Source organism: Enterobacter cloacae (assembly GCF_011078175.1).
Classification (GTDB): domain Bacteria; phylum Pseudomonadota; class Gammaproteobacteria; order Enterobacterales; family Enterobacteriaceae; genus Enterobacter; species Enterobacter cloacae_Q.
The window spans coordinates 115,344-170,602 of the sequence record NZ_JAALCJ010000007.1; the positions used below are offsets into that span (position 1 = coordinate 115,344).

At 53.9% G+C, this 55,259-nt stretch carries 58 protein-coding genes, 1 tRNA gene and 1 pseudogene (2 of these 60 cut by a window edge); 34 read left to right on the forward strand and 26 right to left on the reverse strand.

Going from position 1 to position 55,259, the window contains the following annotated elements; translation table 11 throughout:
- On the reverse strand, positions 1 to 103 hold the 5' end (the start) of the coding sequence (locus G6Q29_RS16085; RefSeq protein WP_165466398.1) for a polysaccharide deacetylase family protein. 851 nt of this gene lie to the left of the window's left edge; 103 of the gene's 954 nt are visible here — the first part of the coding sequence; it begins with the start codon at positions 101 to 103; its stop codon lies off the left edge, out of view.
- 150 nt (positions 104 to 253) lie between these two features.
- Here G6Q29_RS16085 and rfaQ point away from each other — a divergent pair, with 150 nt between their 5' ends.
- From rfaQ to coaD, 7 genes are all read left to right on the forward strand, one after another.
- Positions 254 to 1,324 carry a putative lipopolysaccharide heptosyltransferase III gene (gene rfaQ / locus G6Q29_RS16090; RefSeq protein WP_165466399.1) on the forward strand — a complete coding sequence of 357 codons (1,071 nt, stop codon included), beginning with the start codon at positions 254 to 256 and terminating at the stop codon, positions 1,322 to 1,324.
- Positions 1,321 to 2,448 (forward strand): glycosyltransferase family 4 protein, encoded by a 1,128-nt coding sequence (locus G6Q29_RS16095; protein WP_165466400.1) that lies wholly within the window; start codon positions 1,321 to 1,323, stop codon positions 2,446 to 2,448. Before rfaQ ends, G6Q29_RS16095 begins: the two co-directional genes overlap by 4 nt.
- 2 nt (positions 2,449 to 2,450) lie before the next feature.
- Positions 2,451 to 3,551, forward strand: a complete 1,101-nt coding sequence (locus G6Q29_RS16100) for a glycosyltransferase (RefSeq protein WP_165466401.1) — start codon at positions 2,451 to 2,453, stop codon at positions 3,549 to 3,551.
- An 11-nt stretch (positions 3,552 to 3,562) separates the two neighbouring features.
- Positions 3,563 to 4,552 carry a glycosyltransferase gene (locus tag G6Q29_RS16105; protein WP_165466402.1) on the forward strand — a complete coding sequence of 330 codons (990 nt, stop codon included), beginning with the start codon at positions 3,563 to 3,565 and terminating at the stop codon, positions 4,550 to 4,552.
- A 66-nt stretch (positions 4,553 to 4,618) separates the two neighbouring features.
- Positions 4,619 to 5,893, forward strand: coding sequence for a lipid IV(A) 3-deoxy-D-manno-octulosonic acid transferase (gene waaA, locus G6Q29_RS16110; RefSeq protein WP_165466403.1), 1,275 nt, complete (start codon positions 4,619 to 4,621; stop codon positions 5,891 to 5,893).
- A complete protein-coding gene (locus G6Q29_RS16115) occupies positions 5,893 to 6,663 on the forward strand; it encodes a glycosyltransferase family 2 protein (protein ID WP_165466404.1) in 771 nt (256 codons plus the stop codon). Before waaA ends, G6Q29_RS16115 begins: the two co-directional genes overlap by 1 nt.
- A gap of 3 nt (positions 6,664 to 6,666) precedes the next feature.
- The gene (gene coaD, locus G6Q29_RS16120; RefSeq protein ID WP_165466405.1) at positions 6,667 to 7,146 is read left to right on the forward strand and encodes a pantetheine-phosphate adenylyltransferase; all 480 of its coding nucleotides are present in this window, start codon (positions 6,667 to 6,669) and stop codon (positions 7,144 to 7,146) included.
- 2 nt (positions 7,147 to 7,148) lie between these two features.
- On the opposite strand, the gene mutM is transcribed toward coaD, so the two are convergent.
- The 4 genes from mutM to radC form a co-directional block, all read right to left on the reverse strand.
- Entirely contained in the window at positions 7,149 to 7,958 is an 810-nt protein-coding gene (gene mutM / locus G6Q29_RS16125; RefSeq protein ID WP_165466406.1) for a bifunctional DNA-formamidopyrimidine glycosylase/DNA-(apurinic or apyrimidinic site) lyase, read from the reverse strand.
- Between the two features lie 72 nt (positions 7,959 to 8,030).
- Positions 8,031 to 8,198 carry a 50S ribosomal protein L33 gene (rpmG, locus tag G6Q29_RS16130; protein WP_003024094.1) on the reverse strand — a complete coding sequence of 56 codons (168 nt, stop codon included), beginning with the start codon at positions 8,196 to 8,198 and terminating at the stop codon, positions 8,031 to 8,033.
- Positions 8,199 to 8,220: 22 nt separating this feature from the next.
- Positions 8,221 to 8,457 (reverse strand): 50S ribosomal protein L28, encoded by a 237-nt coding sequence (gene rpmB, locus G6Q29_RS16135; RefSeq protein ID WP_002436699.1) that lies wholly within the window; start codon positions 8,455 to 8,457, stop codon positions 8,221 to 8,223.
- 217 nt (positions 8,458 to 8,674) lie between these two features.
- On the reverse strand, positions 8,675 to 9,340 hold the full coding sequence (gene radC, locus G6Q29_RS16140; RefSeq protein WP_165466407.1) for a RadC family protein: 666 nt from the start codon (positions 9,338 to 9,340) through the stop codon (positions 8,675 to 8,677).
- Between the two features lie 173 nt (positions 9,341 to 9,513).
- On the opposite strand from radC, the gene coaBC reads away from it, so the two are divergent.
- From coaBC to slmA, 3 genes are all read left to right on the forward strand, one after another.
- Positions 9,514 to 10,725 (forward strand): bifunctional phosphopantothenoylcysteine decarboxylase/phosphopantothenate--cysteine ligase CoaBC, encoded by a 1,212-nt coding sequence (gene coaBC / locus G6Q29_RS16145; RefSeq protein ID WP_169811559.1) that lies wholly within the window; start codon positions 9,514 to 9,516, stop codon positions 10,723 to 10,725.
- Positions 10,703 to 11,161 carry a dUTP diphosphatase gene (gene dut / locus G6Q29_RS16150; protein WP_165466408.1) on the forward strand — a complete coding sequence of 153 codons (459 nt, stop codon included), beginning with the start codon at positions 10,703 to 10,705 and terminating at the stop codon, positions 11,159 to 11,161. The genes coaBC and dut overlap by 23 nt, the downstream gene beginning before the upstream one ends.
- A gap of 121 nt (positions 11,162 to 11,282) precedes the next feature.
- The gene (gene slmA, locus G6Q29_RS16155; RefSeq protein ID WP_165466409.1) at positions 11,283 to 11,879 is read left to right on the forward strand and encodes a nucleoid occlusion factor SlmA; all 597 of its coding nucleotides are present in this window, start codon (positions 11,283 to 11,285) and stop codon (positions 11,877 to 11,879) included.
- Positions 11,880 to 11,962: 83 nt separating this feature from the next.
- On the opposite strand, the gene pyrE is transcribed toward slmA, so the two are convergent.
- Complete coding sequence (pyrE, locus tag G6Q29_RS16160; protein WP_165466410.1) at positions 11,963 to 12,604, reverse strand: orotate phosphoribosyltransferase; 642 nt, start codon at positions 12,602 to 12,604, stop codon at positions 11,963 to 11,965.
- Positions 12,605 to 12,670: 66 nt separating this feature from the next.
- A complete protein-coding gene (gene rph / locus G6Q29_RS16165) occupies positions 12,671 to 13,387 on the reverse strand; it encodes a ribonuclease PH (RefSeq protein WP_165466411.1) in 717 nt (238 codons plus the stop codon).
- A gap of 125 nt (positions 13,388 to 13,512) precedes the next feature.
- On the opposite strand from rph, the gene G6Q29_RS16170 reads away from it, so the two are divergent.
- On the forward strand, positions 13,513 to 14,376 hold the full coding sequence (locus G6Q29_RS16170) for a YicC/YloC family endoribonuclease (protein ID WP_165466412.1): 864 nt from the start codon (positions 13,513 to 13,515) through the stop codon (positions 14,374 to 14,376).
- Positions 14,377 to 14,581: 205 nt separating this feature from the next.
- Complete coding sequence (locus G6Q29_RS16175; protein WP_165466413.1) at positions 14,582 to 15,199, forward strand: trimeric intracellular cation channel family protein; 618 nt, start codon at positions 14,582 to 14,584, stop codon at positions 15,197 to 15,199.
- A gap of 2 nt (positions 15,200 to 15,201) precedes the next feature.
- Here the strand turns inward: G6Q29_RS16175 and ligB are convergent, their stop codons facing one another.
- A complete protein-coding gene (gene ligB, locus G6Q29_RS16180) occupies positions 15,202 to 16,872 on the reverse strand; it encodes an NAD-dependent DNA ligase LigB (RefSeq protein ID WP_165466414.1) in 1,671 nt (556 codons plus the stop codon).
- A 251-nt stretch (positions 16,873 to 17,123) separates the two neighbouring features.
- On the opposite strand from ligB, the gene gmk reads away from it, so the two are divergent.
- The 5 genes from gmk to recG are packed head-to-tail and all read left to right on the forward strand — an operon-like array spanning position 17,124 to position 22,990.
- Complete coding sequence (gmk, locus tag G6Q29_RS16185; RefSeq protein WP_165466415.1) at positions 17,124 to 17,747, forward strand: guanylate kinase; 624 nt, start codon at positions 17,124 to 17,126, stop codon at positions 17,745 to 17,747.
- A 54-nt stretch (positions 17,748 to 17,801) separates the two neighbouring features.
- Positions 17,802 to 18,077, forward strand: a complete 276-nt coding sequence (rpoZ, locus tag G6Q29_RS16190; protein ID WP_000135058.1) for a DNA-directed RNA polymerase subunit omega — start codon at positions 17,802 to 17,804, stop codon at positions 18,075 to 18,077.
- A gap of 19 nt (positions 18,078 to 18,096) precedes the next feature.
- Positions 18,097 to 20,211: a bifunctional GTP diphosphokinase/guanosine-3',5'-bis pyrophosphate 3'-pyrophosphohydrolase gene (gene spoT / locus G6Q29_RS16195; protein WP_003860921.1), complete on the forward strand. Its 2,115-nt coding sequence runs from the start codon at positions 18,097 to 18,099 to the stop codon at positions 20,209 to 20,211.
- Between the two features lie 4 nt (positions 20,212 to 20,215).
- On the forward strand, positions 20,216 to 20,905 hold the full coding sequence (gene trmH / locus G6Q29_RS16200; protein ID WP_165466416.1) for a tRNA (guanosine(18)-2'-O)-methyltransferase TrmH: 690 nt from the start codon (positions 20,216 to 20,218) through the stop codon (positions 20,903 to 20,905).
- Positions 20,906 to 20,908: 3 nt separating this feature from the next.
- On the forward strand, positions 20,909 to 22,990 hold the full coding sequence (gene recG / locus G6Q29_RS16205) for an ATP-dependent DNA helicase RecG (RefSeq protein ID WP_165466417.1): 2,082 nt from the start codon (positions 20,909 to 20,911) through the stop codon (positions 22,988 to 22,990).
- Between the two features lie 3 nt (positions 22,991 to 22,993).
- Here recG and gltS read toward each other — a convergent pair whose 3' ends face one another.
- A complete protein-coding gene (gene gltS / locus G6Q29_RS16210; protein WP_165466418.1) occupies positions 22,994 to 24,196 on the reverse strand; it encodes a sodium/glutamate symporter in 1,203 nt (400 codons plus the stop codon).
- A 223-nt stretch (positions 24,197 to 24,419) separates the two neighbouring features.
- Between gltS and xanP the strand changes: the two genes are divergently transcribed.
- Complete coding sequence (xanP, locus tag G6Q29_RS16215; protein ID WP_165466419.1) at positions 24,420 to 25,811, forward strand: xanthine/proton symporter XanP; 1,392 nt, start codon at positions 24,420 to 24,422, stop codon at positions 25,809 to 25,811.
- Between the two features lie 118 nt (positions 25,812 to 25,929).
- On the forward strand, positions 25,930 to 27,618 hold the full coding sequence (locus tag G6Q29_RS16220) for an AsmA family protein (protein ID WP_165466420.1): 1,689 nt from the start codon (positions 25,930 to 25,932) through the stop codon (positions 27,616 to 27,618).
- 119 nt (positions 27,619 to 27,737) lie between these two features.
- Here G6Q29_RS16220 and yicI read toward each other — a convergent pair whose 3' ends face one another.
- Together yicI and G6Q29_RS16230 are read right to left on the reverse strand one after the other, a co-directional pair.
- Entirely contained in the window at positions 27,738 to 30,056 is a 2,319-nt protein-coding gene (gene yicI / locus G6Q29_RS16225; RefSeq protein WP_165466421.1) for an alpha-xylosidase, read from the reverse strand.
- Between the two features lie 12 nt (positions 30,057 to 30,068).
- Positions 30,069 to 31,460: a glycoside-pentoside-hexuronide family transporter gene (locus tag G6Q29_RS16230; protein ID WP_165466422.1), complete on the reverse strand. Its 1,392-nt coding sequence runs from the start codon at positions 31,458 to 31,460 to the stop codon at positions 30,069 to 30,071.
- Between the two features lie 290 nt (positions 31,461 to 31,750).
- Here G6Q29_RS16230 and G6Q29_RS16235 point away from each other — a divergent pair.
- Positions 31,751 to 31,845, forward strand: a tRNA-Sec gene (locus G6Q29_RS16235).
- A gap of 10 nt (positions 31,846 to 31,855) precedes the next feature.
- Here G6Q29_RS16235 and G6Q29_RS16240 read toward each other — a convergent pair.
- From G6Q29_RS16240 to G6Q29_RS16255, 4 genes are read right to left on the reverse strand one after another with little or no spacing between them, the layout of a single operon-like run.
- Complete coding sequence (locus G6Q29_RS16240; protein ID WP_165466423.1) at positions 31,856 to 32,806, reverse strand: hypothetical protein; 951 nt, start codon at positions 32,804 to 32,806, stop codon at positions 31,856 to 31,858.
- Positions 32,793 to 34,565: a hypothetical protein gene (locus G6Q29_RS16245; RefSeq protein WP_165466424.1), complete on the reverse strand. Its 1,773-nt coding sequence runs from the start codon at positions 34,563 to 34,565 to the stop codon at positions 32,793 to 32,795. The genes G6Q29_RS16240 and G6Q29_RS16245 overlap by 14 nt, the downstream gene beginning before the upstream one ends.
- Position 34,566: 1 nt before the next feature.
- A complete protein-coding gene (locus G6Q29_RS16250; protein ID WP_165466425.1) occupies positions 34,567 to 35,799 on the reverse strand; it encodes a metallophosphoesterase family protein in 1,233 nt (410 codons plus the stop codon).
- A 58-nt stretch (positions 35,800 to 35,857) separates the two neighbouring features.
- Positions 35,858 to 36,049: a toxin-antitoxin system HicB family antitoxin gene (locus tag G6Q29_RS16255; RefSeq protein ID WP_058652585.1), complete on the reverse strand. Its 192-nt coding sequence runs from the start codon at positions 36,047 to 36,049 to the stop codon at positions 35,858 to 35,860.
- Positions 36,050 to 36,174: 125 nt separating this feature from the next.
- On the opposite strand from G6Q29_RS16255, the gene G6Q29_RS16260 reads away from it, so the two are divergent.
- The 3 genes from G6Q29_RS16260 to G6Q29_RS16270 all read left to right on the forward strand — a co-directional run bounded on the left by G6Q29_RS16260 (position 36,175) and on the right by G6Q29_RS16270 (position 37,693).
- A complete protein-coding gene (locus tag G6Q29_RS16260; RefSeq protein ID WP_165466426.1) occupies positions 36,175 to 36,516 on the forward strand; it encodes a SymE family type I addiction module toxin in 342 nt (113 codons plus the stop codon).
- 530 nt (positions 36,517 to 37,046) lie between these two features.
- Positions 37,047 to 37,397 carry a type II toxin-antitoxin system RelE/ParE family toxin gene (locus tag G6Q29_RS16265; protein WP_063434484.1) on the forward strand — a complete coding sequence of 117 codons (351 nt, stop codon included), beginning with the start codon at positions 37,047 to 37,049 and terminating at the stop codon, positions 37,395 to 37,397.
- Complete coding sequence (locus G6Q29_RS16270; RefSeq protein WP_032635284.1) at positions 37,394 to 37,693, forward strand: helix-turn-helix domain-containing protein; 300 nt, start codon at positions 37,394 to 37,396, stop codon at positions 37,691 to 37,693. The genes G6Q29_RS16265 and G6Q29_RS16270 overlap by 4 nt, the downstream gene beginning before the upstream one ends.
- A 29-nt stretch (positions 37,694 to 37,722) precedes the next feature.
- Here the strand turns inward: G6Q29_RS16270 and G6Q29_RS16275 are convergent, their stop codons facing one another.
- The 3 genes and pseudogenes from G6Q29_RS16275 to G6Q29_RS16285 all read right to left on the reverse strand — a co-directional run bounded on the left by G6Q29_RS16275 (position 37,723) and on the right by G6Q29_RS16285 (position 39,153).
- Positions 37,723 to 38,160, reverse strand: a complete 438-nt coding sequence (locus tag G6Q29_RS16275; RefSeq protein WP_165466427.1) for an acetyltransferase — start codon at positions 38,158 to 38,160, stop codon at positions 37,723 to 37,725.
- 180 nt (positions 38,161 to 38,340) lie between these two features.
- A pseudogene (locus G6Q29_RS16280) lies at positions 38,341 to 38,550 on the reverse strand (class I SAM-dependent methyltransferase); the annotation flags it as partial.
- Between the two features lie 78 nt (positions 38,551 to 38,628).
- On the reverse strand, positions 38,629 to 39,153 hold the full coding sequence (locus G6Q29_RS16285) for a lipocalin family protein (RefSeq protein WP_045281336.1): 525 nt from the start codon (positions 39,151 to 39,153) through the stop codon (positions 38,629 to 38,631).
- A gap of 117 nt (positions 39,154 to 39,270) precedes the next feature.
- Here G6Q29_RS16285 and G6Q29_RS16290 point away from each other — a divergent pair, with 117 nt between their 5' ends.
- From G6Q29_RS16290 to G6Q29_RS16305, 4 genes are all read left to right on the forward strand, one after another.
- Positions 39,271 to 39,996: a MerR family transcriptional regulator gene (locus tag G6Q29_RS16290; RefSeq protein WP_165466428.1), complete on the forward strand. Its 726-nt coding sequence runs from the start codon at positions 39,271 to 39,273 to the stop codon at positions 39,994 to 39,996.
- 99 nt (positions 39,997 to 40,095) lie between these two features.
- Positions 40,096 to 40,506 carry a hydroxyisourate hydrolase gene (uraH, locus tag G6Q29_RS16295; RefSeq protein ID WP_165466429.1) on the forward strand — a complete coding sequence of 137 codons (411 nt, stop codon included), beginning with the start codon at positions 40,096 to 40,098 and terminating at the stop codon, positions 40,504 to 40,506.
- Between the two features lie 102 nt (positions 40,507 to 40,608).
- Positions 40,609 to 41,568, forward strand: a complete 960-nt coding sequence (locus tag G6Q29_RS16300) for a YbgA family protein (protein ID WP_112780018.1) — start codon at positions 40,609 to 40,611, stop codon at positions 41,566 to 41,568.
- 146 nt (positions 41,569 to 41,714) lie between these two features.
- On the forward strand, positions 41,715 to 42,803 hold the full coding sequence (locus G6Q29_RS16305; protein ID WP_165466430.1) for an AAA family ATPase: 1,089 nt from the start codon (positions 41,715 to 41,717) through the stop codon (positions 42,801 to 42,803).
- Positions 42,804 to 42,845: 42 nt separating this feature from the next.
- On the opposite strand, the gene G6Q29_RS16310 is transcribed toward G6Q29_RS16305, so the two are convergent.
- The 6 genes from G6Q29_RS16310 to G6Q29_RS16335 form a co-directional block, all read right to left on the reverse strand.
- Positions 42,846 to 43,799: a GlxA family transcriptional regulator gene (locus G6Q29_RS16310; RefSeq protein ID WP_165466431.1), complete on the reverse strand. Its 954-nt coding sequence runs from the start codon at positions 43,797 to 43,799 to the stop codon at positions 42,846 to 42,848.
- Between the two features lie 26 nt (positions 43,800 to 43,825).
- Entirely contained in the window at positions 43,826 to 44,605 is a 780-nt protein-coding gene (locus G6Q29_RS16315) for an MBL fold metallo-hydrolase (protein ID WP_165466432.1), read from the reverse strand.
- Between the two features lie 122 nt (positions 44,606 to 44,727).
- Positions 44,728 to 45,528, reverse strand: a complete 801-nt coding sequence (nlpA, locus tag G6Q29_RS16320; RefSeq protein ID WP_165466433.1) for a lipoprotein NlpA — start codon at positions 45,526 to 45,528, stop codon at positions 44,728 to 44,730.
- A 138-nt stretch (positions 45,529 to 45,666) separates the two neighbouring features.
- The gene (locus tag G6Q29_RS16325) at positions 45,667 to 46,089 is read right to left on the reverse strand and encodes a type II toxin-antitoxin system VapC family toxin (protein WP_165466434.1); all 423 of its coding nucleotides are present in this window, start codon (positions 46,087 to 46,089) and stop codon (positions 45,667 to 45,669) included.
- On the reverse strand, positions 46,086 to 46,352 hold the full coding sequence (locus G6Q29_RS16330; RefSeq protein ID WP_165466435.1) for an antitoxin: 267 nt from the start codon (positions 46,350 to 46,352) through the stop codon (positions 46,086 to 46,088). Before G6Q29_RS16330 ends, G6Q29_RS16325 begins: the two co-directional genes overlap by 4 nt.
- A gap of 129 nt (positions 46,353 to 46,481) precedes the next feature.
- Positions 46,482 to 46,901 (reverse strand): GNAT family N-acetyltransferase, encoded by a 420-nt coding sequence (locus tag G6Q29_RS16335; protein ID WP_165466436.1) that lies wholly within the window; start codon positions 46,899 to 46,901, stop codon positions 46,482 to 46,484.
- Positions 46,902 to 47,041: 140 nt separating this feature from the next.
- Here G6Q29_RS16335 and G6Q29_RS16340 point away from each other — a divergent pair, with 140 nt between their 5' ends.
- A complete protein-coding gene (locus tag G6Q29_RS16340) occupies positions 47,042 to 47,338 on the forward strand; it encodes a YicS family protein (RefSeq protein ID WP_165466437.1) in 297 nt (98 codons plus the stop codon).
- A gap of 47 nt (positions 47,339 to 47,385) precedes the next feature.
- On the opposite strand, the gene G6Q29_RS16345 is transcribed toward G6Q29_RS16340, so the two are convergent.
- A complete protein-coding gene (locus tag G6Q29_RS16345) occupies positions 47,386 to 48,336 on the reverse strand; it encodes a LacI family DNA-binding transcriptional regulator (RefSeq protein ID WP_165466438.1) in 951 nt (316 codons plus the stop codon).
- Between the two features lie 293 nt (positions 48,337 to 48,629).
- Here G6Q29_RS16345 and G6Q29_RS16350 point away from each other — a divergent pair, with 293 nt between their 5' ends.
- From G6Q29_RS16350 to G6Q29_RS16375, 6 genes are all read left to right on the forward strand, one after another.
- Positions 48,630 to 48,944, forward strand: coding sequence for a PTS sugar transporter subunit IIB (locus tag G6Q29_RS16350; protein ID WP_165466439.1), 315 nt, complete (start codon positions 48,630 to 48,632; stop codon positions 48,942 to 48,944).
- Positions 48,945 to 48,956: 12 nt separating this feature from the next.
- A complete protein-coding gene (locus G6Q29_RS16355; RefSeq protein ID WP_165466440.1) occupies positions 48,957 to 50,285 on the forward strand; it encodes a PTS sugar transporter subunit IIC in 1,329 nt (442 codons plus the stop codon).
- 17 nt (positions 50,286 to 50,302) lie between these two features.
- Positions 50,303 to 51,679 carry a glycoside hydrolase family 1 protein gene (locus G6Q29_RS16360; RefSeq protein WP_165466441.1) on the forward strand — a complete coding sequence of 459 codons (1,377 nt, stop codon included), beginning with the start codon at positions 50,303 to 50,305 and terminating at the stop codon, positions 51,677 to 51,679.
- 5 nt (positions 51,680 to 51,684) lie between these two features.
- Complete coding sequence (locus G6Q29_RS16365) at positions 51,685 to 51,987, forward strand: PTS lactose/cellobiose transporter subunit IIA (protein ID WP_207309804.1); 303 nt, start codon at positions 51,685 to 51,687, stop codon at positions 51,985 to 51,987.
- A gap of 136 nt (positions 51,988 to 52,123) precedes the next feature.
- Positions 52,124 to 53,503 (forward strand): carbohydrate porin, encoded by a 1,380-nt coding sequence (locus tag G6Q29_RS16370; RefSeq protein WP_165466442.1) that lies wholly within the window; start codon positions 52,124 to 52,126, stop codon positions 53,501 to 53,503.
- 145 nt (positions 53,504 to 53,648) lie between these two features.
- Positions 53,649 to 54,554 carry a DMT family transporter gene (locus tag G6Q29_RS16375; protein WP_165466443.1) on the forward strand — a complete coding sequence of 302 codons (906 nt, stop codon included), beginning with the start codon at positions 53,649 to 53,651 and terminating at the stop codon, positions 54,552 to 54,554.
- A gap of 112 nt (positions 54,555 to 54,666) precedes the next feature.
- Here the strand turns inward: G6Q29_RS16375 and nepI are convergent, their stop codons facing one another.
- A protein-coding gene (gene nepI / locus G6Q29_RS16380; protein ID WP_165466444.1) for a purine ribonucleoside efflux pump NepI crosses the window boundary here: on the reverse strand, positions 54,667 to 55,259 show its 3' portion. The gene runs 598 nt beyond the window's last position; only the last 593 of its 1,191 coding nucleotides appear in the window; the start codon falls outside the window, past its right edge — the gene reads right to left on this strand; its stop codon occupies positions 54,667 to 54,669.

A 55,259-nucleotide genomic window follows, 5' to 3' on the forward strand; every position in this document is an offset into this window, starting at 1 on the left:
ACCGCGCCAGATAGCGCGCGTTTTCCGTTTTGATCACCCGGTGGTTCTGCCAGAGATTATCCCCTTCGGTATCGATCGTGATGATAAACGCTGGTTTTTTCATAATGAGTCCGCAAGACAAAATAGTTAGCGCTATGTTACGCACGCCCGAAAGCCTGAGTAAACCCTTCCAGGGAAATTCCTGACATTATGGAGAAAGAGTGCAAGTCGTTATCAGGTCTATTAGAATTGCCAATAGTACAACGCCGATAAGATGATGATGAATAACTTACCCGACACGCCTGATTTGCGCATTTTACTGATCAAACTTCGCCATCATGGTGACATGTTACTCACCACCCCCGTCATCAATTCATTACGCCAGAAATGGCCTGAAGCCCAAATCGATGTGCTTCTCTATGAAGAGACGCGAGACATGCTCGCCGCGCATCCGGCAATCGGGACGATCTATGGTATCGATCGTAAATGGAAGCAGTTGGGGACGCTGAAGCACCTGCAAAAAGAGTGGCAGTTGCTTCGTGCTTTACGCGCTCAGCATTATCATCTGGTGATCAATCTTGCCGATCAGTGGCGCAGCGCGATTGTTACCCGCTTCACCGGCGCACCGGTTCGGCTCGGGTTCGCTTTTAACAAGCGCAATAATCTCTTCTGGCGTTTTTGCCATAATGAACGTGTCTCTGTCACCCGTCATCAGTCGCTGCACACCGTTGAACAGAATCTCTCCATACTTTCAGCGCTGCCGGTAATGGCCAACCCTACCGTGACCATGGCTTACAGCGCGGATGACTGGCATCACGCTCACCAAAAGCTGACGCAAAAGGGCGTGGGAGAACGCTACATCGTGATTCAACCCACTTCACGCTGGTTCTTTAAGTGCTGGGACGAAGGCAAAATGGCGCAAACTATCGCCGCGTTGCAGCAGGACGGCCATACCATCGTCCTTACGGCGGGACCGGATAAAAAAGAGCTGGCGATGATTGACCGCATTCTTGCCGCCTCCCCGCAGACGGGTGTTGTATCGCTGGCAGGACAGTTAACCCTGCGCCAGCTGGCCTCGCTAATCGATCACGCGATCCTGTTCATCGGCGTTGACTCCGTCCCCATGCACATGGCCGCCGCCCTTCAGACGCCCTGCGTGGCGCTGTTTGGCCCGTCAAAATTGACGTTCTGGTCGCCATGGCAGGTTAACGGCGAGGTCGTCTGGGCAGGTAACTACGGCCCGCTTCCCAACCCTGACGCCATTGATACAAAAACGACGGAACGTTATCTCGACGCCATCCCCGTTGATGCTGTCGTCTCCGCCGCAAGGAGATACCTGCAATGAAGCTTCATCGTCTGGCCATTGTGCGCCAAAAATATCGTCCGGATGGAGGAGCAGAACGTTTTGTCTCCAGGGCCCTTACCGCGCTGAGCAATCAAAATCTTGAGCTCAACGTCATCACCCGCGAGTGGCAGGGCGAAAAGCAGGACGACTGGCATATTCATATTTGCGATCCACGAAAGTGGGGGCGTATCAGCCGTGAGCGCGGCTTTGCACACGCCGCGCGCGCGCTGTGGCAGCAACAGCAGTTTGATATTGTCCAGAGCCACGAACGTATTCCGGGCTGCGATATTTACCGCGCCGGGGACGGTGTACATCGACGCTGGCTGCTACAGCGTACGCGTATTCTTCCCGCCTGGCGCGCGAAGCTGCTTATGCACGATCGCTATCACCGCTACGTGATGAACGCAGAACGTGAAATGTACCAGGCACCCGAGTTGAAAGCCGTTATCTGTAATGCGGAGATGATCAAGCGCGAAATCGTCGAAGACTTTGATATTGACGCAAAAAAGATACATGTGATTTATAATTCAATAGATTCCAGCCGCTTCGTTCCGGCAGAAGAGAGACAGCGCGCTGTACTACGTCAGCAATTTGGCTTACCCGCTGATGCCGTCATTTTCTGCTTCGTGGGTTCAGGATTTGAACGCAAGGGGCTGGCAAGCGCTATTCGGGCTATAGCAGGAACCTCGGCGTGGCTGGTTGTGGTCGGTCAGGATAAAGCGGAAAGCCGTTATCGCGACCTCGCCCGTTCATTAGGCTGTGAGGGGCAAATCCGTTTCCTGGGGATGCAAAAAGAGACGCTGCCATTTTATCAGCTTTCTGATGGTTTACTGCTGCCGACGCTGTATGATCCTTTCCCTAACGTCATACTTGAAGCAATGGCCTGTGGATTGCCCGTCATTACGTCAGAGAGTTGCGGTGGTTCAGAATTTATTGAGCAAGGTCAGAACGGGTTTTACTGTGATGCACTTGATATCCACACATTGAAGGAGGCCGTGATGTCCATCCCTTCACTGGAAAAAAATAACACTATGGGGCTTGCGGCGCGTGAACGCGTCAGAGAAGCAACCCCTGAAAAACTATCAAGTCAGCTTATTTCGCTTTATCAAAAATTACTGGATTAATAATGCGCATCCTAATGATTATTGATGGTTTACCCGGTGGGGGAGCCGAAAAAACGGTTCTCACCCTCTCCAGCGGACTGACAGAACTGGGGCATCAGGTCACCCTTTTCTCCTTACGGAAGGTGTGCGACTACGCCATTCCGGAAGGCATCGATTTTCAGATTGTGCAGGATACCTGTAAAAAACCCTGGCGGAAGGTGACCGAGATCCCGCGTCGCGCCCGTTTGCTGGATCGCGCCATCAAGCAGGCAGAACGCAGCGGTAAATTTGACGTCGTCTTCTCGCATCTGCATAAAACCGACCGTATCGTGGCGCACAGCCGCGTGCTGGATCGGGATAAGGTCTGGTTCTGCGTACACGGGATGTTCTCCTTCTCCTATTTACGTCATCGCACAGGGCTTTCTCGCTGGTTTAAGCATTATAAAATTCGTCATACCTATGAAAACCGCAACGTGGTGGCGGTATCCGGCGCCGTGCTGCACGATCTCGCTGAAGTACTTGCTATCCCCCTGCGGCGCAAGGCGGTTATCCATAACCCCTTTGATATTCCAGAAATTCAGCGCCTGGCGGAAGCGCCTTTTGAGATGCAGGGGCAGGATTACATCATCCACGTTGGCCGTTTTCATGAACACAAACGTCACGACCGGCTGCTGCGGGCATTCGCGCTGAGCAAGATCGATGCATCACTGGTGTTGATGGGCAAAGGTTCTGACGCGAAAATAGACCAGCTCAAACAGCTTGCCGCTAAGCTGGGAATTGAAAACAAGATCGTCTTCCGCCCGTTCGAAACCAATCCCTACCCATGGATCAAAGGGGCACGGCTTTTAGTGTTAAGTTCTGACTGCGAAGGTTTTGGTAATGTACTGGTAGAGTCCATTATCTGTCAGACCCCACCGGTGAGTACAAACTGCCCTGGCGGCCCGGCTGAGATCCTTACTGGCCCCCTGGCGCGTGGTCTGACCGCGTTAACCGACGAATCCCTGGCGAAAACACTGGCAGAACTGTATGCCTCTCCGCCGGTTGTTGATCGTGAAACGATCGCATCGTTCGGTATCAACGCCATTTGCCAGCAATACATTGCTTTGGTCGACAACCAAAAATAATCAGGTTTCATATGCAAAATTCAGCGCCTTTATTAAGCGTGGTGGTTGCCGTTTATAACGGTGAAGCTTTTCTCGATCAGTTCTTTACCTGCCTTATAAATCAACATATCGACAGTATGGAAGTCATCATCGTGAATGACGGCTCCACCGATCGTTCTATGCAGATTGTCGAAAAATGGCGCGCAAAGCTGCCACAGATGCAGGTTATTGAACAACCTAATCAGGGCGTGTCCATCGCGCGTAATACCGGCCTGGCCGTTGCGACCGGTCAATATCTCTCTTTCCCGGATATTGATGATGTCTTCAAACCCGGCATGTATCAGCGTCTGCTGGATATGGCCGTCACGCAGAACCTGGATGTCGCCACCTGCAATGGCAACTACGTCTGGGAAAATAACAAAAAACCGTCTCGCCCTATCTTCCCTGAAGATAAGCTCGCCTCAACGGGCGTCATGAATGGCGCAGCATGGTTAAAAAAGGCGCTGGATTCACGTAAGTTCCTGCATGTGACCTGGCTGAATATCTATCGTCACGAATTTATTCGTCAGCACGGCTTCCGTTTCGAGCCAGGCCTGCGCCATCAGGATATCCCGTGGACTACCGAGGTGCTGCTTGCCGCGGAACGCGTTCAGTACACCAGCGAACGCTTTTACGACTACTACATACACTCCGCCTCGGTATCGCACACCCCGGATAATGACGACACGCTAATTCGCTCCGCGCGTCATTACATGAAGATCCTGAAGATGCTTGATGCCATTAACCAGCGTTACCCGGATAAAGTGAAAAATATCCCTGCATGCCACTGGCAAATCGCCAAAGAGGGCCTGGGAATTATTCATACCTTCGACAACATGAAGGATGAGGCGAAGAAATCAATGATAATCAAAGAGTTCTTCGACACCGGGATCTGGACGCTCATCTGGAAAAGTGCCAAAAGCCCGCGTTTGCGCTGGCGCCTGGGCCGACGCTACTTCCGTTTAAAACGGTATCTGGCATAAGAGATAGCTTTAGCACGCTTAAATGCTTAGAATTTCCCGGCCGAAACTAAAAAAACGGATAATCGCTTGGAATTGTTGTATACCGCCCTGCTCTACATCATTCAGCCACTGGTGTGGCTGCGACTGTTGCTTCGTAGCCGTAAAGCGCCTGCGTACCGTAAACGCTGGGCCGAACGCTATGGCTACTGCCGCAATAAAGTGGCGCCGGACGGTATTCTGCTGCATTCCGTGTCAGTCGGGGAAACGCTGGCCGCCATTCCACTGGTACGTGCCTTGCGCCACCGTTATCCGTCACTGCCCATCACCGTCACCACGATGACGCCAACCGGCTCAGAGCGCGTGATGTCTGCCTTCGGTAAAGACGTGCATCACGTCTACCTGCCGTACGATCTCCCTTGCGCCATGAACCGTTTCCTGAATACCGTGCGCCCTAAACTGGTGATCGTCATGGAAACCGAACTGTGGCCGAATATGATTTCCGCCCTCCATGCCCGTAAAATTCCTTTGGTTATTGCCAATGCGCGTCTGTCAGAACGCTCGGCGAAAGGGTACGGCAAGCTGGGTAAATTTATGCATCGCCTGCTCAGCAAAATCACGCTGATCGCCGCGCAGAACGAAGAAGATGCCGCGCGCTTTATCGCCCTTGGCCTGAAGCGCAACCAGCTTGCGGTCACGGGTAGCCTGAAGTTCGATATTTCCGTCACCCCTGAACTCGCCGCCCGGGCGGTAACGCTGCGTCGTCAGTGGGCGCCGCGTCGCCAGGTATGGATTGCTACCAGCACACATGACGGCGAAGAAGCCATTATTCTTCAGGCCCATCGCCAGCTGCTGGAAAAATTCCCTGATTTACTGCTGATTCTGGTTCCTCGCCATCCGGAGCGTTTTAAGGATGCCCGCGAGATGGTGCAAAAAGGCGGTTTCAGCTTCACCCTGCGCAGCAGCGGCGAAATCCCCTCTGGCAGCACGCAGGTGGTGATTGGCGATACGATGGGCGAACTGATGCTGCTGTACGGTATTGCAGACCTCGCCTTTGTTGGCGGCAGCCTGGTGGAGCGCGGTGGTCATAACCCGCTGGAGCCGGCAGCCCACGCCATTCCCGTGTTGATGGGGCCACACACCTTTAACTTCAAAGACATCTGCGCGAAATTGCAGCAGGCCGATGGTTTAATTACCGTGACCGACGCGGATTCGGTGGTCAAAGAGGTTTCTACCCTTCTGACTGACGAAGATTACCGTCTGTGGTACGGTCGTCACGCCGTTGAAGTCCTGCATCAGAACCAGGGCGCACTGACCCGTCTGCTGCAACTTCTGCAACCTTACCTGCCGCAGCGGAGCCACTAATGTCAACGCGTCTGTCGGTCGTGATGATCGCCAAAAACGCCGCCGACCTGCTTCCGGATTGCCTGGCCTCTGTTGCCTGGGCTGACGAAATCGTTATTCTCGACTCCGGAAGTACGGACAACACGGTGGACGTTGCCCGTGCAGCCGGTGCAAAAGTCTTTACCAACACCGACTGGCAGGGCTACGGTATTCAGCGCCAGCGTGCGCAGGGTTACGCCACGGGTGATTACGTGCTGATGCTCGACACCGACGAGCGCGTCACCCCGGAACTTCGACAGGCCATTCAAACGGTACTTGCCGCGCCGCAGTCCGGCGCGGTTTACAGCATCGCGCGTCGTAACTATTTCCTGGGCCGCTTTATGCGCCACAGCGGCTGGTATCCCGACCGCGTGATGCGCCTCTATGCGCGCGAGCGTTATCAGTACAACGACAACCTGGTCCATGAGTCGCTGGCCTGCGATAACGCTCAGGTCATCCCCCTGGCGGGCGATCTGCTTCACCTGACCTGCCGCGATTTCGCCAGCTTCCAGCGTAAACAGCTCAACTATGCCACCGCATGGGCGCAGGAACGCCACCAGCGCGGCAAGAAGGCCACGCTGACCGGCATCTTCACCCACACGCTGGGCGCGTTTCTGAAAACGCTGCTGCTGCGCGGCGGCGTGCTGGACGGCAAACAGGGCTGGTTACTGGCCGTAGTGAATGCACAGTATACTTTCAACAAATACACCGAGCTGTGGGCGCTGAACCGCGGCTACTCAGAGAAAACGTGAGCCATGAGCACAAAAGCGATTTATCCGGGTACCTTCGATCCAATCACTAACGGTCATCTTGATATCATCACCCGTGCGGCGTGTATGTTTGACAAGGTGATTCTGGCCATCGCCGCCAGCCCGAGCAAAAAGCCGATGTTCGACCTGAACGAACGCGTGCAGCTGGCCACCGATGCGATTTTGCATCTGTCGAATGTTGAAGTCGTCGGGTTCAGCGATTTGATGGCAAACTTTGCCCGTGCTCAGCAGGCCAATATCCTGATCCGCGGTCTTCGCGCGGTAGCAGACTTCGAATACGAGATGCAGCTGGCGCACATGAATCGCCATCTGATGCCGGAGCTGGAGAGCGTATTCCTGATGCCCTCCAAGGAGTGGTCTTTCATCTCGTCTTCGCTGGTGAAAGAGGTGGCGCGTCATCACGGGGACGTTACCCACTTCCTGCCGGTTAACGTCCACCAGGCGTTGATGGAAAAGCTAAAGTAACCTTACTTCTGGCACTGACGGCAGTAGAACGTGGCTCGCTGGGCGTGCTTCGTGGCAATAATCGGCGTCCCGCAGGTCCTGCATGGCTCACCCTTACGGCCATAAACCTGCAACTCCTGCGCAAAATAGCCCGGCTTCCCGTCGCTTTGCAGGAAATCCTTCAGCGTCGTCCCGCCCTGCTCAATTGAGCGCAGCAGTACCGCTTTAATCACTCTGACCAGCAGCTCGCACTCCTGCGCCGACAGCGAGGAGGCCAGCCGATCGGGATGGATCCCGGCGGCAAACAGCGATTCGCTGGCATAGATATTTCCCACGCCCACCACCAGCTTATTATCCATCAGCCAGGGCTTAATCGGGGTTTTCTTCTTTGCACACTTCTCTTTGAGATAATCCGCGTTAAACGCCTCAGAGAGCGGCTCAGGTCCGAGATGCGCCAGCACGTTGTGCCCTTCCAGCTCTTTAGTCCACAGCCATGCGCCAAAGCGACGCGGGTCAGTGTAACGCAGCACTTTGCCGTTACTCATCACCAGATCAACGTGGTCGTGCTTTTCCGCAGGCAATTCTTCGGTGAGGATGCGCAGACTGCCCGACATGCCCAGATGGATGATGATCCAGCCGTCAGGCAGCTCCAGCAGCAGGTATTTCGCGCGGCGCTGCACGCTCAGGACGGGTTTATCGCTTAACGCGTGGATCTCATCGGAAACCGGCCAGCGCAGACGCCCGTTGCGAACGACAGCATGAAGAATAGTCGCGCCGACCAGATGCGGCTCAATACCGCGGCGGCTGGTCTCTACCTCAGGTAATTCAGGCATGGTTCCTCCGTTGAGATGCAGAATGCAAAAAACCCCGCAGATGCGGGGTTTTTCAATACAAGGAGACTAAAATTATTTGATTTTAGCTTCTTTGTACAGTACGTGCTGGCGTACAACTGGATCGAATTTTTTCAGTTCCAGTTTTTCCGGCTTAGTACGTTTGTTCTTCGTGGTGGTGTAGAAGTGACCTGTACCAGCAGAAGAAACCAGCTTGATTTTCTCGCGAATACCTTTAGCCATGATTTATTTCCTCTTTAAGTACTTAGTACTTTTCGCCACGGGCACGCAGTTCGGACAGAACTGTATCGATGCCTTTCTTATCGATTACACGCATACCTTTAGCAGATACGCGCAGGGTGACAAAACGCTTCTCGCTCTCAACCCAGAAACGGTGAGAGTGCAGGTTCGGCAGGAAACGGCGTTTAGTCGCGTTCAGTGCGTGGGAACGGTTGTTACCGGTCACCGGACGCTTGCCAGTAACTTGGCAGACTCGGGACATGTCTATTCTCCAAAAATCAAATTAGCTCGAGCTTCGTATGGGGTATCGGCGCCTCGTCAGGCTTTACAGCCCGGTCATCGCATAGTTCTATTGAACTCTCGATTGCCAGGCCCAAATGCCAAACCCGAGATTCTCAAAGGTGGCGTAGTATACGCTGACTCGGCGGTGTGCTCAAGTCCCGAACAGACAAAGATCCCGATGGATCGCGAGAAAAGGCCTAAATCCAGCCACGTTCGGCAAAAGAAATGTACTCTCCGCGGCCAATTATCAGATGGTCCAGCACACGAATGTCCATGAATTGACAGCATTTGATAATACGTTCGGTAATTGCTTTGTCAGCTCTGCTTGGTTCTGCACAGCCAGAAGGATGATTATGCGCGAGGATCACGCCAGCTGCATTCACTTTTATCGCTTCCCGCACAATTTCACGCGGATGCACCTCAACGTGGCTCAATGTTCCCGAAAAAAGACGGGTATGTTTCAGTACCCGGTTTTTGTTGTCGAGAAAGATCACCATAAAGATCTCCCGCTCTAGATCGGAGAGCTGGCTTTGAAGAAATTCGCGCGTCATTTCAGGGGTGAGGATCGGGTCTTCTTCCTCCATGCGCACGTTATAAAATCGCCGGGCCAGCTCCGCAATGCCCCGCAACTGGGCATATTTTGCCACGCCAATACCCTCAACGTGCGTAAACTCCTCCAGCTCGGCGGTCAGCAAACCATACAATGAACCGAAATGGTTTATCAGCTCCTTCGCCAGCGTAAATACCGTTTTCCCCGGCGTGCCTGTGCGTAAAAAGAGCGCCAGCAGCTCGTCGTCTTTTAACAACGTAACGCCATGGCGCAGCAATTTTTCACGCGGTAACAGCAGTTCAGTCTCTTCCATGCCCGGCCTCCTTCTGTTTGCCATTATGCTGCCACAGGCAATTTCGGGGCTCGACGCTGGCGTTTCGTTCTTGCGTAACGCCTCGCAAAGTGAATAAAGGACATCATCACCCCGTTTTAGGGATTGTGATAAAATGCCCGCTCTCTGGTGAAACCCAACAGGAAAGAATCATGATGAGCCTGGCCGGTAAAAAAATCGTTCTTGGCGTCAGCGGCGGTATTGCTGCCTATAAAACGCCAGACCTGGTGCGCCGTTTGCGCGAGCGCGGGGCCGACGTAAGGGTCGCGATCACCGAAGGCGGCAAAGCCTTTATCACCCCACTGAGCCTGCAAGCCGTCTCGGGATACCCGGTATCCGACAGCCTTCTCGACCCGGCGGCCGAAGCCGCAATGGGCCACATTGAGCTGGGGAAATGGGCCGATCTGGTCATCCTTGCCCCCGCCACGGCAGATTTAATTGCCCGCGTGGCGGCCGGTATGGCGAACGATCTGGTTACGACCATTTGCCTCGCCACGCCTGCCCCCGTCGCGGTTGTGCCCGCCATGAACCAGCAGATGTACCGCAACGCCGCCACCCAGCATAATCTGGACACGCTGGCCTCGCGCGGCCTGCTGATTTGGGGACCGGACAGCGGCAGCCAGGCCTGCGGCGACGTGGGGCCGGGTCGTATGCTTGACCCATTAACGATTGTTGATATGGCCGCCGCCCATTTCTCGCCTGTCAACGATCTGCAACATCTCAACATCATGATTACCGCCGGCCCCACGCGCGAGCCGCTGGATCCGGTGCGTTACATTACTAACCACAGTTCCGGCAAAATGGGCTTTGCGATTGCTGCCGCGGCAGCCAAACGCGGCGCGAACGTCACGCTGGTGAGTGGCCCGGTGTCACTTACCACACCTGCGTTTGTGCAGCGTATTGATGTGACTACCGCGCTGGAGATGGAAGCCGCCGTACAGGCGCATGCTCAACAGCAGCATATTTTTATCGGCTGTGCGGCCGTCGCTGATTACCGTGCTGAAACCATTGCTGACGCTAAAATTAAAAAGCAAGGTGATGAATTAACAATAAAAATGGTGAAGAACCCGGATATCGTTGCCGGTGTCGCCGCATTGAAAACTCATCGTCCTTACGTTGTTGGGTTTGCCGCAGAAACGAATAATGTGGAAGAATATGCCCGGCAAAAACGTACCCGCAAAAACCTCGATTTGATTTGCGCGAACGACGTATCGCTGTCCACGCAAGGATTTAACAGCGACAGCAACGCATTGCATCTTTTCTGGCAGGATGGAGATAAAGTCTTACCGCTTGAGCGCAAAGAACTCCTGGGCCAACAATTACTGGACGAGATCGTTACCCGTTATGATGAAAAAAATCGACGTTAAGATTCTGGACCCGCGCGTTGGCGAGCAATTTCCGCTACCAACGTATGCCACCTCCGGCTCTGCCGGTCTTGACCTGCGCGCCTGTCTCGACGACGCCGTAGAACTGGCGCCGGGTGCAACGACCCTGATCCCGACCGGACTGGCGATTCACATTGCTGACCCGTCACTGGCCGCGGTGATCCTGCCGCGCTCTGGCCTGGGCCATAAGCATGGCGTCGTACTGGGTAACCTGGTCGGCCTGATCGACTCTGACTATCAGGGTCAGCTAATGGTATCCGTCTGGAACCGTGGCCAGGACAGCTTCACCATTGAACCGGGCGAGCGTATCGCGCAGATGGTGTTTGTACCCGTGGTGCAGGCAGAATTTAACCTGGTGGCAGATTTCAACGCTACCGACCGTGGCGAAGGCGGCTTCGGCCATTCCGGGCGCAAATAACCGCCCGACAAACACGCATCTCACAGCGCCATAATGCAATAACAAACCGCAAACGTCAGTTTGCGGGTCGCTGTGTGGATGCCAGCCTGACGAGTGCTTATTTTCAGGGGTATTTTGTAACATGGCAGAAAAACAAACCGCGAAAAGGAATCGTCGCGAAGAAATACTTCAATCTCTGGCTCTGATGCTTGAATCCAGCGACGGCAGTCAACGCATCACCACCGCAAAACTGGCTGCCTCTGTGGGCGTGTCAGAGGCGGCGCTGTATCGTCATTTCCCGAGCAAAACCCGGATGTTCGACAGCCTGATCGAGTTTATTGAAGACAGCCTGATTACGCGCATCAATCTGATTCTAAAGGATGAAAAAGACACCAGCGCGCGTCTGCGTTTGATTGTGCTGCTGATTCTGGGTTTTGGCGAACGTAACCCGGGTCTGACCCGTATTCTGACCGGCCACGCGCTGATGTTTGAACAGGATCGTCTGCAAGGCCGTATAAACCAACTTTTTGAGCGTATCGAAGCCCAGCTGCGTCAGGTTCTGCGCGAGAAGAAAATGCGGGAAGGCGAGGGATATGAGACGGATGAGACCCTGCTGGCAAGTCAGATCCTGGCATTTTGCGAAGGGATGCTCTCCCGGTTTGTCCGCAGCGAATTTAAATATCGACCAACGGACGATTTTGACGCCCGCTGGCCGCTCGTCGCCGCTCAGTTGCAGTGACGCCGGTGCCGGATGACGGCTTCGTCTTATCCGGCCTACAGGTTGTGTAGGCCAGGTAAGCGTGGCGCCATCGGGCGATTCAACTACACGCCAAACTCTTCGCGATACGCCTGCACCGCAGCCAGATGATCCGCCATCTCAGGCTTCTCTTCCAGATACGCAATCAGGTCTTTCAGCGTGATAATCGATGTGACTTTGCAGCCATAATCACGTTCCACTTCCTGAATAGCAGAGATGTCGCCGCGCCCCCGCTCCTGACGATCAAGCGAAATCAGCACACCCGCAAGCGTCGCGCCGTTAGCCTGGATAATTTCCATCGATTCACGGATCGCGGTACCTGCGGTGATCACGTCATCCACCAGCATCACGCGGCCCTGCAACGCACTGCCGACCAGATTGCCGCCTTCACCGTGGGTTTTGGCCTCTTTACGGTTAAAGCAGTACGGCACGTCGCGGTCATGGTGCTCCGCCAGCGCCACCGCCGTGGTAGTTGCAATCGGAATGCCTTTGTACGCAGGGCCAAACAGCAGGTCGAAATCAATCCCGGAATCCACCAGCGCTTCGGCATAGAAGCGGCCTAACAGTGCCAGGTCACGCCCGGTATTAAACAGTCCGGCGTTGAAGAAATACGGGCTTTTACGCCCGGATTTCAGCGTGAATTCGCCAAACTTAAGTACCTGCTTGTTAAGCGCAAACTCAATAAACTGGCGCTGATACGATTTCATGGATTTGCTCCTTTGTTTTTTCTGTCTTACAGGCAAAAAAAAGGCGACTCATTGGTCGCCTTAAAATCAATTTTCTAACGCCGCTTTCTGCGTCGCTACAATAGATTCGATACCCCCTCGGGCTAACGCCAGCAAGGTGAGCAGTTCGTCGTGGGTGAATGGCTCGCCTTCTGCCGTACCCTGCACTTCAATGATGCGACCATCTTCAGTCATCACCACGTTCATGTCGGTTTCTGCGGCAGAATCTTCAACGTATTCCAGATCGCAAAGGGCTTCGCCATTAACAATACCAACGGAAACAGCGGCAACCATTCCTTTCATTGGGTTAGCTTTCAGCTTACCGGCGGCAACCAGCTTATTCAGCGCATCAGCCAGCGCCACACAGGCGCCGGTAATAGAGGCTGTACGCGTGCCACCATCGGCCTGGATCACGTCGCAGTCCAGCGTGATAGTGAACTCACCCAGCGTTTTAAGGTCAACCGCCGCGCGCAGCGCACGTGCGATCAGGCGCTGGATCTCCATTGTACGGCCGCCCTGCTTACCTTTTGCCGCTTCACGGGCATTACGGCTATGAGTCGCACGCGGCAACATACCGTATTCGGCGGTGATCCAACCCTGGCCCTGACCTTTCAGGAAGCGAGGCACGCCCTCTTCGATGGAAGCGGTGCAAAGCACTTTGGTGTCACCAAACTCAACCAGCACGGAGCCTTCAGCGTGTTTTGTATAGTTACGGGTCAGGGTGACGGGACGCACCTGATTGGCGCTACGACCTGATGGACGCATGATGGATTCTCCGGCTTGAAACGAATGTGGCTGCGCATTATACGGATAAAGGACGCTTATTCCTATCCTGAGAAGCCCCCGAAAGCTATAATCCCCCCATCTCTCCTTTAAAAACGGGAATGTCTATGATCCGCAGTATGACCGCCTACGCCCGGCGTGAAATCAAGGGTAGCTGGGGTAGTGCTACCTGGGAAATGCGCTCGGTAAACCAGCGCTATCTGGAAACGTATTTCCGTATGCCAGAACAGTTCCGCAGTCTGGAGCCTGTGGTGCGTGAGCGTATCCGTACGCGTCTGACCCGCGGCAAAGTGGAATGTAATTTACGTTTTGAACCCGATGCCAGTGCACAGGGCGAACTGATCCTTAACGAAAAGCTGGCAAAACAGCTCGTTAATGCGGCGAACTGGGTCAAAATGCAGAGTGATGAAGGCGAAATCAACCCGGTCGATATTCTGCGCTGGCCTGGCGTGATGGCTGCCGGAGAGCAGGATCTGGACGCGATTACCGCCGAAATCCTGGCTGCACTCGACGGCACGCTGGATGACTTTATCGTTGCCCGTGAAACCGAAGGACAGGCGCTGAAAGCGATGATCGAGCAGCGTCTTGAAGGTGTGAGCGTCGAAGTCGCTAAAGTTCGCGCTCATATGCCAGAAGTGCTGCAATGGCAGCGTGAACGCCTTGTCGCCAAACTGGAAGAAGCGGAAGTCCAGCTGGAAAACAACCGTCTGGAGCAAGAGCTGGTGCTGATGGCGCAGCGTGTGGACGTGGCTGAAGAGCTGGATCGTCTGGAAGCGCATGTTAAAGAGACCTACAACATTCTGAAGAAGAAAGAAGCGGTAGGCCGCCGTCTCGACTTTATGATGCAGGAGTTCAACCGCGAATCAAACACGCTGGCTTCTAAGTCGATTAATGCTGAAGTGACCAACTCAGCGATCGAGCTCAAAGTACTGATTGAGCAGATGCGCGAGCAGATTCAGAACATTGAGTAATCGCTTTTAGGTGGTTTCGGTTGAAGCCACCTATTAGTATTTCTAATCTTAATTTTCACGCATTCTCTACTATCTCTCCATATTATCAAGCACAAGCAGCGTGAACTGATTAAATTTAATAGGTGAAGCTTCATCGCCTTAGAAAATCTCAATCGTGAGCTTGCTCACAAAACGCTAACCTTCCCGCGTTCAGACCGGAGGGTATATGCTGCTTCACATTCTTTATCTCATTGGTATTACCGCAGAAGCCATGACCGGCGCACTTGCAGCCGGGCGACGCCGCATGGACACCTTCGGCGTGATCATTATTGCCACCGCGACCGCGCTGGGTGGCGGATCGGTGCGCGATATCCTGCTTGGTCATTATCCTCTCGGCTGGGTTAAACACCCTGAGTATGTGATTATCGTGGCAACAGCAGCCGTGTTAACCACCATTGTGGCACCCGTAATGCCCCATCTGCGCCGCCTGTTTCTGGTGCTGGATGCGCTGGGGCTGATTGTCTTTTCTATCATCGGCGCACAAATCGCGCTCGATATGGGTGAAGGGCCGGTTATCGCCACCATTGCCGCCGTGGTCACGGGAGTGTTCGGCGGCGTACTGCGCGATATGTTTTGCAAGCGCATTCCCCTGGTCTTCCAAAAAGAGCTGTATGCTGGCATCTCTTTCGCCGCAACGGTACTCTACATCGCTCTGCAACACTATGTTTCGAACCATGATGTGGTGGTGATCTCCACGCTGCTGTTTGGCTTTACGGCCCGCATGCTGGCGCTGCGTCTGAAGCTCGGTCTGCCCGTATTTCACTATAAGCACAGCGCTCACTAATCTCAGAACCCCTTGATGTGCTGCTGAGCAAGCCACCTGACCAGCCCATCAATCTCAGGCGCGTGTATCCAGCTAACGATCTGCCGCGCCTTCTCTTCCCCCGTTCCCGGCAAGGCCAGCCATGCCTTTACGTTACGTTCGCGTATTTGTTGCCATGACATATCCCCCAAAGCCTTCAGCGAGGCTTGTGACAATGGTACACCCAACGCCATAATCCAGCGGATAAAAGGTTGCTCACGCACCTGATTAAAGCGATGCCAGAGTGCCAGGCCACGCGCAGGAGAAAACCCCGGCGTAGACTGGAGCTGCGCTTGCGTTAGTAGCAGCCATGAGAAGAGATGTTCAAAATGATGCGCTTGCCAGAGTGTCCGCCAGCCTGACTCGCCTAATCCTTCAATGTTGAATACCTGTTTAGAACTAAGCCACGTCAACCGGGCAAAGAACTGCTCCATACACTCTGGTGAAGCATAAAAACAGCTCAGGGTGTGATAACGCGAAGAAGGTGGTTCTGGTTTTTGTCTGTCCGTTCCTCGCCAGATAACTTTATCAAACCGTGGGATGCCCTGCCCGGCAAGGCTTACCTGGATCTGATCGCTTTTGGCAATATCTAGCCTCTGCCAGCGTCCAACCGACCCCAGGCTCACCCGCTGTACCTGCTTATCATCCAGTTGCACCGGCTCCAGCGCCGCCACGACGGAAATTTTCCCCGTACGCCCAACTGAAAAATGAATATCCCTGACCTCAGTAATCTGCGCAACTGGTGGATATTTCCACGCCATCACCCAGTGGCCTTCACCAGGCAGCCAGCGCTCCCCTGAAGGAGACTCCGCGGACCGAACCACAATGCCATCTGTGGCAAAAGGTAATGCTGTGTTTTGCCAGGCCAAACGCTGTTTTTCAACTTCATCAACCGTTTGTACGGGCAGTGTATAGCGCGCCGTCAGGGAAAATCCTGCGCCGGACAGTGCAGAAAGCATACTTTCCATCTCTTTCGGCCCATCCGGCCAGGCCCAGATAAATATACCTGTCTGGTTCAGAAGCGCACTGTCGTTCTGCCGCATCATCGCGCCGGCCACTTTAGCGCGGGCATTCATACCGCCCATCTGCCGCTGAACGTGATTCTCTCGCATCCAGAAAAGCTCCCCATGCAGGACGCTGTTTGCCAGCGCACCGGATACCGTTTTAGGCACTGACGGAATTAAACGCACGCGAGCGGTCCACTCCTCACCTTTTAACCCGTTACCGCGACTGATAGCCTGAGCGAGCTTTCCGTTGCGATACACCAGCGTCACCGCTACACCGTCGACTTTTGGCTGCATCCAGAGATTTTTCCGGCCACGCATCCACTGACCCAGCACTTCTTTGTTGGCTGCCTTACGCACCCCCGTATGGGCAACAGGGTGTTTTACGCTTCCCGTTAGCGCAGGTAAGGCGTTCTCTGCGAGATCGTGACCAAAACAGCGCTGCCACTGGGATAAGCGTCCGTTGAGTTGGTCGTATACCTCGTCGTTGACCTCGCTAACGCCCTGCTTCCAGTAGGCTTCATCCCAGCGTTTGATCTGCGCGCTTAAAGACGCAATCTCTTTCCCGGCTTTTGCTTGTGACCACACCGGACACACCGCCGCCCCATAACCACACCACAGCAGCATTAACCCGCTTATCCATCGCCACATCGCTACCCCTCCTTTGCAATGCCTGAGGTATAACCTGGCGTGAGAAACATGGCTAATAGCAACTTCCCATCATGCGAGACGCTATCCAGCATTCATTTTTATTGCTGCAAACCGCAGATAAAACCTGAAAACGGTACGCAAAATTCAATCATCCACGGGAAAAAGTGTGACAAAGACTACGTCACACAGCGGCGACGTGTATAATAAGCCCGTATGTAGGACTTCTTCGCTAACACATACAAAAGACTCTCATGGCTCAAGGCACGCTTTATATTGTTTCTGCCCCTAGTGGCGCGGGTAAATCCAGCCTCATTCAGGCACTGTTAAAAACCCAACCGTTGTACGACACGCAGGTATCTGTTTCTCACACCACGCGTCAGCCGCGCCCGGGTGAAGTACACGGCGAACACTATTTCTTTGTGGATCACGACGAATTCCGAGCGATGATTGGCAGAGATGCGTTTCTTGAACACGCGGAAGTATTTGGTAACTACTACGGTACCTCGCGTGAAACTATTGAGCAGGTTCTGGCGACCGGCGTGAACGTGTTCCTGGATATCGACTGGCAGGGCGCGCAGCAAATTCGTAAGAAAATGCCGGAGTCACGCAGTATCTTTATTTTACCGCCATCGAAAGATGAACTGGATCGCCGCCTGCGTGGTCGCGGCCAGGACAGCGAAGACGTGATCGCGAAGCGTATGGCACAGGCTGTTGCAGAAATGAGCCATTACGCGGAATATGATTACCTTATTGTGAATGATGATTTTGATGCCGCGCTGAGCGATCTCAAAACTATCCTTCGTGCAGAACGTCTGCGTATGAGCCGCCAGAAGCAGCGACATGACGCATTAATCACCAAACTGTTGGCAGACTGAACCCACTTTCAGTATCATGCCCAGTCATTTCTTCACCTGTGGAGCATTTTAAGTATGGCACGCGTAACTGTTCAGGACGCTGTAGAGAAAATTGGTAACCGTTTTGACCTGGTGCTGGTCGCCGCGCGTCGCGCTCGTCAGATGCAGGTAGGCGGTAAAGATCCGCTGGTACCGGAAGAAAACGATAAAACCACCGTTATTGCACTTCGCGAAATCGAAGAAGGTCTGATCAACAATCAGATCCTCGACGTGCGTGAGCGCCAGGAGCAGCAAGAGCAGGAAGCCGCTGAATTACAAGCTGTTACCGCTATTGCTGAAGGTCGTCGTTAATTAAACCTGCGGGTCGCCCTTGTATCTGTTTGAAAGCCTGAATCAACTGATTCAAACCTACCTGCCTGAAGACCAGATTAAGCGTCTTCAGCAGGCGTATCTCGTTGCACGTGACGCTCACGAGGGCCAGACACGTTCAAGCGGTGAACCCTACATCACGCACCCGGTAGCGGTGGCCTGTATTCTGGCCGAGATGAAACTCGACTACGAAACGCTGATGGCCGCCCTGCTGCATGACGTGATCGAAGATACCCCTGCCACCTACCAGGACATGGAACAGCTGTTTGGCAAAAGCGTTGCCGAGCTGGTGGAAGGGGTCTCTAAGCTTGATAAGCTGAAATTCCGCGACAAGAAAGAGGCGCAGGCCGAAAACTTTCGCAAGATGATCATGGCGATGGTGCAGGATATCCGCGTCATTCTCATCAAACTTGCTGACCGCACCCACAACATGCGCACGCTGGGCTCACTTCGCCCGGATAAGCGTCGCCGCATCGCCCGTGAAACCCTCGAAATCTACAGTCCGCTGGCGCACCGTTTAGGTATTCATCACATTAAAACCGAGCTGGAAGAGCTGGGTTTTGAGGCGTTGTACCCAAACCGCTACCGTGTGATTAAAGAGGTGGTAAAAGCCGCTCGTGGTAACCGTAAAGAGATGATTCAAAAAATCCTCTCTGAAATCGAAGGGCGTTTGCAGGAAGCCGGTATTCCGTGCCGCGTGAGCGGTCGTGAAAAGCATTTGTACTCTATTTACTGCAAAATGGTGCTCAAAGAGCAGCGTTTTCACTCGATCATGGATATTTATGCGTTCCGCGTCATCGTCCATGACTCCGACACCTGCTACCGCGTACTGGGGCAGATGCACAGCCTGTACAAGCCACGTCCGGGGCGCGTCAAAGATTACATTGCCATTCCAAAAGCGAACGGATACCAGTCTTTGCACACCTCCATGATTGGTCCGCACGGCGTCCCTGTTGAGGTGCAAATTCGTACCGAAGATATGGATCAAATGGCGGAGATGGGTGTCGCAGCGCACTGGGCATATAAAGAGCACGGTGGCGAAAGCAGCACTACCGCGCAAATTCGTGCTCAGCGCTGGATGCAGAGCCTGCTGGAACTGCAACAGAGTGCAGGTAGCTCGTTTGAATTTATCGAGAGCGTTAAATCCGATCTCTTCCCGGATGAGATTTACGTTTTCACGCCGGAAGGGCGCATTGTCGAACTGCCTGCGGGCGCGACGCCGGTCGACTTCGCTTACGCCGTGCATACCGATATCGGCCATGCCTGCGTGGGTGCCCGCGTCGACAGGCAGCCTTATCCGCTGTCTCAGCCGCTCTTCAGCGGGCAGACGGTGGAGATCATTACCGCGCCGGGTGCACGCCCTAACGCCGCCTGGCTGAACTTTGTTGTAAGCTCAAAAGCGCGTGCAAAAATCCGCCAGTTGCTGAAAAACCTCAAACGCGATGATTCCGTCAGCCTGGGGCGCCGTCTGCTGAATCACGCGCTGGGTGGCAGTCGCAAACTGGCCGAGATCCCGCCAGAGAATATTCAGCACGAGCTGGAGCGTATGAAGCTCGCCTCGCTGGATGATCTACTGGCAGAGATTGGCCTCGGCAACGCGATGAGCGTGGTCGTGGCGAAGAATCTGCAACAAGGCGAAACGACAGCCGTTCCTGCCACCACGCAAAATCATGGTCACCTGCCGATTAAAGGTGCTGACGGGGTGCTCATCACCTTCGCCAAATGCTGCCGTCCTATCCCAGGCGACCCGATTATTGCGCACGTCAGCCCAGGTAAAGGGCTGGTGATCCATCACGAATCCTGCCGTAACATCCGTGGCTATCAGAAAGAGCCTGAGAAGTTCATGGCGGTCGAGTGGGATAAAGAGACGGCGCAGGAATTTATCACTGAAATCAAGGTGGATATGTTCAACCACCAGGGTGCACTGGCGAACCTGACGGCAGCGATTAACACGGCCTCGTCCAACATTCAAAGCCTGAATACGGAAGAAAAAGATGGCCGCGTTTACAGCGCCTTTATTCGTCTGACCGCCCGTGACCGCGTGCATCTGGCTAATATTATGCGCAAGATCCGCGTGATGCCGGATGTCATTAAAGTCACCCGTAATCGAAATTAGCATCATGAATTCAAAACGTTACGAGCGAATCTGCGAAATGCTCGCCAGGCGTCAGCCTGATCTGACAGTCTGCATGGAGCAGGTCCATAAACCTCATAACGTCTCTGCTATTGTCCGCACCGCAGATGCCGTCGGCGTGCATGAAGTCCACGCCGTCTGGCCCGGAGCACGTATGCGTACCATGGCCTCCACCGCCGCAGGTAGCAACAGTTGGGTATCCGTAAAAACTCACCAGACCATTGGTGAAGCGGTCTCGCACCTGAAAGGGCGCGGTATGCAGATTCTGGCAACCCACCTCTCAGATAAAGCCGTGGATTTCCGTGAGATAGACTATACCCGTCCAACCTGCATTTTGATGGGACAAGAAAAAACGGGGATCACTCAGGAAGCACTGGATCTGGCGGATCAGGACATCATCATCCCGATGATCGGCATGGTCCAGTCACTGAACGTGTCGGTCGCTTCTGCGCTGATCCTGTATGAAGCACAGCGCCAGCGTCAGAACGCCGGAATGTACGCGCGCAGCAACAGCATGCTGCCGGAGGAGGAACAGCAGCGCCTGCTGTTTGAAGGTGGCTATCCGGTGCTTGCTCGCGTTGCGAAGCAGAAGAAATTGCCTTACCCCCACGTCAACGCGCAGGGCGAAATTGAAGCCGATGCCGAGTGGTGGTCCACCATGCAGTACGCAGGGTAAACCATGAAAGGCCGCCTGCTGGACGCCATACCGCTCAACGGCCTGACGGGCGTGGGCGCGGCTCAAAGCAATAAACTGGCGAAGATTGGCCTGCACACCGTGCAGGATCTCCTGCTCCACCTCCCCCTGCGCTACGAAGACCGCACCCAGCTTTATAAGATTGGCGATCTGCTGCCCGCTATTTACGCCACCGTTGAAGGAGAAGTGCTGAACTGCAACATCACCTTTGGCGGACGCAGGATGATGACCTGCCAGATCAGCGACGGGACAGGCATTCTCACCATGCGCTTTTTCAACTTCAATGCGGCAATGAAAAACAGCCTTGCTACCGGACGACGCGTACTCGCGTACGGCGAAGCCAAACGGGGCAAATACGGTGCGGAGATGATCCATCCTGAATACCGCGTCCAGGGCGATCTTAGCTCACCTGAACTACAGGAGACGCTCACGCCGGTTTATCCAACCACTGAAGGCATTAAGCAGGCTACGCTGCGCAAGCTCACCGACCAGGCGCTGGAGCTGCTCGACACCTGTGCCATTAACGAGCTGCTGCCACCGGAGCTGGCGCAGGGCATGATGAGCCTGCCGGAGGCGTTGCGCACCCTGCACCGTCCACCGCCAACGCTTCAGCTTGTTGATTTAGAAAACGGTAAACATCCCGCCCAACGGCGTCTTATCCTTGAGGAATTACTGGCTCATAACCTGAGCATGCTGGCACTGCGCGCCGGTGCGCAGCGTTTCCACGCGCAGCCATTAAGCCAGCGTGATGAGCTCAAAGATAAGCTGCTGGCCTCACTGCCATTTAAACCCACCGGCGCCCAGGCGCGGGTAACAGCTGAGATCGAACGTGATATGGCGCTGGATGTGCCAATGATGCGCCTGGTGCAGGGCGACGTGGGTTCCGGAAAAACGCTGGTCGCCGCGCTGGCTGCTTTGCGTGCCATCGCCCACGGCAAGCAGGTGGCGCTGATGGCGCCGACGGAACTGCTGGCCGAGCAGCACGCCAACAATTTCCGTAACTGGTTCGCCCCGCTGGGAATAGAAGTAGGCTGGCTGGCCGGGAAGCAGAAGGGCAAAGCACGCCTTGCGCAGCAGGAAGCCATTGCCAGCGGGCAGGTGCAGATGATTGTCGGCACGCACGCCATTTTCCAGGAACAGGTGCAGTTTAACGGCCTGGCGCTGGTCATTATCGACGAACAGCACCGCTTTGGTGTTCATCAACGTCTGGCGCTATGGGAGAAAGGTCTGCAACAGGGCTTTCACCCGCATCAGCTGATCATGACCGCCACGCCTATCCCGCGCACCCTGGCGATGACGGCTTATGCCGATCTGGATACCTCCACCATCGACGAGCTGCCGCCAGGCCGTACGCCGGTGACTACGGTCGCCATTCCGGACACGCGCCGCAGCGACATTATTGACCGCGTACGCAACGCCTGCACCCAGGAAGGGCGTCAGGCATACTGGGTCTGTACCCTGATTGAAGAGTCAGAGTTGCTGGAAGCGCAGGCTGCCGAAGCTACGTGGGAAGAGTTAAAACTCGCCCTGCCGGAGCTGAACGTCGGTCTGGTTCACGGACGCATGAAGCCTGCCGAGAAGCAGGCGGTGATGCAGTTGTTCAAACAGGGCGAGCTGCATTTACTCGTTGCGACCACGGTCATCGAAGTGGGCGTGGACGTGCCGAACTCCAGCCTGATGATTATCGAAAACCCGGAGCGTCTCGGCCTGGCGCAGCTCCACCAGCTGCGAGGCCGCGTGGGCCGTGGCGCGATCGCCTCTCACTGCGTGCTGCTCTACAAAGCTCCGCTGTCGAAAACCGCGCAGATGCGTTTGCAGGTATTACGCGACAGCAATGACGGCTTCGTGATTGCGCAAAAAGATCTGGAGATCCGCGGTCCGGGCGAACTGCTGGGCACGCGTCAGACGGGTAACGCCGAATTTAAGGTGGCAGATTTGCTGCGCGATCAGGCCATGATCCCCGAAGTACAACGCCTTGCGCGTCATATTCATGAACGCTACCCCGAACAGGCGGCAGCGTTAATTGAACGCTGGATGCCGGAAACCGAGCGCTATTCCAACGCCTGACGGTCAGCCAAATATCGGCAGCATCAGGTAGAGCTTTATGACCAGCGCGTTGACGATATCAATGAAGAATGCGCCCACCATCGGCACCACCAAAAACGCCATGTGCGACGGGCCGAACCGTTCGGTGATCGCCTGCATATTAGCGATAGCCGTTGGGGTTGCCCCCAGACCAAACCCACAGTGCCCGGCCGCCAGCACCGCTGCATCGTAGTTTTTCCCCATCATGCGCCAGGTCACGAACATGGCGTACAGCGCCATAAACAGCGTCTGCACCGCCAGAATCGCCACCATCGGCAGCGCCAGCGAGGCCAGTTCCCACAGCTTGAGGCTCATCAGCGCCATCGCCAGAAACAGCGACAGACAGACGTTACCGAGCACCGATACCGCCCGCTCAAACACGCGGTAGAAGCCCATCAGCGCCAGACCGTTGCTCAGAATGACCCCGATAAACAGCACGCAGACAAAGGTCGGCAGTTCAAACGCTGTACCCGCCAGCCATTGCGCAACCACTTTGCCCACGGTCAGGCAGATAGCAATCATCGCTATGGTTTCAATCAGTACCAGCGAAGTGATGCTGCGTCCAACATCCGGTTTTTCGAATGCCGTCGGCACCATTTCATCGTCTGGTCTGCCATTCGGCGTGGTGGAGTGTTTAACCAAATAACGGGCCACCGGGCCGCCAATCAGACCGCCGAGCACCAGGCCAAAGGTCGCGCAGGCCATCGCCACTTCCGTTGCGTTTTCAAAGCCATAGCGTTCGATAAACAGCTTGCTCCACGCCGCGCCCGTTCCGTGGCCGCCTGACAGGGTAATCGACCCCGCCAGCAGACCCATCAGCGGATCCAGCCCCAGCAGCGACGCCATACCGATACCGATGGCGTTTTGCATCAGCAGCAGGCCCACCACGACAATCAGAAACACGCCCAGCACCTTGCCGCCCGAACGCAGGCTGGCGAGGTTGGCGTTCAGGCCGATTGTGGCGAAGAAGGCCAGCATCAATGGGTCTTTAAGGGACATATCAAAATCGATTTCCCAGCCCATGCTTTTTTTCAGTACCAGCAGGGCCAGTGCCACCAGCAATCCACCGGCAACAGGTTCAGGAATGGTGTACTTTTTCAGAAAGGAAACACTGTGTACCAGCTTGCGACCAAGCAGAAGAACCAGCGTTGCGGCAACAAGGGTCGATAACGTATCGAGATGAATCATAGAGGCTCCTGTTATGCGCGTGTTCCATACACACGCGGCGTTATCCTGGGCCGGGTGATGCTCGTCATGAGCCCCGGCGCGAAAAGTGTAATTTTTTTTCCCTGGTCGTTGTAGAAAACCTGCTCACACCGGCAGATTTTCTCTCTTTTTTTTGCTGGCAATCGTTTGCTTTTACCAGGTGGTCAGATAAAATGCCCGCTTTTCCACCATGGAATTGCCGCCGATGTCCGTTAACACCATAGAGCCGCCTGATGCGCAACCGATTGCGCAGAAGCAAAATAGCGAACTGATTTACCGCCTTGAAGACCGCCCGCCGCTACCGCAGACGCTTTTCGCGGCCTGCCAGCATCTTCTGGCGATGTTTGTCGCGGTGATCACCCCGGCGCTGCTGATCTGCCAGGCGCTCGGCTTACCGGCACAGGATACGCAACACATTATCAGTATGTCTCTGTTCGCTTCCGGCGTGGCCTCCATCATTCAGATTAAAGCGTGGGGTCCGGTGGGTTCGGGTTTGCTGTCGATTCAGGGCACCAGCTTTAACTTTGTGGCGCCGCTGATCATGGGCGGTACGGCACTGAAAACCGGCGGCGCAGATGTCCCGACGATGATGGCTGCGCTTTTCGGCACCCTGATGCTGGCAAGCTGCACAGAGATGATCATCTCCCGCGTTCTGCATCTGGCGCGCCGCGTGATCACCCCGCTGGTCTCCGGCGTGGTGGTGATGATTATCGGCCTGTCGCTGATCCAGGTGGGTCTGACCTCTATCGGTGGCGGCTACGCGGCAATGAGCGACCATACCTTCGGCGCGCCGAAAAACCTGCTGCTGGCAGGCGTCGTGCTGGCGATCATTATTCTGCTTAACCGCCAGCGTAACCCGTACCTGCGCGTGGCCTCACTGGTGATCGCCATGGCGGCCGGTTATCTTCTGGCATGGGCGCTGGGTATGCTGCCGGAAAACACCGCGCCGTCCAACAGCGCGTTGATTACCGTGCCAACGCCGCTCTACTACGGCCTGGGCATTGACTGGAGCCTGCTGCTGCCGCTGATGCTGGTCTTTATGATCACCTCGCTGGAAACCATTGGCGATATCACCGCCACTTCCGACGTGTCCGAGCAGCCGGTCTCCGGCCCGCTGTATATGAAGCGTCTGAAGGGCGGCGTGCTGGCGAATGGACTGAACTCGTTTGTCTCGGCGGTGTTCAACACCTTCCCGAACTCCTGCTTCGGCCAGAACAACGGCGTGATCCAGCTGACCGGCGTCGCCAGCCGCTACGTGGGCTTCGTGGTGGCGCTGATGTTGGTAGTTCTCGGCCTGTTCCCGGCGGTGAGCGGCTTTGTGCAGCACATTCCTGAGCCGGTACTGGGCGGCGCAACGCTGGTGATGTTCGGAACCATCGCGGCCTCCGGGGTGCGCATCGTCTCCCGCGAGCCACTGAACCGCCGCGCAATCATGATTATTGCGCTGTCGCTGGCCGTGGGCCTGGGTGTTTCTCAGCAGCCGTTGATCCTGCAATTTGCCCCGGACTGGGTGAAAAACCTGCTATCATCCGGCATCGCCGCGGGCGGTATTACCGCTATCGTGCTGAACCTCATTTTCCCGCCTGAAAAGAACTGATCCCCACACGGCAGGCTGTCAATGCCTGCCGTGACATCTCTTTACACCATTCCCGCCTTGAGCATTGCGCATAAATCGTGCATAACACCCTTATGTGCGTTTCGCGGGAAGGAAGACCATGAAATTTATTGGAAAGCTGCTTATCTATCTTCTGGTAGCCCTGCTTATTGTAGTGCTCGCCTTTTATTTTCTGCTCCAGACCCGCTGGGGCGCATCGCAGGTCAGCAGCTGGATCACGGTGAATACCGATTACGAGCTTAACTTTGACCTGATGGATCATCGGTTTTCATCCCCTTCTCACATCCTTCTGGAAAATGTCACCTTCGGACGAGATGGCAAGCCGGCCACGCTGGTTGCTAAAAAAGTGGATATTGGCTTAAGCAGCCGCCAGATCACCGATCCGCTGCATATGGACGCCATCACTCTGTTCGATGGCACGCTGAATTTATCATCGCAGACGGCGCCGCTGCCGTTCCAGGCCGACCGTCTGCAACTGAATAACATGGCCTTTAACAGCCCGAACACGGCGTGGGATCTGAGTGCGCAAAAGGTTACCGGCGGCGTTAGCCCATGGCAGCCCGAGGCGGGGAACGTGCTCGGGAAAAATGCGCAAATCCAGATGAGCGCAGGCTCGCTCACGCTCAATGGCATACCGGCTAACAATGTGCTGATTCAGGGGCAACTCAACGGCAAAGAGGTGGTGCTGAACACCATCGGTGCCGATATGGCGCGCGGTTCGCTTACGGGTTCGGCCCTGCGTAATGCCGACGGTGGCTGGGTAATCGACACCCTGCGGCTGAATGAGATCCGCCTGCAAAGCGACAAATCACTGCTGAATTTCTTCGCCCCTCTCTCCACGCTGCCTTCATTACAGATTGGGCGGCTGGAAGTGACCGATGCCCGTTTACAGGGGCCTGACTGGGCAGTAACCGACCTTGACCTTAGCCTGCGTAACCTGACCCTGAGTAAAGGTGACTGGCAAAGCCAGGAGGGACGGTTATCCATGAACGCCAGCGAGTTTATCTACGGCTCGCTGCATCTGTTTGACCCCATCCTGAACGCAGAATTCTCCCCGCAGGGCATTGCGCTGCGCCAGTTTACCTCGCGCTGGGAAGGCGGCATGGTGCGCACCTCCGGTAACTGGCTGCGCGAGGGTCAGGCGCTGGTGCTGGACGACGTTGCCATTGCCGGGCTGGAATATACGCTTCCGGAAAACTGGAAAACGCTGTGGATGGATCCGCTCCCGGCATGGCTGAACAGCGTGACGCTGAAAAAATTCGGCCTGAGCCGCAACCTGGTCATCGACATCGATCCTGCTTTCCCGTGGCAGGTTACTTCCCTTGACGGCTACGGCGCTAATCTGCGGCTGGCGCAGGATCACAAGTGGGGCGTGTGGGGCGGTAACGCAACCCTCAACGGGGCGGCAGCAACCTTTAACCGCGTCGACGTGCGTCGCCCGTCGCTGGCGCTGAATGCCAACGCCGCCACGGTGAACATTACCGACCTGAGCGCCTTTACCGAAAAAGGTATATTGGAAGCGACGGCGACGGTTTCGCAGTTGCCGCAGCGGCAAACCACCGTGAGCCTGAACGGGCGCGGCGTGCCGCTCAACGTCTTGCAGCAGTGGGGCTGGCCAGCGCTACCGGTGACGGGCGATGGCAATATTCAGCTCACCGCCAGCGGCAGCGTGCAGGCCAATGCGCCGCTGAAGCCGACGGTGAACGGCAAGCTGAGCGCGGTGAATATGGATAAACAGCAGGTAGAGCAGACGATGACGGGTGGCATTGTTTCAACACCCGTGCAATAAACAAGCCGGGTGGCAGTTTTATCCCCTCTCCCTGTGGGAGAGGGTAAGGGTGAGGGCATCAGACCGCATAATTACCGTAGGCCCGGTAAGGCGCAGCCGCCACCGGGCATTTTTTCAGCTCAGAGGTGAACAACCACCTCATTCCCCTCGGCTTTCACCACCACGCCCCACTCGCTTCCCGCATGTGAACCGCCTTTCACGCCGCCCACCTTCTGCACGTTGCGCAAGCAAACCGACCAGTTTCGTGCCTCACCCGCGCCGGTCAGGGTCACGATGTCGCCTTCTCGTGACGCTTTCAGCGTAAACGCCACCGCGCCGTCCGCCGCAGGCACTTCGCTCACCGCCGTTGCGCCATCCTCCAGGTTAAACAGCTGGAAAGCGGTCCCCTCATTCCACGCATAGTCCGGCTTCTGGTTATTGTTGCCCAGCGCCAGCAGGGTGTTATCGCGCACATACACCGGAAGGCTCAGGAAATCGTGCTGCTGCTTATGCCAGCGGCTGCCCTGAATTTCGTCGTTATGCCACAGGTGCGTCCAGCGCCCTTCCGGCAGCCAGAACTGCACGTCGCCCGCCTCGGAGAACACCGGCGCGACCATCACCGCATCTCCCAGCATGTACTGGCGGTCGAGATAATCGCACGCCGGATCGTCCGGGAACTCCAGCATCATCGCCCGCAGCATCGGCGTGCCGCACTCGCGCGCCAGCGCCGCCTGACGGTACAGATACGGCATCATCCGGCACTTCAGCTGCGTAAAGTGGCGCACCACGTCGCAGGACTCGTCATCGTACGCCCACGGCACGCGGTAGGATTTACTGCCGTGCAGGCGGCTGTGGCTGGATAAAAGCCCGAACGCGCACCAGCGTTTGTAGACGTGCGCCGGGGCGGTGTTTTCGAATCCGCCGATATCGTGGCTCCAGAACCCGAAGCCGGACAGACCAATCGACAGCCCGCCGCGCAGGCTTTCGGCCATTGATTCATAGTTGGCGTAGCAGTCGCCGCCCCAGTGCACCGGGAACTGCTGCGCGCCCACGGACGCGGAGCGGGCAAACAGCACCGCCTCTTGCTCGCCGACGGTCTCTTTCAGCACGTTCCACACCAGTTCGTTGTAGATATAGGCGTAGTGGTTATGCATTTTCTGCGGATCGGATCCGTCGAACCACTGCACGTCCGTTGGGATGCGCTCGCCAAAATCGGTTTTAAAGCAGTCGACGCCGATATCCACCAGGCCTTTCAGCTTGTCGGCATACCACCGGCACGCTTCCGGGTTAGTGAGGTCATAAATTGCCAGCCCCGGTTGCCACTTATCCCACTGCCACAGGGAGCCGTCCGGGCGCTTGAGCAGGTACCCCTTCTCTTTCAGTTCGCGAAATACCGGCGACTTCTGGCCGATGTACGGGTTAATCCACACGCAGACCTTCAGCCCTTTCTCCTTCAGGCGGCGGATCATCCCTTCCGGGTCCGGGAAGGTCACCGGGTCCCACTCGAAGTCGCACCACTGGAAGGCCTTCATCCAGAAGCAGTCGAAGTGGAAGACGTGCAGCGGCAGGTCGCGTTTGGCCATGCCGTCGATAAAGCTGTTGACCGTGGCTTCGTCGTAGTTAGTGGTGAACGATGTGGTCAGCCACAGGCCGAACGACCACGCGGGCGGCAGCGCCGGACGTCCCGTGAACCGCGTATAGCGGTTGAGCACCTCTTTCGGCGTCGGGCCGTCGATCACAAAGTACTCCAGATACTCCCCTTCGACGCTGAACTGCACTTTGGAGACTTTCTCCGAGCCGACTTCGAACGAGACGTTTTCCGGGTGATTGACCAGCACACCGTAGCCGCGGTTGGTCAGGTAGAACGGGATATTTTTGTAGGACTGCTCGGTGCTGGTGCCGCCGTCGCGGTTCCAGGTTTCGACCGTCTGGCCGTTGCGCACCAGGGCGGTGAAGCGCTCGCCCAGACCGTAGACCGTTTCGCCCACGCCGAGGTCGAGCCGTTCAAACAGGTAGTTGCGATCGGTGTTGGTATCCTGCACGTAGCCGTTATTTTTCAGCTGGCTACCGGTAATGCGCTGGCCGTTGCGCAGAAAATCCAGCGCCCAGAACTCGCCTTTGGTCACGCGCACGCTGACGCTACCGCTTTTTAGCTCGGCAAATTCCGCGTTGTTTTCAATCTCGACCTTCACGTCTTTCAGCACGTTCAGCGGGTAATGTGGGCCGTTGTTCAGAGCGCCCTGGAAGTGCTCGATGCGCACCCCGACAATCCCCTCCTGCGGGGCAAACAGGCGCACCGTGAACATGAGCGTGTCGAGCTGCCAGGTGCGCTCACGCACGTCACGCGGTGCCACGTAGACCACCAGGTCATTGCCCTGCTGCTCCACGTCGAACACCTGAACCGGATACGTCACGTTCAGACCCGGTTGAATAAGCCAGTTTCCATCACTGATTTTCATGCTTTCGTCCTCTTAGTTCTGCAATTCTTTGCTGACCGGCAGGTTTTCAAACTCCTGCTGATTGCGGCGCGCGCCCTGCGCCAGCTCGCCCAGGATTTTGGTCAGGAAGGGGGTTTTCAGCGTGTAGTAGCGTTTGGCGATAATGGCGCTCAGCACGTAGCAGACCGCCGGGGCCAGGGTAAACAGGCCGATAATGATGCTGATGGTCGCGCTGTTCTGGGTTTTGGCTGCCGCGTCGTAGCCGCCGCCTGCCAGCATCCAGCCGATCATCGCCCCGCCCAGCGCCAGGCCAAGCTTCAGTACGAACAGCGTGCCGGCAAAGCTGATCCCGGTCAGACGCTTGCCGTTGGTCCATTCGCCGTAGTCGACGGTATCGGACATCATCACCCACTGGATAGGCGTCACCAGCTGGTGCAGCACGCCGATGACGAAGATAAAGGCGAACATCACCACGGTGGCATGCATCGGCACGAAGAACATCGCCACGCTCACCACCGCCAGCGCTGCGTTGGTCCACCAGAAGATGCTGACCTTACACTTCCAGTCGGTGAGCGGTTTCGCCAGCGCAGAGCCGATCAGGTTGCCGACGCAGTAGGTGGTGAGGAACGCGACGAACACCTCCGGCGAGCCCATGATCCAGGTGCAGTAGTACATCATCGCCCCGCCGCGCACGCAGACGGCGAGGATGTTGAGGATGGTCAGCACGCCGACGATGCGCCACTGGTCGTTTTGCCAGATGTCGCGCAGGTCTTCCCGCATGGAGGTGGTGCTCGGCGGCACCTGGATGCGCTCTTTGGTGGTGAAGAAGCAGAACGCCAGCATCAGGAACGCGACCACCGACAGCACGGCGATCCCGCCCTGAAAGCCGAACGCTTTGTCGTCGCCGCCAATCAGGTTCACCAGCGGCATCATCAGCACCGTGGAGAGCATGCCGCCCGCCGTCGCCAGCACGAAGCGCCAGGATTGCAGGGAGATACGCTGCGTCGGATCGTTGGTAATTACGCCGCCCAATGCGCAGTACGGGATGTTAACCACGGTGTAGAGCAAGGTCAGCAGCGTATAGGTGATGGCGGCATAGACCATTTTGCCGTTGGGGCTGAGGTCCGGCGTGGTGTAGGCCAGCACGCAGACGATGCCGAACGGGATAGCGCCGGACAAAATCCACGGACGGAACTTGCCCCAGCGGCTGCGGGTGCGGTCGGCAATCAGCCCCATGCATGGGTCGGAGATTGCGTCCAGCGCGCGGGCCAGCAGGAACATGGTGCCGACAAACCCGGCGGGAATGCCGAAAATATCGGTGTAGAAAAACATCATGTAAAGCATGACGTTATCAAAAATGATGTGGCTGGCGGCGTCTCCCATGCCGTAGCCAATCTTCTCTTTTACTGACAATACTTCGCTCATCTTTTTTTCATCCTTCACGCTGTAGGGGGCGCTGAGACCGGTTGCATTGGTTTTAAACCATTGTTTCAAAGGCGGGTATTGCGTTTTCTGGTTAGCAGATTACGTTTCTTGTTTTTTGTGATCGCGGTAAATGTTGGCAGCACGAAAGGCTAACATGAGGATTTTCTTAAGAATTAACTGAAACAGGGGGGTACAGGTCAAAAGAGAGGTGAAAAAAGTGTGTCGGGGTATGTGGTAAATGCCTGAAAGTAGCTATAATGCGCCCCGCCTCCATGTAGCAATGCAGGCGCGGAAGATCGTCATCTCCGGTGAGGTGGCTGGACTTCAAATCCAGTTGGGGACGCCAGCGTTCCCGGGCAGGTTCGACTCCTGTGATCTTCCGCCAAAAATTACCTTTATTTCACCATAATTCTCGTTATCACCAGTTCACCATTAGGTTGAATGTCAAAAGGCTTTGATCTGCTATATTCACTATAGATACAGGTCACATTATCGAAAAACAAACCGGCCAAAGTTGATGATACTAAATGGGGCTTAGGACCAAATTGAATAATGGAAATATTATATTCATTTTTTAAAGGCTGAATTACCTGACATAAGTTCTCAAAAGTAATTGATAAACTAGAAATTGGAAGTCTAAGTAAATTACGACCTTCAGATAGTTGGTGTTCAATAAAATCCTTATTGATTGATTCAGCTTGAGATTGATAATCTGGTAAAGAACCCGGTGATGCAATTACGCCAAAACTCAAATCTGGCTCAAGTAAATTAAAAAAACTTTGCGGGCCAATTTTATCAAACCCCAGCATAAATATAGCGCATTTTTTCTTTTTAGTGATTGAAGAACCTTCGCAACCAGGTAGTACTTTAACATCACCCAGTTCAAAATTTAAAAAGTCATCGTTTTTAGGGTATTCTGCCGAAGAGTAGACCAAATCTATTATTATTTTTTTAGAGTAGACTTTTAAGCAATAGTTTAATATGGCCGCATACCAGTTTCTAGACATGGAACTATAGTCAACCAATATCAAAATTTCTTTTTTATCGATTTTTAATAGTTTATCGTTTAAAACTGAATAAACTTCATGGATATGCGAATGCTCAAGATTCACAAGCGATAGCTTTGCTCCCCATTTTTTTTGTAGGTTATCAAAACTTTGCAACCTGCTTTTATTCTGAGCACTCTCGTTAAATGAAAGCACAACTAAATCATCTATATTTGTTGTATCAAGTAATTTTGAAACATAAACACATCTTGGTTCATAACCTAAACCTAAGAAAGCAATGTCGTAACGCGTATCAAGCATTTCAGCCCTTGATAAATCTTGCAGTCTAATCTTCGTCATTAAATAACTCCATTTGATCTTCTGCGCTCAATGTAGCGTTAGAATTAAAAATATTATGTAATTGGATAGAGCGTCCTACACGTGGAAACAAATTAAAATTAGGTGCAAGGCAGTTAGCTAAGACAAATCTTCCCTCTTTCGAGGGGAAAAGTGATTTTGTATTTCTATCTTTCTTCACATAAGGATAAAGTAACCCTAAGTCAACAGCAGTTTTAATACAACTCCATTGATCTTCATGAATAGTATTATCAATACTGAACGATTGAGGTGTATTGCTCCCTAGTTTCTCAACTAAACTTTTTTCCTTAAAGTAACCACCTATTTTATTAATAAAATCAAAAGCTTTAATGCCATCTTTCTCGAACTTAATAACCTCTAACTCTCTATAGGAATAACTTTTTATTCTCTCGCTTTGACTAGCATCGGGAATTTTTTTTGACTGATCCTTCAGGTTACCCAACAAATGATTGAATAATCTAAAGAGACGTCTCGGATTCCCATCTGAACAACGTGAAACGATAGCAACGCCAGAATATAAAGTTGAGGATGAATTCCCCAACTTATTATTATATTCTTCACGTAGAAGAAGAAGTCCTCGCAACTTACGAATAATAGCATCATCAAATTTATTAATATCATTAAGAAATAATGTATTCGCTCGATTTATAGTATCCGCGTTACAGTGTTTCTCAATTAGTTTCATGACGTAAGTATTTTCCGCTATGTCAGGTGTTGATTGCGTTAACACTGATTTCCCAACCAACTGTTCAAGCGTTATATCGTTTTTATGATGATACTTTAACCTATTAACAAATAGCTTTTCAGCAAACTCTTGTATAATTTTGTCTGAGTTTTGCTGATTAAGGTGTGATGTACCTAACTTGTCTATATATACATACTCTAGATCATGCCCGATATTAATATTTGCAGCAACATCGGTATCAAGAGTATGATGTCTATAAGGCATAGTGGTAATCTTAAAGACTAGATCACTAGCAGAACGCATGAATGTATTAAGAGTTTGATGATGATTCCTTGTAAGAAACTCTGCCTCATCAATACAAACAATCCATCTATTACTTTCTTGAAGAGACAATTTTCTCTTTATTATTCTAGAAGCAAATTCAAAAGGTTTGAATAATGTAGTATGAAATGCCTCACCTATTCTAATTTCTTCATCAGATAGGGTGACTCCCATTGCTTCCTTGTTAAAGGCTAAATTCTTTTTGAACTCAACGCGCTCCAACTCATTTCTAATATCATTTAAATTATTTAATTTCAAGTTATCATTTGAAAACCAAACATCTGAAATATCTAAACAAATTTTTCTTTCAACAAAAAGTTGCTCAATCTCATCCTCAATGTAGCAGTCGATACAACTTCTAATTGTATCAAGAAGATTTGCGCATAGAGATAGGTTTAAACTCCAAATGAAGTATTCTTCTTTTTTTGATTCATAGTTATTTAATGAATTGACCCATTCCACTCTTAGTGGGACATAGGTAGCAATAAAATTTCTAGACTCAATTAGGTCTTTTGCCTTTGGATAAAACTCACCTAACTTACTCAAATTTTCATGCGCAAGCATTTTAACTAAAGCAGTTTTTCCTGACCCTCTCGATCCAAGAATAACTTGATTCTGGCTGGTAAATAGCGCTTCAAATGATTCTGTCCAAATAAATTCTTTGGCAAGTTGATTAGTATTTAAACCTCTTGCATTTGAATTTTCAAATAAAGAACTTAATTCACTTAGATTCATATTAATCCTCCGCCCATAATAAAACGAAGCTGTCATCTTTACTAGGCATCACTTCATACTTTAATTCATATGAAAGATCATCTACTGCATGAGATAATAATTGTTTATTACAATACTTTAACTTAGGTTCTATTTTAATTAAATCTTGCCATTTTGCATAATTCTTGTGCTCTTTGCACTGGTTAATAATATTTCTCAGCTTACTTTTTAACTGATTTCTTGAAACCATGTAACCGTAATATTCCTCATGACTTATACGGTCTCTATCATAAAGTGATCGTGTCCATTTATGATTTGTAAAATAAGACCAAGAAATAACCTTTCCTCTAGAAAAGTTATTATCCGGACAAAAATCATGATGTTCAATTAGATGAAAGAAATTCGCTACCCCATTGTGCCAGTCTTTTAATTGAGCAGCAAAACTTCCAGCACTTAGTATGTTGACAAAAAAACCATCAGAATCCATTTGAAAATTATACCTTGGAATATGCTTATGACCATGAACTATGAAATCGAACTCATTTTTTCCGGCAAAACGCATAAAATCTTCCGCATTTTTCATTTGGCTAAGGTCAGGGGCGGGGAAAGTAGTATCTGTATAGTTTTTGGGATGATGATGCGTAAGAAGAATTTTAAATTTACGCTTACCTGTACCTTTTAATTCATCTAGTTTTGATTGTAAGGATGCTAAGCATTTTAAATCAACCTCCCCAAACTTTACTGCTTTATCATAACTATCCAACGCTGAAGAGTTCACTCCTACTACAATCAAATCTTCATGTTCCCAAATAGTAGAATACGGGTCAGAATAATATGAAGAGAATTTTGTATTTTTTAATAAAGAAGAAAAAAAGTCATTATTTCTAATATTATTATATTTTTCTAGTATGATTTTATCTTTATTTGAAAATCTTTTACTTGCTGCTTTCTCTTGATCCCAGTTTCCATCGTGATTACCAGGAACAAAGAATATATTTCTTTCGTCTATTTTCAATATATTCTTAATATCGTTAATTCTTTCTGCAGCAATCTCAAACTCATATGACTCAGCTCGATTGGTGATGTCACCAGCAATTAATAGATGAGTCGCAGTAATGTTTTCAAATTTAACTAAATCGTGAAACTCTTCAATAAAATTCTCTGTAATTGCTGATGCTCCACTTACTTCAGTACAGAAATCTCTTGCTCTTGCTGTAGTACCAACATGTAGGTCACTAATTACCAGTATTTTCATAATTCATTCTTCTTCATAAATTATACTGTCTAAGATTTTTAGCATACCGAATTAGAAACTAGCCCTTAGGTTGTTTACCTCGTCTCATTAACTCATTTCTCGCCAGTTCCTTCAACCAGCTGGCAAGGCTTACACCTTCCTCAGCAGCCACAGCATCCAGCTGCTCCTTCAATGCCGGATCAATTCGCATCTTAAACTGCGGAGACTGCCCGCCGCCTTTTGGTTTTTTTTCGCGCGATATGATTGACATGAGGCCACCTATCTATCTATTATAACACTTATAGGAGGCCACCTAAACCTCCTGTATTTGCAACGCCCCGATGTGCGGGAACACAACCGGAGCGTCTAACCTCACCAACTATCAAGGAGTTGATTATGGCTGATTCGCATTCTACCCCAGACACCGACCAATCCGGAACCGAGCGTTCGTTAATTGTGGGATATCGCCCGAATGTTTTCGACAAATCCACGCCCAATATCATTCTGTCTGGCAAGTGGCTGCGTGCCGCAGGCTTTGAAACCGGACAGCAGATCACGGTCAAAGTGATGAAAGGGTGCATCGTTCTGGTGGCGTATAACGAGCAGGAGCAGCGGTTGCAGGATGATTATAAGCGGACGAAGGCGAAGCTCAGTGAGATAGAGAAAGCCCTTGCCGCGATTCAAATTCAGCATCCTGGAAAGCGCCTCGCAAAATCAAATACAAACCACCTGGCTTAGCGGCGGTTTCTGGCGTTAATCGTTAAAAAGACGGAGCCGACATGGTTGATAAAAACGTAATCTAATTTCCGGCAGGTGAATTTGTTATGTTGCCAGGGAGGACGGTAAGGTTCGCATCACATGTCGATTTGAACATGAAACGCTCTGGCTGTCGCAAGCAGCCATTGCGGCTCTATAGCAAGTCTCTCCTCAAGCCATTACTGAGCATATTAAAGCCGTTTGCGAAGAAGGTAAGCCTGAATAAAAACAACATGTAAGGCTTACTTACAAGTTCAGCAAGAAAGTGGCTGGTAAATGGAAAAAAGAATCTAGAGTAGCCATAGTCATGCAGCCAACCTACTTTACTGGCCAGCACGACTCGAAAAAAACACTGGAAGACGCCTCGCAATTTCTCACCAATACAATCATTTAGATGCCCCGTATTTGTCATACTTCTGCCATTCGCTACCTGGTTGCCAATGACAGCCATTGCATTTATTAACTACAGCTTATATCCTGTATATAAGCTACAGCTTATCATGGAAGAGAGCATGTGGACGGTACTGTTCGGAAAGGTGTTTGAGCTATGGTTGCTTGAACAGGAAGAAGGGTTACAGGAAAAGGTACTGGCAGACATGCTAAATCTACAAAACTATGGACCTCGTCTTCCTCGTCCCTATGCCGATACTGTAAAAGGCTCGCAATATAACAATATGAAAGAGTTACGTATTCAATATGCTGGCCGTCCGATTCGTGCTTTATTCGCATTTGACCCCGAACGTCAGGCGATTGTGCTTTGCGCAGGCAACAAGAGTAACGACAAGGCATTTTATGAAAAACTCATTCGCATTGCAGATGATGAATTTACCCGGCATCTGACAAGCCTGGAGACAGCCAAGTGAAAACCCTAAATGAACTAATTGCATCACGCTCACCGGAAAGCCAACAACGAATTAAAGAAATGGCAGAGGAAATGATCCTTGAAACGGGTCTGCAACTTTTACGTGAAGAGCTCAGGCTTTCGCAAAAAAATGTTGCCGAGCTAATGGGGGTGAGCCAGCCCGCAGTAACACAAATAGAGCAACGTGGAAATGAACTAAAAATTGCCACGCTTAAGCGCTACATTGAGGCAATGGGTGGGAAACTTTGTATTGACGTTGAACTTCCAACAGGAAAACGCGTTGCGTTTCATATCTAACAAGTGTGATTCCTGCGTTAAGTAAATATTTACTTAGCCAACCGCATATGCAGCAACGGAAACGCATTTCCCTGCCCGTCAAGTTCCGGGCGCCCGACCTGCTCAAATCCCATATGCCGATAAAACGCGACGCCCTGCGGATTCTGCTCATTCACATCCACCTCGTTCGCGCCGAACTCCGCGATGGCGTGTTTAAGCAGCAGTTTCCCGACGCCCTTCCCGCGACTCGCATCGTCAACAAACAGCATTTCAATGCGGTTTTCATCGACGCCTAAAAAGCCGTGAATAACGCCTGCGTCATCGCGGGCAATGATAACCTTGAGGTTGGGCAGATACGCGTTGAGCAATAGCGGACGCAGCGCCGCAATATCGCTTTCCTGTAAAAAGTGGTGGGTGGCGCGAACGGAGGATTCCCAGATCGCGACCAGGCGTTCGAATTGGGAGGGGTGTGCGGTTTCGATTTTCATGGGGGGATCATGTCTGGAAAACCTCATTCATTCAAGTCACTCTGTGCGCCTTGCTCCCCCCTCACCCTAACCCTCTCCCTCAGGGAGAGGGAACCGACCGTGCTAGCTTTAATTTCCACCACCGCATACACGCCGCCTGGGTTTTGGCCCAGCCGAGCGCCAGGTGTGTTTATCCAGCAGCGCGGCAAGCGCCGGGCGGTTGCGAAAGGCCTGTTCGGAATAGCGGTTCTGCGGGACGAGCGCGGGCTCAGCTTTCAGCGCCCGATCGAGCGCAGCGATTTCACGGGCAGCATCGTCTTTCATCGGCCACTGGTCGCTGACGTCGGGAAAGGACGCACTGAAAATCGTCATGTTTTTCGGTGCGTCACCGCGAAAAGGCTGCCAGCTCATGTCGTCTTCCCTCCGTTGGGCTTTTGACGGAAGTCTATCCAGGCAAGTCCGTAATACCCTACGAAGAAAGCACGATCTTTACTGCTTCACCCACACCAGCTGGTCAACCCGGAAGCCCAGACTGCGCGCGGTGTTCAGGTAATCCTGCTTCACCGCATCCGGAATCGTCGGCGTGCGTGACAAAATCCACAGGTAATCGCGGTTCGGGCCGCTGACCAGCGCGTACTGGTACTTATCGTCCAGCTTGATTACGTTATATCCGCCGTAGAACGGACCGAAGAACGACACCTTCAGCGCGGCCGTGGTCGGCTCGCCGGTGAAGTACGCTTTCCCCTCGCTCTCATTCCACTTGTTTTTCACCGGATCGTAACCCCGGTTCAGCACGCTGATACCTCCGTCGCTGCGCTTGCCGTAGGTGGCGGTCACCTGCTCCAGACCGCGTTCAAAGCGGTTTTCCAGGCGCGCGACTTCGTACCATTTGCCGAGATAGCGGCTGGCGTCGAAGTGGGTAATAGGCTGCACGCCTTTCGGCGGCGTAGGGGATTTACAGGCAACCAGGGTCAACGCAATGGCAACGCCGGTCACAACAGGCCATAGCTTCATGAGAATTCCTTTCATTTGCACGGTTGGATGTTAAGTGTAGCGCATCGTTTCGGCGCTTCATCCCGTTCGGGAAAATTCGTAGTATATTGAGAGTATTCCTCCACTCTGGACACGGACATGGCTTACTCCATCGGCGAATTCGCCAGACTCAGCGGCATTACCGCCACGACCCTGCGGGCGTGGCAGCGTCGCTACGGTTTACTCAAGCCACAGCGCACGGAAGGCGGTCACCGCCAGTACAGCGATGAGGACGTCCAGCAGGCGTTGAAAATCCTCGACTGGGTCAAAAAAGGCGTCCCAATCGGCCAGGTCAAACCGCTGCTGGAACGCCCGACGCTGGGGCGGACCAACAACTGGCAAACCCTGCAACAGAACATGCTACAGCGCCTTCAGGACGGCAAAGTCGAGTCCTTACGCCAGATGATTTACGACGCCGGACGCGAGTACCCGAGGCCGGAGCTGGTCGCGAACGTGCTGCGCCCCCTGCGCAGCCAGATATCGGCCAACGTTGCCGCCGCCATGACGCTGCGTGAGATCCTCGACGGCATCCTCATCGCCTACACCTCGTTTTGCCTTGAGGGCGATAAAAAAGCGCCGGGCGATAATATCCTTATCAGCGGCTGGTATCTGAACGACCCGTGTGAGATCTGGCTTGAAGCCCTCACGCGCACCGGCCAGGGACACCGCATCAACATCCTGCCGGTTCCCCCTGCCGCGCTGGCCCCGGAAATTTTCCCGGACCGCAAATGGCTGTTGGTCACCAGCAGTAAACTTACCGCGGCACGGAAAAAGCAGGTTGCGCAGTGGCAGCAGCAGGTTTCCCTTGAGGTGATTATCCTCTGATTATTTTCTGCTGTGGCAATCTTCACGAAAAGTTGAATATTTTTTCGCGCAGCGAGTGCTAACGTTTTCCTGTCACCGACAACTCAACAGGAAAACACGATGAAAAAGACACTCCCTCTGATGATGCTGGCTTCTATGGCTTTCGCTCCTGCCGCGTTCAGCGCCCCGGCAGGCACCCTGAGCGTCCACGTTCTGGACCAGCAAACCGGTATGCCGCCAGCGGATGTGACCGTCACGCTGGAGAAGCAGGAGCAGGATAAATGGATCCAGATTGCCAGCGGTAAAACCGATCACGACGGGCGCATCAAATCGCTCTATCCGCAGGATAAGGATATGGCGCCTGGCGTGTATAAAGTGACCTTCAAAACCGCAGACTATTTCCACGGCAAAAAGCTGCAATCCTTCTTCCCGGAAGTGCCGGTGCTGTTCACCGTCTCCCGTACCAATGAAAAATTGCACATCCCGCTTCTGCTCAGCCAGTACGGTTACTCGACCTACAAGGGCAGCTAATTGCCTTTGATTTTAAAGATGATTCAAAAATAATTCTGCTAATACTTGGACAAATACTCATTGTTGTGTAACTTTTAGATATGCGATCTGGAGGTGCACACCATGACAACAAAACCTGTGCTGGGTATTAGCGGATGTTTGACCGGATCCGCCGTACGCTTTGACGGCGGACATAAGCGTATGGGCTTCGTCATGGATGAGCTGGCCCAGTGGGTGAATTTCCGCCCCGTCTGCCCGGAAATGGCGATAGGCCTGCCGACGCCTCGTCCGGCACTGCGTCTGATCGTGACGGACCGCGGTGAAACGCAGATGCGCTTCAGCCACGCGCCCCATGAAGACGTTACGCAGAAAATGGCGGACTTTACGGCAGATTTTTTGCCGAAAATCGGCGATCTCGCCGGATTCATCGTCTGCGCTAAATCCCCAAGCTGCGGCATGGAGCGCGTGCGGCTGTATGATGAAAACGGCAACCGGGGCCGCAAGGAGGGGGTCGGGCTGTTCACCGCCGCTCTCCTTGAAACCTGGCCGTGGCTGCCCGTGGAAGAGGATGGACGCCTGCACGACCCGGTGCTGCGGGAGAACTTTGTCGAGCGCGTTTTTGCGCTGCATGAGCTGAACACAATCCGCGCCAACGGCCTGACCCGCCGCGCGCTGCTGGACTTTCACAGCCGCTACAAGCTTCAGCTGCTGGCGCACCATCAGGCGGGCTACCGCGAAATCGGCCCGTTCGTTGCCTCGCTGCACGAGTGGGAAGACCTGGACGCCTTCTTCGTGGCGTACCGGGAAAAGCTGATGACCATTCTGAAAAAACCGGCTTCGCGGAAGAATCACACCAACGTGCTGATGCATATTCAGGGGTATTTCCGTAACCAGCTGAACACCCGCCAGCGCGGCGAGCTGCGCGACGTGATCCTGCACTATCGCAACGGGCAGTTGCCTATTCTCGCCCCAATCACGCTGCTGAAGCACTACCTGGCCGAATACCCCGACCGGTATCTGATGACGCAAAACTACTTTGATCCCTATCCTGATGATTTGGGTCTGCGTCTGGCAGTCAAGTGATCACAAAAATGCGAAGGCCCCATTGACCCGTAGAGGCCCAAAGCAGTACCCCGTTTAGACGACATCCTCACTGTCGTCTCTTTTTTGCATTTAACCTCAAAGACTGTGATTATATACAGGCTTATTCTGCAAAAAGGGGCCTGCCCGTGATCAACACCCTGCACATTCAAAACTACCGCTCCATCCGCGAGATGTCGCTGGAGCTGGAGCAGCTCAACATCGTCTTCGGGCCGAACGGCTCCGGGAAATCCAATATTTACAAGGCGATCCACCTGATGCACAGCGCCGCGCAGGGGCAGTTTTCCCAGGCACTGGCGAACGAGGGCGGCATTCTGAAGGTGTTCTGGGCAGGCAAAACCCGCAGCGACCAGCTGCGGCGGATGAACCTCGCTGTGGAAACCGAGACCTATGAATATGAGCTTCAGGTCGGGTTCGTGGAGAGGCTGCCCTACCCCTCGCAGTTTCAGCTCGATCCGGTGATCAAAGAGGAATCCATCTGGCTGAGCGGACAGCACCGTCGCCCTTCATCGCAGCTGATGAAGCGTAAGAACCAGGCAGTGTTTCTGAACAACGTGCATCACGAGAAGGTGACCCACAGCGGCACGCTGTACGAAAACGAATCGGTGTTCGGACAGCTCGGCGAACCGCATCTCTACCCGGAAGTATCGCAGATGCGCGAGTCCCTGCGTAACTGGCGCTTTTATCATGAGTTTTCAGTCTCATCCGGCTCGGCGATGCGCGCTCCGCAGGTCGGTTTCCGCTCCCCGGTGCTGGCCAGCGACGGTGCCAACCTGGCGGCCGCGTTTCAGACCATTGTGGAGATTGGCGACGAGCTGCTGCTGATGCGCATTCTCGACCAGGCCTTCCCCGGCTGCGTGTTTTACAGCGACAACGCCGGCGGACGTTTTCGCATGATGATGCAGCGCGAGGGCCTGAGCAGGCCGCTGGAACCGGCGGAGTTTTCCGACGGCACCCTGCGCTTTCTGTGCCTGGCGGTGGCGCTGTTAAGCCCGCGCCCACCGGCGTTTATCGCGTTGAACGAACCGGAAAACAGCCTGCATCCGCAGATGCTGCCCGCGCTGGCGAGCTTAATCGCCGAAGCCAGCCGCTACTCGCAGATCTGGCTCACCAGCCACTCGCCGGAGCTGGCGACGTTGATTGAGAAGCAGCGATCGTTTTCGCTGTATCAGCTGTCGATGGCGGAGGGGGAGACGAGGGTGGAGAGGCTGGGGTAGGCCAATCAATCATACCCAACTTACCGGAGTGGAGCTTCCACGCTAGCTATGCAGACGAAACGTCTTTCGCCACTCCGCAGGACTTACCCCAAAACGCGCCTTAAACTGCTGCCTCCAGGTCACGGCGGAATGATATCCCACCAGCTCCGCCACGCTCTCAACGGGCATACTTCCGGCTTCAAGTAAGATCTGGCTGCGCCGCAAGCGTTCAGCGGTAAGCCAGTCGGCAACGCTCATCCCCGTGGCCTTAACAAAATGACGGGTCAGCGTGCGGCGGCTCATCGAAACGACTTCCGCCAGCGAGTCCAGAGTATGCGGTTCGCTGATGTGCTTCTGTAGATAGTCGATCAGAGAGTTAATGCGTCCGTCACGGGTATCTTTCGGTACCGGCTGAGCAATGAACTGTGCCTGTCCGCCCTCGCGGTGGGGCGGAACAATCATTCGCCGGGCAATCTGGTTCGCGACCACGCTGCCAAAACGCTGGCGAATGATATACAAACAGCAGTCCAGCGCGGCGGCAGTACCGGCAGAGGTGATAATGTTGCCGTCTTCGACGTACAGGGCATTGATATCCAGCTGGACGTTCGGGAAGAGCGACTGAAACGGACGTTCAAACTCCCAGTGGGTCGCCGCACGTTTGCCATCGAGGATCCCCGCATAGGCCAGCACAAACGCCCCCAGACACAGCCCGACGATTTCCGCGCCGTTGTCTCTCGCCTGTACGAGGCTGTCGAGCAGCGCCTGGGGTGGGCGTTCAAGGACGTGCTGCCAGTAGGGCACGACAACAATATCGGCCTGCCCGAGGACAGAATAATCCTGCGTGGCGTTGAGTGCGAAACCGTCTTTTGAGGTCAGCAGGCCGGGCTTTTCGGCGCAGATCGTCACATTAAAGCGCTTTTCGCCGGAGACGGAATCGCCAAACAGAATGCAGGGAACGGAGTAGTGGAACGGGCTGAACCCGTCTACTGCAACTATCGCGACGTTGATTAGCGACATCTGTTCCCCCTTTCCCTTTAATAGACTCAGAATATAACGGTTTCACCATCCTCAGGAATACTGACCGCATCACTCACCTGGTTGGCCTCAACATACTCACGCAGCGCGCTGCGGGTCAGCAGGCAGTGGTTGATGGCTTCCATATGGCTCGCCACAATTTTGGCCTGCGGCAGCAGGAAATGGACGTTGAGCACATCTTCCTGGCCCATAATGATGGGCCCAAAACCCATGACGTGGGCATATCCGGCATTAAGTACCACCACGTCCGGCTGATGTTTTTGCAGATCGGCCGCCACCTCATCACGCCAGATAGTATCTCCTGCAAGATAGAGCGTCTTCTCATCGGGATGACGCAGCACCACGCCACAGGCCTCGCCTAGCCGCTCCGCCAGTTCCGGCACGGCGTAAGCGCGATCGGTACCGTGCTGACCGCCATGTGTTTTCGCAATCTGAATATCGCCGAAGGTGGTCGCGTCGGTCATGACCGTCAGGTTGCTAAACCCCTGGCTGCGCAGCAGCGCGGCGTCACGATCGTTTTGCACGTAGATCGGTTTATCTTTGGCGATCAGCTCTGCCGCGGTGCGATCCCAGTGATCGTCATGGGTATGGGTGACGATCACCGCGTCGGCGTTCAGCAGCGTGCTGACGTCAACGGGAAGCTCAACCATGGGGTTGCGACGCTCAGCGTGCGCCGTGCCGGGAAAACCCGGATATGCGCCTTTCGGGGCCAGCATCGGGTCGATTAAAAGACGTTTTCCGGCGTAGGTAATCAGCAGGGTGGCATTTCGAATTTGAGTGATGTTCATGGGCTATCCTCCGGTTGGTGTGATAAGGAGGATAGCCCGACGTCGCAGGCCACGCTGTGGTCTAAAGGGCGATTACCGATGGAATCGGGCCAATTTAAACCCCGCGTTTTCAGGCAGATCGTTTACCAGCCCGGCACCGCTCCGCCGTTAAAGATCGTCTCAGCCGCTTTCGCCACTTCCGGTGACTGATACGACTGGATAAACTCCTTCACGTTCTCCGCGTCTTTGTTGTCTTCGCGCGTCACCACAATGTTCACGTACGGCGAATTTTTATCTTCAATAAAGACGCTGTCATGCACCGGCGACAGCCCGGTTTGCTGAAGATAGGTGGTGCTGATGATGGCGACATCCACTTTAGGATCGTCCAGCACGCGCGGCAGCTGCGCCCCTTCCAGCTCCATGATGTTCAGATGCTTAGGGTTAGCGGTAATATCCAGCGCCGTCGGCAGCAGGCCGGTGTCTGGCTTCAGGGTAATAAGCTTCTCCTTTTGCAGCAGCAACAGCGCGCGGCCAAGGTTAGTCGGGTCGTTTGGAATGGCGATGGTCGCCCCGTTTTTCAGGTCCGAAACGGATTTGATTTTGCGTGAATAACCGGCCATCGGGAACACGAAAGTGTTCGCCACGGCAACCAGCTTGTAGCCATGCGCCTTGTTATCTTCTGCGAGGAACGGGCGGTGCTGGAAAACGTTGGCATCCAGCTCTCCCTGGTTGGTGGCATCGTTAGGCAACAGCGAGCCGCTGAAGCCCACCAGCTCCACGTCCAGGCCAAATTTCTCTTTCGCCACTTTTTTAGCGACTTCCGCCACGTCCTGCTCGGCGCCGTTGATGACGCCCACTTTAATGTGTTTGGCATCGCTGCCACTTTGATCGCACCCTGCCAGCAGCAGGCCAGCGAGAACCAGCGCACCTAATCGACGTTTCACGAGACAGTTCCTTTTGCTGAATGTTGTAGTGACTATATCGACAACGAGGCGGTGAAATAAAAAACGAAAAAGAATCAATAAGAAGGATAAGTTATATGCGGGTATCGCCGGGTGGCGCTGCGCCACCGGGCATCAGGCCTACGACGTTGTCGTCCAGTCCTCGACGGCAAGCTCCTGCACCATTCTGAACGCGCGATCGTTAGTCACAATCGTTGTTCCCCGACTGAGCGCATGTGCAGCAATCAGCTGATCGAGATCGCCCATGACTTTTCCTTTCTTCTCCATTGCGGCGCGGAGTTCGCCGTATGTTGCGGCGCGGAGTTCGCCGTATGTTGCGGCGGCGTCACTGTCCCAGTCGCAAATCGTGATGGTATTGAGGAACGCCAGGATTGTTTCTTTCAATCTACTGCTTTTCTTCTTGTCAGCACCATACAGTAATTCCGCTTCGGTAATGCTCGAGATACAAACTTCACCCGGAGCCATACACGTCATTCTGCTTACAACTTCCGGGTGTCGTTTAAACAAGTGACTCACAATATTTGTATCCAGCATATGCCTCATGAACATGCTCCATCCAGAGGGTCTCTTGTTGTAACACTCTGATTGCGTTCCTCCTTGCTCAAAAACGTATCTGGTACGTCCGTATCTGCCAGCATACGGAGAAAATTATCCCAGCTCTTAGCCTGAACAGTTTTTGCCGTCAAAACGACATTCCCCTCATCATCACGCCGGATATAAACGCTTTCCGTATCAAACGCGAATTCAGCAGGCAGCATCACGGCCTGATTTCGCCCCTTTTTGAATAATTTTGCTGTCCGTTCCATCGTCTTCTCCATGCTTTCTGTGACCAGGCCAAAGCATGCGCCAGGGCCTGAAAAGAAGACAAGCAACACGCTTCAAATTAGGAAAGCGACTCGCAATAATTAGCTGAATCCATAATCACCGCAGCGGCATTAAAGCGCTTTCGTCAGGTAGTGTCGTTGCATACCTGGGTATGGATAATCCTGCAAAGACATCTTTAGCTGGTAGCCCTGTTTTTCATAGAACGGGCGCGCCTGGAAGCTGGCGGTATCCACCAGCGCGTGCTTACAGCCTTTACGTCTGGCTTCATTTTCCGCCGTGTTGATAAGCTGGCTGCCTACGCCGCTGCCCCGTACGGTGTCGCTCACCCAGAGATAGTCGATATTCAGCCAGTCGCCTTTACGCACGCCAATTAAGCCGCCCAGCATGACGCCCTTTTCGTCTCGTACGTAAACGCCTATGTCGCCGCTAAAGTTCGTCAAATCGAGGAACCGTCCGTTATAGGCTCTCAGCCCCACGAGTAGCTCTTCTTTTTCCTGCGGCGTAACGGCGTCGGTAATGCTCAAGTGCATATTTTCTCTCCTTGTTTTCTGTGCCGTTTCACTATCGCATACCGGTGGTCTGGAGAAAATTCATACTTTCGACTGGCGTCGCTACACTGAATGTAACGATATATTTCAAGGGAAGCGTGTGACGTCTAAAGGGGGTTTTGATGAAAGCTGCGCACCTGGTCTGCCTGCTGGTTTGTCTGCTCTTCGCCGCGTTTGTCCACGCTCAGGAAAAGGACGACGCCGCGAAAGAGGCGCAAACAAAGCAGCAGATCCTGAACGATATTAAGAAAACCTGTACGCCACAAAAAAAGCAGAGCGATAAGGCCTGGCAGACGATGATTTTATCCTCCGAGGCCAACCAGTTGCTGATTAAAAACGCCATCACCGCCGTGAAGCGTGACAACCTGAACGCCTACTGGGACGCGGTGAGTCAGGTGGATTGTATGGAGGATTACTGAGGGTTGATCGCCGGGTAGCGCTGCGTTTACCCGGCCTAAAAACATAGCTACCGCTTACGCACATCCGGAATAATCAAATCCCCGCGCAGAACGTACGATCCGAGCATCTGCGTTTTCTCCGTCAGCCAGGTGACGATGCGCGCCGCCATGGCGTCCATGGAATACTCAATGGCCGGGATCACCGGTATACCCGGCAGATGCAGCGAACCGCCCAGGCTGAAGACCATGATGTCTTCCGGTATCGATTTATTAAACGCCTGAAGCTGCGGGATCACCCGCTGGGCTTCCTGCTCGTCCGCCACCAGCAGCGCGTTAAAGTTAAGCGTGGACGCGTTATTGAGTAATTCCTGAAGCGCAACGGATGATGACGTTGCGTCCATAAACACGAGGTTGCGATTAAAGGGCAGGAAGTTTTTCTCCAGCGCATGTTTATAACCTAGCAGTACCTGATCGGCAAAGCCGCTGCCGTGCGGGTGGATCAGCGCTATCTGGCGTCGTCCCTGGCTGGTGAGGTAGTTACAGGCCGTTTCAGCCGCAAAAGCGTGATCGAACTGAATGCTGTTAGCGTTATCGGCTTCCATACAGTCGACCAGAATGACGTTGTCCATGTCCACGTCCAGCGGGAAACGCGCGCCAATCACCAGAATGTCATCACATAAGCCACAGGAGAGTTCTTCAAGGGCATTCATCACTTCTGTTTTCGTGTGTGCAAAGCGCAGCAACAGATGTTTTTGATGCTGGCTGAGGTGTTTTTCCAGCGCGTACAGGTAACCGGTAGTCTGGTTAATGTTCTCCTGCGCGCAAATCACCCCAATGCAGCCCGTCGACTGGCTGAGCAGCGACTGGGCAATCACGTTGGGACGATAGTTCAACTCATCCACCGCTTTCAGAACAGCCTGACGGCTGGCTTCTTTAACGCCACGCGACCCGCTCAACACCCGTGATACCGTGGCTTTGGACACCCCGGCCAGACGTGATACATCGTTGATTGTAGACATCTCTCTCCCCTGTCAGACGCAACTGGCGTCTGTAATTTCCATCACCGCTACGGCTCACATTATAGCCAAAACGGAGTATATCCGTTTCCGTTTTTCATGGAAACCGATTTTCCGTTTCTATTCATTTTGATGTCAAAACAGCCAAATTATGTGACCCACATCCAGTTAATTAGCCTCATAAGCAAGTGATATTGATGGTTGTCACACTTCTGTCTTTTATGAATGGAAACCGGTTTCCGTATAATGTCCAATCATCCTCGCAATAACTTTTTACATTTTGAGGATGGTTGTCGATGTTCAAGATTATGCTGTGCTGCTCTGCCGGGATGTCCACCAGCCTGCTGGTCAGCAAAATGATCGATGTTGCAAAAGAACGGGGCTTGCCCGTGAAGATTGATGCGTATGGCGTATCCGAATTTGATACCCAGTTTCCGCACTATCAGGTGGTACTTCTCGGACCGCAAGTGAAATACATGTTAAAGACGCTCTCAGAAAAGGCAGCGACGCAAGGCATTCCGGTGCAACCCATCGACATGATGGACTACGGCATGCAGCGTGGCGATAAAGTACTGGACTATGCTCTGTCGCTCATCGAAGCGGCACACTAATAAGGTGTTCACATGAGTTCGTTATATCAATCTATGGTCGCGGTGATTGAGCAGTCAATTACCCCGCTGGCCGCGAAGCTCGGTCAGCAAAAGTATGTGATTGCCATCCGCGACGGTTTTACCGCCGCGCTGCCGTTTATGATCATCGGCTCGTTTATGCTGGTGTTTATCTTCCCGCCGTTCTCGGCGGATACCACCAACAGCTTCGCCCGCGGCTGGCTGGATTTCTCCGAGACCTACCGCGAACAGCTGATGCTGCCGTTTAACCTCAGCATGGGCGTGATGACCTTCTTCATCTCGGTGGGAATTGGGGCGAGCCTGGGACGTCAGTTTAACCTCGACCCGGTGATGTCCGGCCTGCTGGCCTTTATGGCCTTCCTGCTGGTCGCCGCGCCCTATGCAGACGGTAAAATCTCCACCCAGTATCTCTCCGGCCAGGGCATTTTTACCGCGCTGATCACCGCCATCTACTCCACCCGCGTCTATGCGTGGCTGAAGCAGAACAACGTCACGATCCGCCTGCCGAAAGAAGTGCCGACCGGCGTGGCGCGTTCGTTTGAGATCCTGATCCCGGTGATGGTGGTGATCGGTACCCTGCACCCGCTGAACCTGTTCATCGAAGCGCAAACCGGGATGATTATCCCGCAGGCGATCATGCACCTGCTGGAGCCGCTGGTGTCCGCGTCTGACTCCCTGCCCGCCATTCTGCTCTCCGTGCTGCTGTGCCAGATCTTCTGGTTCGCCGGTATCCACGGCTCGCTGATTGTCACCGGCATCATGAACCCGTTCTGGATGGCGAATCTCTCCGCAAACCAGGCGGCGCTGGCGGCGGGCGCGGCACTGCCGCACGTTTATCTGCAAGGCTTCTGGGATCACTATCTGCTGATTGGCGGCGTGGGTTCGACCCTGCCGCTGGCGTTCCTGCTGCTGCGCAGCCGCGTCACGCACCTGCGCACCATCGGCAAAATGGGCGTCGTGCCCAGCTTCTTTAACATCAACGAACCGATTCTGTTCGGCGCGCCGATCATCATGAACCCAATGCTGTTTATCCCGTTCGTGTTTGTTCCGCTGGTCAACGCCTGTCTGGCGTACGGCGCAACCAAACTCGGCTGGCTGGCCCAGGTGGTCTCGTTAACCCCGTGGACCACCCCGGCACCGATTGGCGCCTCGTGGGCGGCAAACTGGGCGCTCAGCCCGGTGGTGATGTGCCTGGTCTGCATGGTGATGTCCGCGCTGATGTACCTGCCGTTCCTGCGCGCCTATGAGCGTACGCTCATCAAAAACGAAGAGCAGAAAGCGCAGGCTGCAACCGTGGGCGCCGCTGAAGCCGCAAGCAATTAAGTCAAAGAGGAAAGGTCATGAAATACGCATTTCCCGATAACTTCTGGTGGGGCAGCGCAAGCTCCGCTCTCCAGACGGAAGGGACACGAGAGGGTGAAACCACGTGGGATTACTGGTTTGCCCGCGAGCCGAACCGTTTCCACAACGGCGTGGGACCGCAGCATACCTCCACGTTCTATCAGCACTGGAAAACGGATATTCAGCTGTTAAAGCAGCTGAACCACAACAGCTTTCGTACCTCGATTAGCTGGGCGCGCCTGATCCCTGACGGTATCGGTGAAGTGAACCCGGACGCGGTCAATTTTTACAATCAGGTCATTGATGAGCTGAATGAACAGGGCATCACGCCGTTTATTACCCTGTTCCATTTCGACATGCCGATGGCGATGCAGGAGATTGGCGGCTGGGAAAACCGTGACGTGGTAGACGCATACGCCCGCTATGCGCAGATATGCTTCGAGCTGTTCGGCGATCGCGTGCTGCACTGGTTTACCTTCAACGAGCCGATTGTGCCGGTGGAAGGCGGGTATCTGTACGACTTCCACTACCCGAACGTGGTGGATTTTCGTCGGGCAACCACCGTGGCGTATCACACCGTGCTGGCCCACGCGAAGGCGGTTCAGGCCTACCGCGCCGGGCATTACGCGGGGGAGATCGGCATCGTGCTCAACCTGACGCCGTCCTATCCGCGCTCGCAAAACCCGGCGGACGTGAAGGCGGCGCACATTGCGGATCTGATGTTTAACCGCAGCTTCCTCGACCCGGTACTGCGCGGCGAATACCCGGCGGACCTGGTGGCGCTGCTGAAGGCGTACGATCAGCTGCCTGCCTGTAAGCCGGAAGATAGCGCCCTGATCGCCGAGGGAAAAATCGACCTGCTCGGCGTGAACTACTATCAGCCGCGCCGCGTGAAGTGTCGCGACAGCGCGGTGAACGCGCAGGCCCCGTTTATGCCGGAGTGGTTCTTTGATAACTACGAAATGCCGGGCCGCAAAATGAACCCGTACCGCGGCTGGGAAATCTACGCGCCGGGTATTTACGATATTCTGGTTAACCTGCGTGATAATTACGGCAACCCGCGCTGCTTTATTTCGGAAAACGGCATGGGCGTCGAAAATGAACAGCGCTTTATTGAAAACGGCCAGATTAACGATCGGTACCGCATCGAGTTTATTTCTGAGCATTTAACGTGGCTGCATAAAGGGATTAGCGAGGGCTGCAATTGCCTTGGCTACCATATGTGGACGTTTATTGATAACTGGTCATGGTGTAATGCGTATAAAAACCGCTACGGGTTTATTCAGCTCGATATAGAGACGCAGCGGCGCACCATTAAGAAAAGCGGAGAGTGGTTTGCCGCCACCGCCTTAAATAATAGTTTTGAAAAAGAGTAATGATGATGATCGAATTAGAAGAAGCCGTAATGGAAATTATCGTCAACGCCGGACAATCGCGCAGCCTGTGCTTTGAAGCGCTGCACGCCGCGCGTCAGGGCAACCTTGACGAAGCCAAAAGCCTGCTGCGCGAAGCCGACGGCTACGCGCGCCAGGCTCACAAGATGCAGACCAAACTGATTGAGCAGGATGCCGGCGAAGGCCGCCAGCCGATGACCTTAATTATGGTGCACGCGCAGGATCATTTAATGAATTCCTTATTAGCGCGTGAATTATCCGAAGAAATTATTCATTTATATCAGAGATAGTCTATGGCGAAATAATTAATGTAATACCTGTGTACCCTAAATAAAGATCCACTTGTTCTGATGATAGCGACATACTCTGTCAGATCGGAGCGGGATGGTTATTGTCTGAATAAAATTAAACTATATTGAGATAACCATGAATACGATAAAAAAACTTCCATTAACCATGGCGGTTATCGCCGCGCTTTGCCCAATTTCCGTACTCGCACAAGAATTTACCCAGGAGCAAATCGACGCCATTGTGGCGAAAGCGGTGGATAAAGCCCTGGCCGAGCGTCAGGCCAAAATGGATGCGGCGGTCGCGAAAAAAGCGGACGTGGTGACCGAGCCGCAAAGCGCGGCGCAATCCCCGGATATGGCGATCCCGTTTGGGGTGAAATTTACCGGCTACGCCCGCTACGGCGCGCACTTCCAGGCTGCCGATCAGAAATACGTGGCGGTGGACGGTTCCTACAACGGCGCCTCAGCGATTGGCCGTCTGGGTAACGAGGGCAACGGCGGGGAATTCCAGCTTTCTAAAGCCTTCAAGGGTGATAACGGCGCCATCTGGGACATCAACGTGATGATCGACCACTGGGGCGACGAAGTTAACCTGAAAAAAGCCTACGCGGGCGTGACCAACATTATGGCCTCCAACCCGAACGCTTACTTCTGGGCGGGTCGTGACTTCCACCAGCGTCCGCAGCAGGGCATCAACGATTACTTCTGGATGAACCACGACGGCCAGGGCGCCGGGGTGAAGAACTTCGACATTGGCGGCGTGCAGTTTGACGTCGCTGCCGTGGCGGCGGTGGAATCCTGTAGCCCGGAAGTGATGGAAGACGAAGCCAACCCGTCGCGCATCACCTGTACCGGCGGTTCCGGCACGGGCGACAAAGGCAACTACGCCGCGACCTCAAAAATCCACGGCATGAAGCTCGGCCCGATCGACCTGGAGCTGTACGCCAACTACGGTTTTGACTCCAAAGCGGTTGAGAGCGACGAGCGCCTGAACGCGTGGCAGGGCGGCGTGGTGCTGAGCCACACCAACGACAGCGGCGTGAACAAGGTGATTGCCCGTTACTCCGATAACGCGGACAACAGCGTGTTCAACAAAACCGAGGATCTGACCACGGTTTACGCCAGCTTCGAAGGGCTGTACAAATTCACCCAGGCCACGCAGGTGGAGTACATCCTTGCCTTCCACGACTACGACAACAGCCGTGATAAGACCGACAACCGTAAGAACTACAACGCCATCGTGCGTCCAATGCACTGGTGGAACGACGTTCACTCTACCTGGCTCGAAGCGGGCTGGCAGCACGTGGATTATGACAACGGCGGCGATAACAAGGGCTGGAAGCTGACTCTGTCGCAGAACATGTCTATCGCTATGGGACCGGAGTTCCGTCCAATGCTGCGCTTCTACGTCACCGGCGGCAAAGTGGATAACGAACGCACCGCGCGCGTGAACAACACCAAAGACGAAACGCTCGACGACTTCAACGTCGGCGCGATGTGGGAGGCGTGGTTCTAAGCAAGGTAGAAGCAAAACGGCAACGCGAGTTGCCGTTTTTAGTGTTTTCTCCCTCTCCCCATGGGAGAGGGCCGGGGTGAGGGCATCAGGCCGCACGATCATGCTATGCTGTGGGCTCATTAACGACAACACAACAGGGGAGAACATGGGTTCCACACGCAAAGGGATGCTGAACGTCCTGATCGCCGCCGTTTTATGGGGCAGTTCCGGGGTTTGCGCGCAGTACATCATGGAGAAAAGCCACATTTCTTCGCCTTACCTGACCATGGTTCGTCTGCTGTTTACCGGCGTGATCCTGCTAACGCTCTCCTTCGTTCACGGCGACAAGATTTTCTCGATCATCAAAAACCGCAAAGACGCCATCAGCCTGCTGTTTTTCTCGCTGGTTGGCGCGCTCACCGTGCAGCTCACCTTCCTGCTGACGATTGAAAAATCCAACGCCGCTACGGCTACCGTGCTCCAGTTTCTGTCGCCGACCATCATTGTCGCGTGGTTTGCGCTGGCGCGGAAAACGCGTCCCGGAGTGTTTGTCCTGTCGGCGATTTGTACGTCGTTGATCGGTACCTTCCTGCTGGTCACCCACGGCGATCCCACCTCGCTTTCCATTTCCCCCGCCGCGCTGTTCTTCGGTATCGCCTCGGCGTTTGCCGCCGCGTTTTACACCACCTATCCGTCGACGCTGATCGCCCGCTACGGTACGCTGCCCATTGTCGGGTGGAGTATGTTGATTGCAGGATTGGTGTTAACGCCGTTCTACGCCGGACGCGGCACCACCTTCGCGATCGACAGCGGCCTGCTGCTGGCGTTTTTCTACCTGGTGGTGATTGGCACCGCGCTGACGTTCAGCCTGTACCTGAAAGGCGCACAGATGATCGGCGGGCCGAAAGCAAGCATTCTGAGCTGTGCCGAGCCGCTGAGCAGCGCGCTGCTGTCGGTGGTTCTGCTGGGCGTGGCATTCACCCTGCCGGACTGGCTGGGGACGCTGCTGATTGTTTCGTCGGTGGTGTTGATTTCGATGGATTCACGAAGAAGGGTTAAGGCATCGGCGTAGCCGGAACACCCCCTCACCCCGGCCCTCTCCCCAAAGGGGCGAGGGGGAAAAGACAGCACCGGGCAGTCCCCTCTCCCCTGTGGGGAGAGGGTTAGGGTGAGGGGTAAATTGACTACTTCGCTTTAACCTTCCCTGCCACCAGCAGCGCCGTCAGCAGCATCAGCGTACCGGAGATCACCAGCGGTGACGTCAGCCCCAGATGGTCCAGCGCAACGCCGCCCACCGCCGCGCCGCAGGTGTTTGCCAGCTGGATCACGGCCACCTGAATCGACCCGGCTTTCTCCGCCTGATCGGCCAGTGAGCGGGTGATCCACGTTGACCAGCCTACCGGCACCAGCGCAAAGGCAAAGCCCCAGATAATCGCAATCGCCGAGGCGACCCATTTGTCGCTGCCCCACAGCACCAGCACCGTGGCGCTCACCGCCAGTACCAGCGGCGCGCCAGCAAGCGCCACCTTCAGGGAACGTTTCAGGAACTGGGACGACAGCGACGTGCCGACAAAGCTGGCAATACCGAAGCTCAACAGCACCAGCGTCAGGCCATCCACGTCAAAGCCCGCCATGGTCATATACACCGGGCGGATATAGGTAAAGAAGGCAAACTGTCCGGCGAAGGACATGAAGATCGCAGTCATTCCCGCGAGCACGCCGGGGCGCTTCAGCAGCGCGAACATGTTCTGTTTATGGTGGGCCGCTTCACCCGGCA

What these genes read in the sequence shown, in the direction of transcription:
- rfaQ (WP_165466399.1), top strand. Translation starts at nt 254, where the DNA reads ATGATGATGAATAACTTACCCGACACGCCTGATTTGCGCATTTTACTG.
- rpoZ (WP_000135058.1), top strand. Translation starts at nt 17,802, where the DNA reads ATGGCACGCGTAACTGTTCAGGACGCTGTAGAGAAAATTGGTAACCGT.
- G6Q29_RS16170 (WP_165466412.1), top strand. Translation starts at nt 13,513, where the DNA reads ATGATCCGCAGTATGACCGCCTACGCCCGGCGTGAAATCAAGGGTAGC.
- dut (WP_165466408.1), top strand. Translation starts at nt 10,703, where the DNA reads ATGATGAAAAAAATCGACGTTAAGATTCTGGACCCGCGCGTTGGCGAG.
- G6Q29_RS16300 (WP_112780018.1), top strand. Translation starts at nt 40,609, where the DNA reads ATGACAACAAAACCTGTGCTGGGTATTAGCGGATGTTTGACCGGATCC.
- G6Q29_RS16370 (WP_165466442.1), top strand. Translation starts at nt 52,124, where the DNA reads ATGAATACGATAAAAAAACTTCCATTAACCATGGCGGTTATCGCCGCG.
- uraH (WP_165466429.1), top strand. Translation starts at nt 40,096, where the DNA reads ATGAAAAAGACACTCCCTCTGATGATGCTGGCTTCTATGGCTTTCGCT.
- G6Q29_RS16220 (WP_165466420.1), top strand. Translation starts at nt 25,930, where the DNA reads ATGAAATTTATTGGAAAGCTGCTTATCTATCTTCTGGTAGCCCTGCTT.
- recG (WP_165466417.1), top strand. Translation starts at nt 20,909, where the DNA reads ATGAAAGGCCGCCTGCTGGACGCCATACCGCTCAACGGCCTGACGGGC.
- mutM (WP_165466406.1), bottom strand. Translation starts at nt 7,958, where the DNA reads ATGCCTGAATTACCTGAGGTAGAGACCAGCCGCCGCGGTATTGAGCCG.
- G6Q29_RS16325 (WP_165466434.1), bottom strand. Translation starts at nt 46,089, where the DNA reads ATGAGGCATATGCTGGATACAAATATTGTGAGTCACTTGTTTAAACGA.
- trmH (WP_165466416.1), top strand. Translation starts at nt 20,216, where the DNA reads ATGAATTCAAAACGTTACGAGCGAATCTGCGAAATGCTCGCCAGGCGT.
- G6Q29_RS16245 (WP_165466424.1), bottom strand. Translation starts at nt 34,565, where the DNA reads ATGAATCTAAGTGAATTAAGTTCTTTATTTGAAAATTCAAATGCAAGA.
- G6Q29_RS16285 (WP_045281336.1), bottom strand. Translation starts at nt 39,153, where the DNA reads ATGAAGCTATGGCCTGTTGTGACCGGCGTTGCCATTGCGTTGACCCTG.
- rph (WP_165466411.1), bottom strand. Translation starts at nt 13,387, where the DNA reads ATGCGTCCATCAGGTCGTAGCGCCAATCAGGTGCGTCCCGTCACCCTG.
- coaD (WP_165466405.1), top strand. Translation starts at nt 6,667, where the DNA reads ATGAGCACAAAAGCGATTTATCCGGGTACCTTCGATCCAATCACTAAC.
- radC (WP_165466407.1), bottom strand. Translation starts at nt 9,340, where the DNA reads ATGGAAGAGACTGAACTGCTGTTACCGCGTGAAAAATTGCTGCGCCAT.
- G6Q29_RS16255 (WP_058652585.1), bottom strand. Translation starts at nt 36,049, where the DNA reads ATGTCAATCATATCGCGCGAAAAAAAACCAAAAGGCGGCGGGCAGTCT.
- yicI (WP_165466421.1), bottom strand. Translation starts at nt 30,056, where the DNA reads ATGAAAATCAGTGATGGAAACTGGCTTATTCAACCGGGTCTGAACGTG.
- gmk (WP_165466415.1), top strand. Translation starts at nt 17,124, where the DNA reads ATGGCTCAAGGCACGCTTTATATTGTTTCTGCCCCTAGTGGCGCGGGT.
- G6Q29_RS16250 (WP_165466425.1), bottom strand. Translation starts at nt 35,799, where the DNA reads ATGAAAATACTGGTAATTAGTGACCTACATGTTGGTACTACAGCAAGA.
- G6Q29_RS16175 (WP_165466413.1), top strand. Translation starts at nt 14,582, where the DNA reads ATGCTGCTTCACATTCTTTATCTCATTGGTATTACCGCAGAAGCCATG.
- G6Q29_RS16100 (WP_165466401.1), top strand. Translation starts at nt 2,451, where the DNA reads ATGCGCATCCTAATGATTATTGATGGTTTACCCGGTGGGGGAGCCGAA.
- G6Q29_RS16230 (WP_165466422.1), bottom strand. Translation starts at nt 31,460, where the DNA reads ATGAGCGAAGTATTGTCAGTAAAAGAGAAGATTGGCTACGGCATGGGA.
- G6Q29_RS16315 (WP_165466432.1), bottom strand. Translation starts at nt 44,605, where the DNA reads ATGAACATCACTCAAATTCGAAATGCCACCCTGCTGATTACCTACGCC.
- rpmG (WP_003024094.1), bottom strand. Translation starts at nt 8,198, where the DNA reads ATGGCTAAAGGTATTCGCGAGAAAATCAAGCTGGTTTCTTCTGCTGGT.
- G6Q29_RS16345 (WP_165466438.1), bottom strand. Translation starts at nt 48,336, where the DNA reads ATGTCTACAATCAACGATGTATCACGTCTGGCCGGGGTGTCCAAAGCC.
- G6Q29_RS16360 (WP_165466441.1), top strand. Translation starts at nt 50,303, where the DNA reads ATGAAATACGCATTTCCCGATAACTTCTGGTGGGGCAGCGCAAGCTCC.
- G6Q29_RS16265 (WP_063434484.1), top strand. Translation starts at nt 37,047, where the DNA reads ATGTGGACGGTACTGTTCGGAAAGGTGTTTGAGCTATGGTTGCTTGAA.
- xanP (WP_165466419.1), top strand. Translation starts at nt 24,420, where the DNA reads ATGTCCGTTAACACCATAGAGCCGCCTGATGCGCAACCGATTGCGCAG.
- G6Q29_RS16260 (WP_165466426.1), top strand. Translation starts at nt 36,175, where the DNA reads ATGGCTGATTCGCATTCTACCCCAGACACCGACCAATCCGGAACCGAG.
- slmA (WP_165466409.1), top strand. Translation starts at nt 11,283, where the DNA reads ATGGCAGAAAAACAAACCGCGAAAAGGAATCGTCGCGAAGAAATACTT.
- G6Q29_RS16355 (WP_165466440.1), top strand. Translation starts at nt 48,957, where the DNA reads ATGAGTTCGTTATATCAATCTATGGTCGCGGTGATTGAGCAGTCAATT.
- rpmB (WP_002436699.1), bottom strand. Translation starts at nt 8,457, where the DNA reads ATGTCCCGAGTCTGCCAAGTTACTGGCAAGCGTCCGGTGACCGGTAAC.
- G6Q29_RS16095 (WP_165466400.1), top strand. Translation starts at nt 1,321, where the DNA reads ATGAAGCTTCATCGTCTGGCCATTGTGCGCCAAAAATATCGTCCGGAT.
- pyrE (WP_165466410.1), bottom strand. Translation starts at nt 12,604, where the DNA reads ATGAAATCGTATCAGCGCCAGTTTATTGAGTTTGCGCTTAACAAGCAG.
- coaBC (WP_169811559.1), top strand. Translation starts at nt 9,514, where the DNA reads ATGAGCCTGGCCGGTAAAAAAATCGTTCTTGGCGTCAGCGGCGGTATT.
- ligB (WP_165466414.1), bottom strand. Translation starts at nt 16,872, where the DNA reads ATGTGGCGATGGATAAGCGGGTTAATGCTGCTGTGGTGTGGTTATGGG.
- G6Q29_RS16350 (WP_165466439.1), top strand. Translation starts at nt 48,630, where the DNA reads ATGTTCAAGATTATGCTGTGCTGCTCTGCCGGGATGTCCACCAGCCTG.
- gltS (WP_165466418.1), bottom strand. Translation starts at nt 24,196, where the DNA reads ATGATTCATCTCGATACGTTATCGACCCTTGTTGCCGCAACGCTGGTT.
- G6Q29_RS16115 (WP_165466404.1), top strand. Translation starts at nt 5,893, where the DNA reads ATGTCAACGCGTCTGTCGGTCGTGATGATCGCCAAAAACGCCGCCGAC.
- G6Q29_RS16275 (WP_165466427.1), bottom strand. Translation starts at nt 38,160, where the DNA reads ATGAAAATCGAAACCGCACACCCCTCCCAATTCGAACGCCTGGTCGCG.
- G6Q29_RS16240 (WP_165466423.1), bottom strand. Translation starts at nt 32,806, where the DNA reads ATGACGAAGATTAGACTGCAAGATTTATCAAGGGCTGAAATGCTTGAT.
- G6Q29_RS16335 (WP_165466436.1), bottom strand. Translation starts at nt 46,901, where the DNA reads ATGCACTTGAGCATTACCGACGCCGTTACGCCGCAGGAAAAAGAAGAG.
- G6Q29_RS16375 (WP_165466443.1), top strand. Translation starts at nt 53,649, where the DNA reads ATGGGTTCCACACGCAAAGGGATGCTGAACGTCCTGATCGCCGCCGTT.
- G6Q29_RS16330 (WP_165466435.1), bottom strand. Translation starts at nt 46,352, where the DNA reads ATGGAACGGACAGCAAAATTATTCAAAAAGGGGCGAAATCAGGCCGTG.
- G6Q29_RS16340 (WP_165466437.1), top strand. Translation starts at nt 47,042, where the DNA reads ATGAAAGCTGCGCACCTGGTCTGCCTGCTGGTTTGTCTGCTCTTCGCC.
- G6Q29_RS16365 (WP_207309804.1), top strand. Translation starts at nt 51,685, where the DNA reads ATGATCGAATTAGAAGAAGCCGTAATGGAAATTATCGTCAACGCCGGA.
- G6Q29_RS16105 (WP_165466402.1), top strand. Translation starts at nt 3,563, where the DNA reads ATGCAAAATTCAGCGCCTTTATTAAGCGTGGTGGTTGCCGTTTATAAC.
- G6Q29_RS16310 (WP_165466431.1), bottom strand. Translation starts at nt 43,799, where the DNA reads ATGTCGCTAATCAACGTCGCGATAGTTGCAGTAGACGGGTTCAGCCCG.
- G6Q29_RS16290 (WP_165466428.1), top strand. Translation starts at nt 39,271, where the DNA reads ATGGCTTACTCCATCGGCGAATTCGCCAGACTCAGCGGCATTACCGCC.